This window comes from Nocardia sp. NBC_00565 (assembly GCF_036345915.1).
Lineage (GTDB): Bacteria > Actinomycetota > Actinomycetes > Mycobacteriales > Mycobacteriaceae > Nocardia.
The window spans coordinates 4,355,900-4,412,799 of the sequence record NZ_CP107785.1; the positions used below are offsets into that span (position 1 = coordinate 4,355,900).

At 67.2% G+C, this 56,900-nt stretch carries 55 protein-coding genes and 1 pseudogene (2 of these 56 running past the window's edge); 19 read left to right on the forward strand and 37 right to left on the reverse strand.

Annotated features, from left to right (window positions below; all coding sequences use genetic code 11):
* Together OG874_RS20870 and OG874_RS20875 are read right to left on the reverse strand one after the other, a co-directional pair.
* Positions 1-75 carry the 5' end (the start) of a hypothetical protein gene (locus OG874_RS20870; protein ID WP_330256795.1) on the reverse strand. Its footprint begins 402 nt before the window's first position, so 75 of the gene's 477 nt are visible here — the first part of the coding sequence; it begins with the start codon at positions 73-75; its stop codon lies off the left edge, out of view.
* 97 nt (positions 76-172) lie between these two features.
* Positions 173-580 carry a winged helix-turn-helix transcriptional regulator gene (locus OG874_RS20875; protein WP_330256796.1) on the reverse strand — a complete coding sequence of 136 codons (408 nt, stop codon included), beginning with the start codon at positions 578-580 and terminating at the stop codon, positions 173-175.
* A 115-nt stretch (positions 581-695) separates the two neighbouring features.
* Here OG874_RS20875 and OG874_RS20880 point away from each other — a divergent pair, with 115 nt between their 5' ends.
* Both OG874_RS20880 and OG874_RS20885 read left to right on the forward strand, forming a co-directional pair.
* Positions 696-1,190, forward strand: coding sequence for a luciferase domain-containing protein (locus OG874_RS20880; protein ID WP_330256797.1), 495 nt, complete (start codon positions 696-698; stop codon positions 1,188-1,190).
* Positions 1,191-1,219: 29 nt separating this feature from the next.
* A complete protein-coding gene (locus OG874_RS20885) occupies positions 1,220-1,609 on the forward strand; it encodes a lipocalin-like domain-containing protein (RefSeq protein WP_330256798.1) in 390 nt (129 codons plus the stop codon).
* 9 nt (positions 1,610-1,618) lie between these two features.
* Here the strand turns inward: OG874_RS20885 and OG874_RS20890 are convergent, their stop codons facing one another.
* Positions 1,619-2,110 carry an acetyl-CoA carboxylase biotin carboxyl carrier protein gene (locus OG874_RS20890; RefSeq protein ID WP_330256799.1) on the reverse strand — a complete coding sequence of 164 codons (492 nt, stop codon included), beginning with the start codon at positions 2,108-2,110 and terminating at the stop codon, positions 1,619-1,621.
* A gap of 27 nt (positions 2,111-2,137) precedes the next feature.
* Complete coding sequence (locus tag OG874_RS20895) at positions 2,138-2,920, reverse strand: SDR family NAD(P)-dependent oxidoreductase (RefSeq protein WP_330256800.1); 783 nt, start codon at positions 2,918-2,920, stop codon at positions 2,138-2,140.
* 160 nt (positions 2,921-3,080) lie between these two features.
* On the opposite strand from OG874_RS20895, the gene OG874_RS20900 reads away from it, so the two are divergent.
* Together OG874_RS20900 and OG874_RS20905 are read left to right on the forward strand one after the other, a co-directional pair.
* A complete protein-coding gene (locus OG874_RS20900; protein WP_330256801.1) occupies positions 3,081-3,500 on the forward strand; it encodes a nuclear transport factor 2 family protein in 420 nt (139 codons plus the stop codon).
* Positions 3,501-3,536: 36 nt separating this feature from the next.
* A complete protein-coding gene (locus OG874_RS20905; protein WP_330256802.1) occupies positions 3,537-4,148 on the forward strand; it encodes a malonic semialdehyde reductase in 612 nt (203 codons plus the stop codon).
* A 153-nt stretch (positions 4,149-4,301) separates the two neighbouring features.
* Here OG874_RS20905 and OG874_RS20910 read toward each other — a convergent pair whose 3' ends face one another.
* Positions 4,302-5,525, reverse strand: a complete 1,224-nt coding sequence (locus tag OG874_RS20910; RefSeq protein ID WP_330256803.1) for an aminotransferase family protein — start codon at positions 5,523-5,525, stop codon at positions 4,302-4,304.
* 28 nt (positions 5,526-5,553) lie between these two features.
* On the reverse strand, positions 5,554-5,961 hold the full coding sequence (locus OG874_RS20915; protein ID WP_330256804.1) for a Pr6Pr family membrane protein: 408 nt from the start codon (positions 5,959-5,961) through the stop codon (positions 5,554-5,556).
* Positions 5,962-6,062: 101 nt separating this feature from the next.
* Here OG874_RS20915 and OG874_RS20920 point away from each other — a divergent pair, with 101 nt between their 5' ends.
* Positions 6,063-7,043 carry an MFS transporter gene (locus OG874_RS20920; RefSeq protein ID WP_330256805.1) on the forward strand — a complete coding sequence of 327 codons (981 nt, stop codon included), beginning with the start codon at positions 6,063-6,065 and terminating at the stop codon, positions 7,041-7,043.
* Here the strand turns inward: OG874_RS20920 and OG874_RS20925 are convergent.
* Positions 7,044-7,668 (reverse strand): annotated as a pseudogene (locus OG874_RS20925) (Pr6Pr family membrane protein). It lies immediately after the preceding gene.
* 138 nt (positions 7,669-7,806) lie between these two features.
* On the opposite strand from OG874_RS20925, the gene hrpA reads away from it, so the two are divergent.
* Positions 7,807-12,168, forward strand: coding sequence for an ATP-dependent RNA helicase HrpA (gene hrpA, locus OG874_RS20930; protein WP_330256806.1), 4,362 nt, complete (start codon positions 7,807-7,809; stop codon positions 12,166-12,168).
* A 113-nt stretch (positions 12,169-12,281) separates the two neighbouring features.
* On the opposite strand, the gene nrdR is transcribed toward hrpA, so the two are convergent.
* The 3 genes from nrdR to OG874_RS20945 all read right to left on the reverse strand — a co-directional run bounded on the left by nrdR (position 12,282) and on the right by OG874_RS20945 (position 14,775).
* Positions 12,282-12,758, reverse strand: coding sequence for a transcriptional regulator NrdR (nrdR, locus tag OG874_RS20935; protein WP_330256807.1), 477 nt, complete (start codon positions 12,756-12,758; stop codon positions 12,282-12,284).
* Positions 12,759-12,935: 177 nt separating this feature from the next.
* Positions 12,936-14,189 carry a hypothetical protein gene (locus OG874_RS20940; protein ID WP_330256808.1) on the reverse strand — a complete coding sequence of 418 codons (1,254 nt, stop codon included), beginning with the start codon at positions 14,187-14,189 and terminating at the stop codon, positions 12,936-12,938.
* A 151-nt stretch (positions 14,190-14,340) separates the two neighbouring features.
* Positions 14,341-14,775 (reverse strand): hypothetical protein, encoded by a 435-nt coding sequence (locus tag OG874_RS20945; protein ID WP_330256809.1) that lies wholly within the window; start codon positions 14,773-14,775, stop codon positions 14,341-14,343.
* Between the two features lie 227 nt (positions 14,776-15,002).
* On the opposite strand from OG874_RS20945, the gene lexA reads away from it, so the two are divergent.
* On the forward strand, positions 15,003-15,713 hold the full coding sequence (gene lexA, locus OG874_RS20950; RefSeq protein ID WP_330256810.1) for a transcriptional repressor LexA: 711 nt from the start codon (positions 15,003-15,005) through the stop codon (positions 15,711-15,713).
* A gap of 57 nt (positions 15,714-15,770) precedes the next feature.
* Here lexA and OG874_RS20955 read toward each other — a convergent pair whose 3' ends face one another.
* Both OG874_RS20955 and OG874_RS20960 read right to left on the reverse strand, forming a co-directional pair.
* Positions 15,771-17,426 (reverse strand): carboxylesterase/lipase family protein, encoded by a 1,656-nt coding sequence (locus tag OG874_RS20955; protein WP_330256811.1) that lies wholly within the window; start codon positions 17,424-17,426, stop codon positions 15,771-15,773.
* A 48-nt stretch (positions 17,427-17,474) separates the two neighbouring features.
* The gene (locus tag OG874_RS20960) at positions 17,475-18,140 is read right to left on the reverse strand and encodes a class I SAM-dependent methyltransferase (protein WP_330256812.1); all 666 of its coding nucleotides are present in this window, start codon (positions 18,138-18,140) and stop codon (positions 17,475-17,477) included.
* Between the two features lie 144 nt (positions 18,141-18,284).
* Between OG874_RS20960 and OG874_RS20965 the strand changes: the two genes are divergently transcribed.
* Positions 18,285-19,274 carry an Lrp/AsnC family transcriptional regulator gene (locus OG874_RS20965; protein WP_330256813.1) on the forward strand — a complete coding sequence of 330 codons (990 nt, stop codon included), beginning with the start codon at positions 18,285-18,287 and terminating at the stop codon, positions 19,272-19,274.
* Here OG874_RS20965 and OG874_RS20970 read toward each other — a convergent pair.
* From OG874_RS20970 to OG874_RS20990, 5 genes are all read right to left on the reverse strand, one after another.
* On the reverse strand, positions 19,210-19,833 hold the full coding sequence (locus tag OG874_RS20970) for a GNAT family N-acetyltransferase (RefSeq protein ID WP_330256814.1): 624 nt from the start codon (positions 19,831-19,833) through the stop codon (positions 19,210-19,212). The two genes, OG874_RS20965 and OG874_RS20970, sit on opposite strands and share 65 nt — an antisense overlap.
* Positions 19,834-19,835: 2 nt before the next feature.
* Entirely contained in the window at positions 19,836-21,104 is a 1,269-nt protein-coding gene (locus tag OG874_RS20975; protein WP_330256815.1) for a carboxylesterase/lipase family protein, read from the reverse strand.
* Positions 21,101-21,976, reverse strand: a complete 876-nt coding sequence (locus tag OG874_RS20980; RefSeq protein ID WP_330256816.1) for a VOC family protein — start codon at positions 21,974-21,976, stop codon at positions 21,101-21,103. Before OG874_RS20980 ends, OG874_RS20975 begins: the two co-directional genes overlap by 4 nt.
* 194 nt (positions 21,977-22,170) lie before the next feature.
* The gene (locus tag OG874_RS20985) at positions 22,171-23,238 is read right to left on the reverse strand and encodes an AraC family transcriptional regulator (RefSeq protein ID WP_330256817.1); all 1,068 of its coding nucleotides are present in this window, start codon (positions 23,236-23,238) and stop codon (positions 22,171-22,173) included.
* A gap of 124 nt (positions 23,239-23,362) precedes the next feature.
* On the reverse strand, positions 23,363-24,007 hold the full coding sequence (locus OG874_RS20990) for a formylglycine-generating enzyme family protein (RefSeq protein WP_330256818.1): 645 nt from the start codon (positions 24,005-24,007) through the stop codon (positions 23,363-23,365).
* A 164-nt stretch (positions 24,008-24,171) separates the two neighbouring features.
* Here OG874_RS20990 and OG874_RS20995 point away from each other — a divergent pair, with 164 nt between their 5' ends.
* On the forward strand, positions 24,172-24,600 hold the full coding sequence (locus tag OG874_RS20995; protein ID WP_330256819.1) for a hypothetical protein: 429 nt from the start codon (positions 24,172-24,174) through the stop codon (positions 24,598-24,600).
* Positions 24,601-24,969: 369 nt separating this feature from the next.
* On the opposite strand, the gene OG874_RS21000 is transcribed toward OG874_RS20995, so the two are convergent.
* From OG874_RS21000 to OG874_RS21010, 3 genes are all read right to left on the reverse strand, one after another.
* Entirely contained in the window at positions 24,970-25,653 is a 684-nt protein-coding gene (locus OG874_RS21000) for a TetR/AcrR family transcriptional regulator (RefSeq protein ID WP_330256820.1), read from the reverse strand.
* Positions 25,654-25,655: 2 nt separating this feature from the next.
* The gene (locus OG874_RS21005; protein ID WP_330256821.1) at positions 25,656-26,261 is read right to left on the reverse strand and encodes a TetR/AcrR family transcriptional regulator; all 606 of its coding nucleotides are present in this window, start codon (positions 26,259-26,261) and stop codon (positions 25,656-25,658) included.
* Positions 26,262-26,723: 462 nt separating this feature from the next.
* A complete protein-coding gene (locus tag OG874_RS21010; RefSeq protein WP_330256822.1) occupies positions 26,724-27,311 on the reverse strand; it encodes a hypothetical protein in 588 nt (195 codons plus the stop codon).
* A 231-nt stretch (positions 27,312-27,542) separates the two neighbouring features.
* Here OG874_RS21010 and OG874_RS21015 point away from each other — a divergent pair, with 231 nt between their 5' ends.
* Entirely contained in the window at positions 27,543-28,214 is a 672-nt protein-coding gene (locus OG874_RS21015; RefSeq protein WP_330256823.1) for a histone deacetylase, read from the forward strand.
* A 41-nt stretch (positions 28,215-28,255) separates the two neighbouring features.
* Here OG874_RS21015 and OG874_RS21020 read toward each other — a convergent pair whose 3' ends face one another.
* From OG874_RS21020 to OG874_RS21055, 7 genes are all read right to left on the reverse strand, one after another.
* A complete protein-coding gene (locus OG874_RS21020; RefSeq protein WP_330256824.1) occupies positions 28,256-28,630 on the reverse strand; it encodes a hypothetical protein in 375 nt (124 codons plus the stop codon).
* A 27-nt stretch (positions 28,631-28,657) separates the two neighbouring features.
* Positions 28,658-28,969 carry a hypothetical protein gene (locus tag OG874_RS21025; protein WP_330256825.1) on the reverse strand — a complete coding sequence of 104 codons (312 nt, stop codon included), beginning with the start codon at positions 28,967-28,969 and terminating at the stop codon, positions 28,658-28,660.
* A 586-nt stretch (positions 28,970-29,555) separates the two neighbouring features.
* Positions 29,556-30,755 carry a ThiF family adenylyltransferase gene (locus OG874_RS21035; protein WP_330256826.1) on the reverse strand — a complete coding sequence of 400 codons (1,200 nt, stop codon included), beginning with the start codon at positions 30,753-30,755 and terminating at the stop codon, positions 29,556-29,558.
* Positions 30,752-32,179 carry a phenylacetate--CoA ligase family protein gene (locus tag OG874_RS21040; protein WP_330256827.1) on the reverse strand — a complete coding sequence of 476 codons (1,428 nt, stop codon included), beginning with the start codon at positions 32,177-32,179 and terminating at the stop codon, positions 30,752-30,754. Before OG874_RS21040 ends, OG874_RS21035 begins: the two co-directional genes overlap by 4 nt.
* Positions 32,180-32,284: 105 nt before the next feature.
* The gene (locus OG874_RS21045; RefSeq protein WP_330256828.1) at positions 32,285-35,959 is read right to left on the reverse strand and encodes an NACHT and WD repeat domain-containing protein; all 3,675 of its coding nucleotides are present in this window, start codon (positions 35,957-35,959) and stop codon (positions 32,285-32,287) included.
* Positions 35,960-36,203: 244 nt separating this feature from the next.
* Positions 36,204-36,890, reverse strand: a complete 687-nt coding sequence (locus OG874_RS21050; RefSeq protein WP_330256829.1) for a hypothetical protein — start codon at positions 36,888-36,890, stop codon at positions 36,204-36,206.
* Entirely contained in the window at positions 36,887-37,822 is a 936-nt protein-coding gene (locus OG874_RS21055) for an AsnC family transcriptional regulator (RefSeq protein WP_330256830.1), read from the reverse strand. Before OG874_RS21055 ends, OG874_RS21050 begins: the two co-directional genes overlap by 4 nt.
* A gap of 248 nt (positions 37,823-38,070) precedes the next feature.
* Between OG874_RS21055 and OG874_RS21060 the strand changes: the two genes are divergently transcribed.
* The 8 genes from OG874_RS21060 (at position 38,071) to speB (ending at position 45,372) form a co-directional block, all read left to right on the forward strand.
* Complete coding sequence (locus OG874_RS21060; RefSeq protein WP_330256831.1) at positions 38,071-38,913, forward strand: transporter substrate-binding domain-containing protein; 843 nt, start codon at positions 38,071-38,073, stop codon at positions 38,911-38,913.
* On the forward strand, positions 38,910-39,626 hold the full coding sequence (locus OG874_RS21065; protein ID WP_330256832.1) for an amino acid ABC transporter permease: 717 nt from the start codon (positions 38,910-38,912) through the stop codon (positions 39,624-39,626). The genes OG874_RS21060 and OG874_RS21065 overlap by 4 nt, the downstream gene beginning before the upstream one ends.
* A complete protein-coding gene (locus tag OG874_RS21070) occupies positions 39,623-40,393 on the forward strand; it encodes an amino acid ABC transporter ATP-binding protein (RefSeq protein ID WP_330256833.1) in 771 nt (256 codons plus the stop codon). Before OG874_RS21065 ends, OG874_RS21070 begins: the two co-directional genes overlap by 4 nt.
* An 18-nt stretch (positions 40,394-40,411) precedes the next feature.
* A complete protein-coding gene (locus tag OG874_RS21075; protein WP_330256834.1) occupies positions 40,412-41,377 on the forward strand; it encodes an NAD(P)-dependent oxidoreductase in 966 nt (321 codons plus the stop codon).
* The gene (locus tag OG874_RS21080; protein ID WP_330256835.1) at positions 41,374-42,360 is read left to right on the forward strand and encodes a sugar phosphate isomerase/epimerase family protein; all 987 of its coding nucleotides are present in this window, start codon (positions 41,374-41,376) and stop codon (positions 42,358-42,360) included. Before OG874_RS21075 ends, OG874_RS21080 begins: the two co-directional genes overlap by 4 nt.
* A 90-nt stretch (positions 42,361-42,450) precedes the next feature.
* Positions 42,451-43,641, forward strand: coding sequence for an aromatic ring-hydroxylating oxygenase subunit alpha (locus tag OG874_RS21085; RefSeq protein ID WP_330257360.1), 1,191 nt, complete (start codon positions 42,451-42,453; stop codon positions 43,639-43,641).
* A complete protein-coding gene (locus OG874_RS21090) occupies positions 43,641-44,402 on the forward strand; it encodes a class II aldolase/adducin family protein (protein WP_330256836.1) in 762 nt (253 codons plus the stop codon). The genes OG874_RS21085 and OG874_RS21090 overlap by 1 nt, the downstream gene beginning before the upstream one ends.
* A 31-nt stretch (positions 44,403-44,433) precedes the next feature.
* A complete protein-coding gene (speB, locus tag OG874_RS21095; protein ID WP_330256837.1) occupies positions 44,434-45,372 on the forward strand; it encodes an agmatinase in 939 nt (312 codons plus the stop codon).
* A 53-nt stretch (positions 45,373-45,425) separates the two neighbouring features.
* On the opposite strand, the gene OG874_RS21100 is transcribed toward speB, so the two are convergent.
* The 8 genes from OG874_RS21100 to OG874_RS21135 form a co-directional block, all read right to left on the reverse strand.
* A complete protein-coding gene (locus OG874_RS21100; RefSeq protein ID WP_330256838.1) occupies positions 45,426-46,571 on the reverse strand; it encodes an acyl-CoA dehydrogenase family protein in 1,146 nt (381 codons plus the stop codon).
* 238 nt (positions 46,572-46,809) lie between these two features.
* Complete coding sequence (locus OG874_RS21105) at positions 46,810-47,877, reverse strand: alpha/beta hydrolase (protein WP_442943372.1); 1,068 nt, start codon at positions 47,875-47,877, stop codon at positions 46,810-46,812.
* Positions 47,878-47,922: 45 nt separating this feature from the next.
* A complete protein-coding gene (locus tag OG874_RS21110; protein WP_330256840.1) occupies positions 47,923-48,822 on the reverse strand; it encodes a lysophospholipid acyltransferase family protein in 900 nt (299 codons plus the stop codon).
* Between the two features lie 103 nt (positions 48,823-48,925).
* A complete protein-coding gene (gene hflX / locus OG874_RS21115; RefSeq protein ID WP_330257361.1) occupies positions 48,926-50,389 on the reverse strand; it encodes a GTPase HflX in 1,464 nt (487 codons plus the stop codon).
* A gap of 459 nt (positions 50,390-50,848) precedes the next feature.
* Positions 50,849-51,727 carry a diaminopimelate epimerase gene (gene dapF, locus OG874_RS21120; protein ID WP_330257362.1) on the reverse strand — a complete coding sequence of 293 codons (879 nt, stop codon included), beginning with the start codon at positions 51,725-51,727 and terminating at the stop codon, positions 50,849-50,851.
* A gap of 26 nt (positions 51,728-51,753) precedes the next feature.
* Positions 51,754-52,599: a TrmH family RNA methyltransferase gene (locus OG874_RS21125; protein ID WP_330256841.1), complete on the reverse strand. Its 846-nt coding sequence runs from the start codon at positions 52,597-52,599 to the stop codon at positions 51,754-51,756.
* Positions 52,596-53,513: a tRNA (adenosine(37)-N6)-dimethylallyltransferase MiaA gene (gene miaA / locus OG874_RS21130; protein WP_330256842.1), complete on the reverse strand. Its 918-nt coding sequence runs from the start codon at positions 53,511-53,513 to the stop codon at positions 52,596-52,598. The genes OG874_RS21125 and miaA overlap by 4 nt, the downstream gene beginning before the upstream one ends.
* Positions 53,510-54,301 carry a hypothetical protein gene (locus OG874_RS21135; protein ID WP_330256843.1) on the reverse strand — a complete coding sequence of 264 codons (792 nt, stop codon included), beginning with the start codon at positions 54,299-54,301 and terminating at the stop codon, positions 53,510-53,512. The genes miaA and OG874_RS21135 overlap by 4 nt, the downstream gene beginning before the upstream one ends.
* Positions 54,302-54,565: 264 nt before the next feature.
* On the opposite strand from OG874_RS21135, the gene OG874_RS21140 reads away from it, so the two are divergent.
* Positions 54,566-55,984, forward strand: coding sequence for a DUF349 domain-containing protein (locus OG874_RS21140; RefSeq protein WP_330256844.1), 1,419 nt, complete (start codon positions 54,566-54,568; stop codon positions 55,982-55,984).
* 122 nt (positions 55,985-56,106) lie between these two features.
* Here OG874_RS21140 and OG874_RS21145 read toward each other — a convergent pair whose 3' ends face one another.
* Together OG874_RS21145 and miaB are read right to left on the reverse strand one after the other, a co-directional pair.
* Positions 56,107-56,841, reverse strand: coding sequence for an Rv2732c family membrane protein (locus tag OG874_RS21145; RefSeq protein ID WP_330256845.1), 735 nt, complete (start codon positions 56,839-56,841; stop codon positions 56,107-56,109).
* Positions 56,838-56,900: the 3' end of a tRNA (N6-isopentenyl adenosine(37)-C2)-methylthiotransferase MiaB gene (gene miaB / locus OG874_RS21150; RefSeq protein WP_330256846.1), read on the reverse strand. 1,491 nt of this gene lie beyond the right edge of the window; 63 of the gene's 1,554 nt are visible here — the last part of the coding sequence; the start codon falls outside the window, past its right edge; its stop codon occupies positions 56,838-56,840. Before miaB ends, OG874_RS21145 begins: the two co-directional genes overlap by 4 nt.

A 56,900-nucleotide genomic window follows, 5' to 3' on the forward strand; every position in this document is an offset into this window, starting at 1 on the left:
CGCGGCGAACACCAGGGTGGCAGCGGCGAGTGGTGCGATCGTCGAGAGTGCGAACAGCTGGGCGCGGTCGAACACGGGCGAACCTCCTCGGTCGTCATCCGGACCCTATGACGTTAGCGATACGACTGCGCGATGACCATCGCGCCCTGATAACGAATGCGCGTGCGGCCCATCAGTCTTCGGCCGCGTCGTAGGCGGCGCGCGCGGCGAGCACCTCGCTGAGATGTTCGCTGGACCAGTCCACGATGCTCGAGAAGACCGGCGTCAGGGTCACCGCGAGCGGGGTGGCCTCGTACTCCACACGCGGTGGGACCTCGGCGTGGTAGGTGCGGGCCACCAGCCCGTCGCGTTCCAGCTGACGCAGACGCTGGGTCAGGACCTTGGGGGTGAGACCCGGAATGCGCAACTGGAGCTCGGTGAAGCGCAGGCGGCCGTCGTGGGTCAGCACCCAGAGCACCTGGGTGGACCAGCGGCCGAAAACCAAGTCGATCACCGGGGTGATCGGGCACGGATCGACGGTGGCAGGCCCACCCGTCACCCGGCCATCCCCCACCGAATCGCTGCGCGATGCTGCCCTCATTCGTTCTCCTGGTAAGTCACTTTCCGCTTGGTAACTACTATACTTTGGAAAGTACTGTGAAACCAGGAGTCGCGAGCGAGCCACACCGCACGCGAAAACCGAAGGGAGCACAGTCATGACGACGATATCCGTGGACGGCCGCATCGACCTGCCGCGTCGCTCCGGTGAACGACCACGCACCCGGGCGCACAATCCGCATCAGCAGCTCAGCCAGTTGGCGCCGCCGGATCTGCAGGAGACCCTGTGGTCGCGGATGACCACACTGAACGGCGTGCTGCTCGGCCGCAGCGGCGTTTCGCTGCCCGATACCCGCGCGCTGCACCTGCGGCCGACGATCGCCGAGGGACCGGGCGAGGCGTATCTGGTCGGCACCGAATTCGCGCATCTGCACGGGCACGACGACGGCAGCTTGCACATGTGCCTGCCGAAAGATATTGCGGCAGAGGCCATCGCACTGGGGTGGGCGGAGCTGCATCCGATGGCGCGCCAGCGGTTCCTGCCCGCGACGCTGGTAATGGTGTACGGGCCACGTGATCTCGACGAGCTCGAGGTCAGCTGGCGGCTGGTGCGGACCAGCCACCGGTTCGCGCGCGGGTCGGCTACAGCGTGATTAGAGCGGCGGCCACCATCGTGGGAGTCATGAATGCCACCGATCTCGTCGGAACCTGGGAACTGTTGTCCTACTACGACATCGACGAACATGACGCGATCAGTATCGGACCGCTGGGTGACGCACCGCGCGGCCTGCTGATCTACGGTGCCCACGGCTACATGTCGGTGAGCATGATGCGCACCGACGAAGCCACCGACACGCCGCCTTTCATGGGCTACGCGGGGACCTGGCGCCGCCGCGGCACGGAGCTGGTGCATGCGATCAGCGTCTGCTCCAATCCGGCCTGGGCAGATACCGAACAGGTGCGTCAAATGTCGCTGACCGCTGACGTTCTCACGCTGATCGGGGTGGCACAGGTCGGCGGGCGGATGCAGCGCCGGGTGCTGACCTGGCGCCGCTCCTGCCCGCCGACCTGAAATCCCCTGTCATTCCGGAGAATACGAGAATAAGGGCTCATCGAATTGGACCGGTTCGTTGTTTTCCTTGAGTATCTCGGTGATCACGCCGCTGGTCGGCGCGGTCACCGGGATCATCAGCTTCATCGCCTCCACGATGGCGATCTGCTGCCCGGCCGTGACGCGGTCGCCCACCTCGACGAAGGGATCCACACCGGGTTCCGGGCTGCGATAGAACACGCCGACACTGGGCGCGCGGAAGACCGCACGGGATGGCGGGTCAGCCTGTGCGGTAACGGCTTCCGAGGGAACTGCGACGGGGGCCGCAATGATCGGCGCGGCCGAGGCCTGCCATTCGGCTTCGATCGTCACCTCCCCCACCTGGAAGCGCAGGGCGCTCGGCTGGTGCGGGAAACCGGCGAGCAGGTGCAGCGCGCCGGTCTGGATGGCCTCGAGGATCCGCAGATACTCGTCGTGCCCGGTGGCGCCGCCGTTGCGCGCGCCGGTGGTGTTCTCGTCCACTGCGGTCATTGCCAAGGCCCTTCGTGCTCAGTAATTGCCAAGTCCGCCACAGACATTCAGCGCCTGTGCGGTGACCGCGCCCGCGCCCGGACCGATCAGGTAGTCGACCATCGCGGCCACCTCAAACGGCTGCACGTAGCGCCCGATCGGCACCCGCGCGCTCACCCTGGCGTGCACCTCGTCGGTATCGACACCCCACAGGCCGGAGTAGACCTCCCGAACCCGTTCGGCCATCGGGGTTTCCACGAAACCCGGGCAGACCGCGTTGACCGTGATCCCGGTCTTGGCCAGCTCGAGTCCGAGTGCCTTGGTGAACCCGACCACGCCGTGTTTGGAGGCCGAATACGGCGCACCGTGCACAACGCCCTGCTTACCGCCGGTGGAGGCGATGTTCACGATGCGGCCGCTGCCGCGCTCGAGCATGCCGCCCGCGGTCAGCACCGCCTTGGTCATCAGGAAGACGCTGTTGAGGTTGGTATTGATCACGTCGAACCACAGGTCGTCGCTGACCTGCGCGGTGATGCCGCCGCCGCTGCGGCCCGCGTTGTTGATCAGGATGTCGATCGGGCCATAGCGCCGCACGCCCGCGTCGACATATTCGCGGATCTGCGTGGCATCGACGACATCGCAGACCGTGCCGTCCACCTCGTGGCCGTCGTCCTGCAGGCTCTTCACCGTATCGGTTACCTTTTGCTGGTCGCGGGCGCAGATGAACACCGCGATGCCTTGGGCCGCCAGGCTTTTGGTGATCTCCAGGCCCATACCGCTGGTCGCTCCGGTGACCAGCGCGACGCGCTGAGTTTCCGCCATGACTCCTCCATCGGTCTTTCCGTACTCGCTGGGCTGTTCGACTTCCAGACTCGTCGCGCGTCCTATAGCCCGGGTCAACCCGCACCCGGCTCGAGCCAGCCTCGAGCACGATCGGAGACCGTTGCGTGCAGCCGCGCCCCGCCGCAACCAAGGAGCCACCATGACCACCGTCGCCAGCCGCACCGAGTTGTACGCCGAGGTCCAGCAGTTCTACGCCGATCAGATGCAGCGGCTGGACAACCGCGACATCCCGGGTTACGCCGAAACCTTCACCGAGGACGCCGAATTCGAGCACACACCGGGTCGGCCGCCAGCGCTGACCAGGGCGGGCATCATCTCGGACCTGGTCGAGTTCCACCAGCGTTTCGAGGCCGACCCGATGCAGCGCAGGCACTGGTTCAACATGATCAACCTGCAGCCGCAGGACGACGGAACCATCGTCTCCACGGCCTACTGCCTGGTCGTCAAGATCCGGCCGAACAGTAAGCCCGAGATCGCACCGAGCTGCGTCGTGCACGACGTGCTCGTCCGCGTCGAGGGCAATCTGCTGACCCGGTCCCGGCGTGTCACCCACGATTGAATCCGCTGTCCCCGACTACTTTTCGAGGAGAACCACGTGAACACCGTGCAGCCGCAGACTCTGCTCACCCTTGCCGCCGAAGCCCAGGACCTGTTGTTCCGGGAGGCGCGCACCGCGAACACCTTCACCGACGCACCGGTCACCGACGACCAGATCCGCGACATCTACGAACTGGTCAAATACGGACCGACATCGATGAATCAGCAGCCGCTGCGCATCGTACTGGTCCGCAGCCCACAGGCCAGGGCGCGACTGGTCACCCACATGATCGATAACAACAAGCCCAAGACGGCTTCGGCCCCGCTGGCCGCAATCCTGGCCGCCGACTTGAATTTCCACGAAAACCTGCCGAAGGTCTTCCCGCACGCACCCGACGCCAAGGACTACTTCGCCGACACCGACCAGCGCGCGGAATCGGCCCGCTTCAATGCCCTGATCCAGATCGGCTATTTCATCCTCGGCATCCGCGCCGCTGGCCTGGCCGCCGGACCGATGAACGGCTTCGACGCCGCGGGTCTGGACAAGGACTTCTTCCCCGACGGAACCCACAACTCATTGGTCGTCGTCAATATCGGCATGCCCGGCGTCGACGCGTGGTTCCCGCGCTCCCCGCGCCTGACCTACGACGAGGTCATCAGCACGGTCTAGCTGGAACGCCGACGGGTGGCACAGCCGGCGTCGCATCGGTTGCGCCACTCGCCGGTCTCGACCGATTGCCCGCCGCACGTGACGCACTCTGTGCCGGTGCGTCGAAACGGTCGCGGACCTGGACAACGATGGGCAAGATGCTGGCCGCGCCCCTCAGCCGAGGGCGCTGCTGAATCCCTCGACGAGTTCGTCGACCTGATCGTCTGTCATGACGAACGAAGGTGAGATCTGCATCGCGCCTTGACCTGCCGCTCGTCCCGAAATGCCGTGTTCTCGTAGGGTTTTCACGAGTGGCAGGCCTTCGGAGGGGTCGGCGAGCTGGATGGCGGCCACCGCGCCCAGACCGCTGCGGATCTCGGCGACGCGCGGGTGATCCGCGAGTGGAGCGAGTTTGGTGTGCAGGGTGGTTTCCAGGCGCTTCGCCTCGTCCAGCAGACCCTCGCGTTCGACGATCTCGAGGTTGGCCAGGGCCGCCGCCGCGGCACCGGCGTGGCCGCCGTAGGTGTAGCCGTGCCGCCACCACACGCCGCCGCTGAAGAAGGGTTCGGCGATGTGGGGCGCGATGAAGACCGCGCCCATCGGAACATAGCCGGAGGTCAGGCCCTTGGCGGTGGTCATCAGGTCGGGCTCGAGATCGAAACGGGTGGACGCGAACCAGGAGCCGCCGATGCGGCCGAAACCGGTGACCACCTCGTCGACGACGAACAAGATGTCGTGGTCGCGGCAGATGCGGCGCACCTCGGCGAGATAGCCGTCCGGCGGCAGGAAGATCCCGCCCGCACCGATGATCGGTTCGCAGAAGAAGGCGGCGATGCGCTCCGCGCCGAGCTCCTCGATGAGCGTGAGCAGCGCCTTGGCGTCATCCCATTCGACGGTGCGGGCATCGGCCATCAGCTCGCCGTAGCCCTCGCGATTGACCGGGATGCCGGCCAAAGCCGTTCCAGCGATATGCATTCCGTGATAGGCGCGCTGACGGCCGACCACGACCGTTTTATCCGGCCGCCCCAGCTCGTGCCAGTAGCGGCGGGCGAGTTTCGCGGCGGTGTCCACCGAATCCGAACCGCCGGAGGTGAAGAAGATCTTGCTGCCCGCCACCGGCGCGATGCTCGCCAGCTTCTCGGCCAGTTCCTGGGTGGCGGGTTCGGTGAAGTCACCGAAGTTCGAATAATGCGCGACCGTGCGCAGCTGCGCGGCGACGGCGTCCGCGATCTCGGCGCGACCGTGCCCGACGTTGGTGAACCACAGCCCGGCCGTCGCATCCAGATACCTGGCGCCCGCCTGGTCGTAGATGTAGGCGCCCTCCCCGCGCGCCACGACGAACGCGCCCTCGCGTTCGACGGCGCCCATATCGGCGAACCCGTGCCACAGCGCACCCATATCAACCACCTTTACCTCGACAACCACGTCACTTCGGGGGTGCCCGCTCATCCGCACCGTGCCAGCGGCTGTTCGACTCGCCTAGCGCGGCCACCGCGAGAGCCAGAAGCCCGAACCCGATGACCAGCACTACCAGGCCGACCGCCATCGACGCATAACCTTGGTGTCGCGGATCGATGAACAGGTACGGATACCAGTCGACGATCGGCCCGCGGCCGAGGGTGTACGCGCCGTAGACGAGCGGGTGGACCAGCCGGCCCGCGATCGGCCGCCCGGAAACGCCCGACGCGACCGGTGCCGGCACCCAGTCCACGATCATCACGATAGGCATCATTCGATGCAGCACGTCATCCGCCCACCCCGGTTCGTCCCCGACGTAGATGTGCACAAGTAGCGCCGTGTGCCCGGCCAACCGCGACCGATACGCCGATCCCACCGCCCGATCCACGTCTGATCGGCGAAGTCTTCGGCGTGCTCGGGGACCGGACGCTCGCGCCCACGCTCCGCCGTCGACGCGTCGGACAGATCGCGGTCGCGATGAGCGCCGAGCACGAATCGGTCCATGCCGACCGGAAGCCGCACGGCTCCACCGGGCCTGGATCGCATCCACCGACCATCGGCATCGTGTCTTTGGCCTATGACGCCGCGCACCAGTCGTTTCTGCCGACTCTGGTGCCGCAGGAGCTGCTCACACCCGCGAACGCACGGCTGGAGCAGTCCGCGGCGGTAGCGCAGACCGGCGGCCCGGTCCTCGGCGGTTGGCTGATCCGGATCGTCGGTGCGCCGCTGGCGATCCTGGTGGACGCGGTGTCGTATCTGATCTCCGGGTTGATCGTGGCGCGGCTGCGGGTGCGCGAGCGGTCCGATCCGCCCGAGCGCGTCGATCGAAATCTGCGCGCCGAACTGCGCGAGGGGCTTTCCTGCGTGTACGGGCATCGCATGCTCGCGCCGCTGGCCCTCGCCTCGCACGGCTGGTTCTTCGGCAGTGCGATGGTGTCAACGGTGTACGCGCTCTTCGTGATCGACGAACTCGGCTTCGACGCGGCCGCCCTCGGCCTGACCTTCGCACTGAGCGGTATCGGTGCGGTGGTCGGCTCCTCCGTCGCCGATCGGGCCGGGCGACGGTTCGGTATCGGGCCGATGATCATCGTCTGCCGCTGGCTGACACCCGCGGGATATGCATTGATCCCGTTGGCGCACAATGGAATCGGTGGTCTGACACTCCTGTGCGCCGCCCAGTTCGTGTTCGGTGTGTCCATCGGCGTCGATAGTCCGCTCGAGATGGGCTACCGCCAATCGGTCACACCCGACCGCCTGCTCGGCCGGATGAACGCGACCATGCGCTCGCTGAACCGCGCCGCCATCGTGCTCGGCGCGCCGATCGGTGGCCTGCTGGCCGCCTGGCTGGGCGTCCGGTGGACGGTGTGGATCGCGGTGGGTGGGCTGTTGTTCGCGGCGGTCGCGCTCAACGCATCCGATTTCCGGCACGTCCGGTCGGTATCGGACGCTCCTGGCTGATCAGCCGGCCGGTCCGCGCCGTCGGTCGGCCAACCCGCCGAGAGCCGCGACAGCGACCGCCAAGAGGGCGAAAACCCCGGTGAGGATCACCAGGCCGATGATCAGGGAGATATAGCCCTGGTCGGGGGTCGAGGAAGGGGTAGGGGTACCAGTCGACGATGGGGCCGCGGATGAGGGTGTACGCACCGTAGAGGGCGGGGTAGACGAGCCAGGTGCCGATCAGCGCGCGGGTGATGCCGAGGGTCACCGGCACCAGGATCCAGTCCAGGACCATGACGATCGGCAGGATGCGGTGCAGGACGTCATTGATCCATTTGTCGGTGAGCATTACATCGACCTTGGCGAGCAGGACGGCGTAGACGACGCCGGTGATCAGCAGGTAGAGGGTGGCGGCGCCGCGCACCATCTGCCAGCGGCGGTCGCGGGGATCGCGGACGGCCCCGATCAGCAGGACTATGACGCCGAGCACATTGGATTCGACGGTGAAGTAGCTGAAATAGTTTGCCGTGGAGAAGGCGGACTCACCAATGTTGCGCAGCGGTATCCAGACCAGTGCGAGGATGCCGAGTACGGCAAAGGCGAAGCGCAGGATGCGAATCCACAGCGGGGCGGCACCGGCAGTCATCATCGGATCTTCCCACATCAGAGCCGCTGTGAGCGGTGCGCCGAGCGCGGTATCGCCACGACCGACGCGAGTGTGCTCGCCGGATGCTCACGCCCGCCTCGGATTCGGCGCGCCGGTTTCGCTACCCTGGTGAACGCAATGACCAGGACAGCCGACGCGAATCTCCGCGAGCTCCGGACCCGCCTGGGCGCCGTAACCCTCCGCGATGAACACCGGTTGCGCCGCAGCCTGGACCGGGCGCGCGGCGGCGATCTCACCGGTATCACGGCCGAGATCGCGGCGGCCGAGCAGCGCGTCGAGGCCCGCCGTGCCGCGGTGCCCGAAATCCGCTACCCGGAGCAGCTACCGGTCTCCGCGCGCCGCGAGGATATCGCCAAGGCGATCGCCGAGCACCAGGTCGTGATCGTCGCCGGCGAGACCGGCTCGGGCAAGACCACCCAGATTCCGAAGATCTGCCTGGAACTCGGCCGCGGCATCCGCGGCACCATCGGGCACACCCAGCCACGCCGACTGGCCGCGCGCACCGTCGCCGAGCGCATCGCCGAGGAACTAGGCACCGAACTGGGCGATGTCGTCGGCTACACCGTGCGCTTCACCGATCAGGCCTCCGATCGCACGCTGATCAAGCTGATGACCGACGGCATCCTGCTCGCGGAGATCCAGCGCGACCGACTGCTGCGCCGCTACGACACGATCATCATCGACGAGGCCCACGAACGCAGCCTCAATATCGACTTCCTGCTCGGCTACCTGAAGCAATTGCTACCGCGCAGACCAGATCTCAAGGTGATCATCACCTCGGCGACGATTGATCCGGAACTGTTCGCGCGGCACTTTGCGAAGCAAACAGATGACCCGAGCGCGAAGCAAACCGACGACCCGAGCACGAAGCAAACCGACGACCCGAGCGCCGACGAATCCGATACTCCCGCACCGATTGTCGAGGTGTCGGGCCGGTCGTATCCGGTGGAGATCCGCTACCGGCCGCTGACGCTCGAACTACCCGTGGCCGCCGATGACGAAGACGACGAGGACACCCGGATCGTGGACCGCGACCCGGTCGACGCCATCGGCGACGCGGTGCGCGAACTGTTCGCCGAGGGCGACGGCGATGTGCTGGTGTTCCTATCCGGCGAACGCGAGATCCGCGACGCCGCGGATGCGTTGCGCGACTTGAAGATTCCGCGCACCGAGATCCTGCCCCTGTATGCCCGCCTCTCCACCGCCGAACAGCACCGGGTGTTCGCCCCGCACCCCGGGCGACGAGTCGTATTGGCCACCAACGTCGCCGAGACCTCGCTGACCGTGCCCGGCATCCGCTACGTCATCGACCCCGGCACCGCGCGCATCTCCCGCTATTCGATGCGCACCAAAGTGCAGCGCCTACCTATCGAAGAGGTCTCGCAGGCCTCGGCCCGCCAGCGCGCGGGTCGCTGTGGCCGCGTCGCCGACGGTATCTGCATCCGCCTGTACTCCGAGGATGATTTCGAATCCCGGCCCGCCTTCACCGAACCGGAGATCCTGCGGACCAATCTTGCCGCCGTCATCCTGCAGATGACCGCGCTCGGGCTCGGCGATATCGAGAACTTCCCGTTCGTGGAGGCGCCCGATCGGCGGGCCATCCGCGACGGTATCGCCCTGCTGGAGGAGCTGGGCGCGCTCGCGCGGGGATCCGACGCCACACCCGGCCGCCGCGATGATGCGAAACCTGCTGCGGTGCAGTCGGATCAGCGATCCGAGGCGGCCGTGGGTGATGGACCGGCAGAACCGGTCGCCGAGCGGCGCGCCGCCGATCAGGCCGCGCTGACTCTCACCCCGATCGGGCGCGAGATGGCCCAGATACCAGTGGATCCGCGGATGGCGCGGATGCTGGTGCAAGCACATCGCGATGGGTGTCTGGCGGAGGTGCTGATCATCGTCGCGGCGCTGTCCATACAGGATGTCCGCGAACGCCCGGCGGATAATCAGCAGGCTGCCGATACCAAGCATGCGCGGTTCGTGGTCGAGGGCTCGGATTTCCTTGCCTACCTGCGATTGTGGGAATACCTCACCGATCAGCGGAAGTCGCTGTCGTCCAATCAGTTCCGTCGTATGTGCCGTGATGAGTTCCTGCACTATCTGCGGATCCGGGAGTGGCAGGATCTGCACGGGCAGTTGCGGACGATCACGCGCGGGCTCGGGTGGTCGCAGGCCGACGGTGCGGCCGGATCCGAGCAGGCCGAAAACGGCTCGCGCCGTGGGCGATCCGGTGGTCGCGCAACCGATGCCGCAGACAGCGTAAGTAGCGGCGGCGGCCGCAATGCCGACTCGACGCGGGGCTCGAACCGCCGGGGTCGAGGCCGCGGCGGGGCCGAATCCGCCACGAAGCAACCGGACGCCGGCGGCCGAGGACGTGGCCGCGATGCCGCCGCGCCGCAAGCGGCGATACTCGAAAGCGACGGCACCCCTTGGGATTCGACCGCAATCCACCAGGCACTCCTGGCAGGCATGCTCTCGCACATCGGTGTCCGCGAGGCCGAATCGCGCGAATTCCTCGGTGCGCGCAACGCCAAGTTCATGATCTTCCCCGGCTCCTCGCTGGCGAAGAAGCCGCCGCGCTGGGTGATGGCGGCCGAACTCGTCGAGACCTCGCGGCTCTGGGGCCGGATGGCAGCGCGCGTGGAACCCGAATGGGCCGAGCGGCTGGCCGGGGATCTGGTGAAACGCACCTACTCCGAGCCGCATTGGTCGTCCAAGCGTGGCGCGGCGCGCGCCTACGAGCGGGTCACCCTGTACGGCGTGCCGCTGGTCGTCAGCCGCGCCGTCGACTACGGCCGCATCGATCCGGAACTGTCGCGGGAACTGTTCATCCGGCATGCCCTGGTGCAGGGCGAATGGCAGACGCGCCACGAGTTCTTCCATCGCAATCGCGAACTGCTCGATGACGTCGCCGATCTGGAACATCGCGCGCGCCGCCGCGACATCCTGGTCGACGACGAGGTCCTGTTCGAGTTCTACGACAAACGCATCCCGGCCGATATCGTCTCGGTCCGGCACTTCGACAGCTGGTGGCGCACCGCGAAGCGCAAAGACCCAGCGCTGCTGGATTTCTCGACCGACACCGTGGTCAACGACGGCGCGGCCGCCCTCGACCCGACCGACTTCCCGGATGCCTGGCGTCAGGGCGAACTGAGCTTCCCACTCACCTACCAGTTCGAGCCCGGCAATGACGATGACGGCGTCACGGTTCGCATTCCCGTCGAACAGCTGGCGCACGTGCGCGCCGTCGGCTTCGACTGGCTGGTCCCCGGCATGCGCGAAGAGCTGGCCACCGCTCTGATCAAGACGCTCCCGAAGGCCTTGCGCCGCACCGTCGTTCCCGCGCCGGACTTCGCGGCGGCCGCCCTCGCCGCACTCACCCCGCGCGCCGAACCACTGCGCACCGGGCTGGCCAGGGAGCTGTCGCGGCTGGGTTCGGTCACCATCGCACCGAGCGATCTCGACCCCGCCGCGCTGCCCGACCACCTGCGAATGACCTTCGCCGCGGTCGACTCCGTGGGCCAGAACCTCGCGCGCGGCAAGAACCTCGCCCAGTTGAAAACCCGGCTGTCCGAGCAGGTTTCGGCCTCGGTCGCCCGTGCGACCGCGGGTGCCGAACGCGCTCCGGCGACGGTGTGGACCTCGGAATCGCTGGGCACTGTCGAGCCGACGGTCCGCAGCGAAGTCGCCGGACAGACGGTCACCGGCTATCCGGCACTCGTTCCCGAAGGCGAGGGCGTCGCGGTTCGCGTACTCAGCTCCCCCGCCGAACAGGCCGCCGCCATGCGGGCGGGCACGCGCGCGTTGGTGTTGGCCGCCATACCTACTTCGGTCCGCACCGTCACCGCGAGCCTGCCGCCGCGGGATCGTCTCGCGCTGAGCCAGAATCCGTACGGTTCGCTCGACGCGCTGATCGATGACTGCCGCGCGGCCGCCGCCGATGAGCTGATCGCCGCCGCCGGTGGCCCGGTACGCAGTCCGGACCAGTTCGACGCGCTCGTCGCGAAGATCCGGCCCGATTTCGTCTCGGCGGTGGCTCGTATCGTTCGGCTGGTGGTGCCGGTATTGGCTGGGGCGCACCAGGTTTCGTCCGCGCTCGCCGACACCTCCGAACGCGATATCGCCGACGACGTCCGCCACCAGCTCGACGACCTGGTCTTCCCGGGGTTCATCTCGGAATGGGGGACCGCGCGACTGCGCGAACTCCCCCGCTACCTACAGGCCGCGGTCGCCCGCCTACAGGCGCTGCCCGGATCCGCGGTCCGCGACCGCCAGGGCATGGTCGAGATCGATCGCGCACTCGGCGCCTACGACCGCCTCGTCAACGCCCTGCCCGAACCCCGCAGACACGCCCTCGACATCACCGAAATCTGGTGGATGATCGAAGAATTCCGCGTCAGCCTCTTCGCCCAAAAGCTCGGCACCCCCTATCCCGTCTCCCTCAAACGCATAGACCGCGCCATCACCACCATCCGCCGCTGACCCGGGTCGGTGACCATCTGTCCTGGCCGAGCGATGGGCAGCTTCAGTTGCTCCTGCCCGCCGGGCAGCTGCCGGTGCCGGCCGGAGCGCAGCTCAGCGGACGTCGCCAGGGGTCAGTCGGCGGCGGCCGCGACCGTGGCTTCCGCACGGTGTTTGCGCAGGTCGGCGATTTCGCGTTCGAAGTCGTCGGCGGAGGTGAACGAGCGGTAGACCGAGGCGAAGCGCAGGTAGGCGACTTCGTCCAGGTCACGCAGCGGGCCGAGGATGGCCAGGCCGACCTCGTGGCTGGGGACCTCGGGCGAACCCTTGGCCCGCACCGCGTCCTCGACCTGCTGGGCCAGCAGGTTCAGGGCGTCCTCGGCGACCTCGCGGCCCTGGCAGGCGCGGCGCACGCCGCGGATGACCTTTTCCCGGCTGAACGGTTCGGTGACGCCGCTGCGTTTGACCACCGATAGGATCGCGGTCTCGACGGTGGTGAATCGTCTCCCACACTGCGGGCAGGAACGCCGACGGCGGATGGCCGCGCCTTCCTCGGCCTCACGCGAGTCGACCACCCGCGAGTCAGGGTGTCGGCAGTAGGGGCAATGCATCCGAGAGATCCTTCGTCGATGCGCGCGCTCGCGTCCGAATCGGTATCCGGTTCGCCTGGTCCGATCCGGCGAGCACGTGTACAGGGGTCTAGACCTATCTGTCCATATCCGGTTCAAGGATACCCGGGTGGGGTCACCAGCCGTCTCACACGTCCCAACTACCTCGTCGGCACGCGATTATCCGAGCTGCCATTGCGCGGTGAGATCGGCGATCAATTCGGGGATGCGCGCGATCATCCGGCCGTGCGCGAGCTTGTTCCAGAAGGATTCGCCGAGCACCGCCTCGGCGAAGGGCCGGTTGCTCTCCATATCGATATGGCGCAGCACCAGGTCGCCCGTGATGTAGGTCCAGCGGGTGTCGCGGTCGGCCCAGTTGAAGTTCGGCAGCGGGGTGCGCAGCGATACGGTGCGCCCGGCGATATCGCCGCTGACGGTGGCGGGCGCGAAGACGCCGGGCGCCAGGACCCCGGGGACGGCGGGTTTACCCGCCACCGTACTCACATAGGTCAGCACCCGGCCCATCGTGCCGCGACCCGCGGCGGTGACATCCCATTGATCGGCGATGACGCGGTTCTGTTCGCGATCGGTCATCCGAATCAGCGCATCCACATAACCCTCGCGGGTATGGGAATCGATCGACTGCCATGCCGTGCGGATATCGGCATCGATAACCCCGGCCGCGTACATCTCGTCAATTCCGGCCATCCCGAGCGCGGCGTAGGCCTCGTGCATCGGGACCAGGTCGGTGAAGATGTGCTTCTGCATGATCATCAGCCGGGTCTGGTACCAGGCGACGTCCTCGGCGCTGAGCCGCGAACCATCGGTCGCCAGCAGCCGGATATCGGCGGGCACCCCGGCCACCAATTCCGGTGGGGTACCGCGCAACAGGTCGGCGACCGCATTGCCGAGCTGATGGATGCCCGGCACGTCGAGCACCATGCCGATATCGCTGAGGTCGAAGAAGCCCGAGGCGAAGGAGCCGCCCGCGATCCCGGCCAGGCCCGCCCACCAGTACTCCTGATGCTGGTTGGCCAGTCGGAAGTAATTGACGTAAACCTGACTGAACGTGCGCTGGTTGGCGCGCACGCCGAGCACCGGATCCCAGGCCGCGAGGTCGATATCGGCATTGCGGGTCGAGACCACCAGCCAATACTGGTGCAGCAGTGTGGCGTATCGGCTCGGCACCACCCCGTCGGCTCTGGCCTGGTCGAGCGCGTCGCGCAGTGTCGATTCGTCCAGTGGGAGGGCCGGATTCAGACCGCCGCCGCCCGCACCGTCGCCGTTGAGCGCGGGCAGATCCAGAAATGACTCGTAGGCGGGCGCCGCGTGTGCGGCCGGAATCATGGTGAGGCCGAAGACAAGACAGGCGAGCAACCCGGCGATCCGGGCGAGAACACGGACGGCGGGTCCGGCGGTGGTGCGATGCGTCATTGCGTGGTGTCCCGAAATCGTTCGTGGGCAGAGTTGCCTAGGTCACGTTTTCAGGCACAGTAACAACATGTTCTAGTTTGCAATCGACAATTTCGGCCACGCTTCGTGGCGGATCGACCGGTCGCCATCCGCCACACCGACTTTGGGCAACCTACTGCGGCACACCGATTCCGGCGCCGTCCGGAATCGACTGCTGCTCGACGACGGCGGGCACGGACGGCGACGTCTCACCCCCGAAAGTTCCGGCGCGCCAATGCGCCAACCCGATCAACGCCGTCACCACCAGCGCGCTCAATAGTGCGGCCACCGCGAGCACCGCGAATCCGACCTGCGCCCGTTCGACCCGCGCCATCGGATGCGGGCCCTGCGCCTGTCGTAGCCCGTGCGCTCGAACAGGACCGTGGTCGGACAGCACCACGGCGCCGCCGGGCCTACCGTCGCGCGGCCGCCGATCCGACGCGGCCCGGGCCGCGTCGAGGGCACGAACCCCGCCGCGGCGCGGGCGCCGAATGCGCGGGACGGACTCGAAACCGAGGTCGACGTCGGCCTGGAGGTCGGTACTGATATCGCTGATCGCTGTGCTCATCGGACAAACCTCCGTGAAGGGGTGTTAGTGGGGGTGATCAGGTATGTCGCGAGACGATGGGGGTAGCTGTTCGATCAAGTGTTCGAAGAACTTGTGTTCGATTTCTACCACGCTCCACCGACAAAGTCAGCAGAAAACGCCGACATGCCTCGAACAGATGTTTGATACATCGGCGTTACCGGACTAGATTCGGTAGACGAAATCAACGACAGGAAAGGGCGGTTGCGGTGAGCCACACAGACGACACGGGCGACGAGAGCGGAGTAGGCACCGACCCGTCCGGAACCGGGGCGGAGCTCACCGTGCGTCAGCGCAAGGTCCTGGAGGTCATCCGCACCTCGGTGAGCGAGCGCGGCTATCCGCCGAGCATCCGCGAGATCGGCGACGCGGTCGGCCTGACCTCCACCTCGTCGGTCGCCCACCAATTGCGTTCGCTCGAGCGCAAGGGCTATCTCCGCCGCGATCCGAATCGCCCACGGGCCGTGGATGTTCGCGGCCTCGACGAGGCGGTCCGCGCGGTGACCAGCCTGCAGACCGTCGAGGATGTCGACACCGGTCGGCCCATACCGACTTTCGTGCCCGTCCTGGGCCGGATCGCCGCCGGTGGTCCGATCCTGGCCGAGCAGGCGGTGGAGGACGTTTTCCCGCTGCCGCGCGAATTGGTCGGGGACGGTTCGCTGTTCCTGCTCAAGGTGGTCGGTGAATCGATGATCGATGCCGCGATCTGTGACGGCGACTGGGTGGTCGTGCGCCAGCAGAATGTCGCCGACAACGGCGATATCGTGGCCGCGATGATCGAGGGCGAGGCGACGGTGAAGACGTTCAAACGCACCGGCAAGGACGTCTGGCTGCTGCCGCACAACCCCTTGTTCGAGCCGATCGCGGGTAACGACGCCCGGATCCTCGGCAAGGTGGTCACGGTTATCCGCAAGATCTGACGCGGCGAAAGCCGTCGCGATGCGCGGGCCCACCGGGACCCGCGCATCGAGATCGCGTCAACGCGGCAGCAGGTCCGACCAGAAATCGGCTCGGTGGTCGGCGGCATAGGAGTCGGTGAGCCGATTTCCGGTGGGCCGCAACGACATGACCAAGGGTGCGGCCGGGTCGTAAGCGGGAATCGGCTCGAGACCCGCTGGGGACGGACGGCCGTCGATCGCGAATCGGGTCCAGTACCTTCGCATTTCGGTGGCGAGACGCTGTTGGTCCGGACTCATGACCGCGCCGTAGAGCCAGCCGAGGTCACGCAGGCTCCACAGGGATGGCAGCTCGCTGGCATGATAAGCACCGAGCGGGAAGATATTCGGCGGAGCCAATGGGGCCGGGTCGTCGAAGGAATAGGTGTAGGTGGGGTTGCGCGGGCCGAGCGCAGCGTACTCGACGGTGAGCGCGGTCAGGGTGCGGTCGGTCCACGCGCGGGACAGGGCAAGCGCGGGCTGCGGATAGGCGGCGGCCGGATATGCCTGCTCGATCTCGTCGATTTGTTCCGGCGTCAGATCGGGCATGGCGGCGGCCAGCGCATCCCGGTATTCGGCCGCGATCAGCGGCTTGCCCAGCGGCACACCGTATTCCAGGTACACCCACAATGCCATCTCGTCATTGTTCGCGCCGACGAAGGTGGGTACCGCGGTGAGCGTGCCCGCACGTAGCGCCGCCTGTGGACTGGTCGGCAAGAACTCTCCGCCGAAGACCGTCGTGATAACCGCATCGTCCACCAGTGTTTCGACCGGCAGGCCACGCAGGCAGGCCGCGGTCTCGGGTCCGGCGCAGCCCAGACGCTCGGCGTACGCGTCGCCGTCCGCCTTCGCCTTCGCGACGGACGCGCCGCTGGTGCACAGCCCGCTCTGTCTGATCGCCGCCCGGAACAACCCGCGCGAACTCGGCGCGGCCAGCTGGGTACACACCGATGCCGCGCCCGCGGATTCGCCCGCCAGGGTCACCTGTTCCGGGTCACCGCCGAAGGCCGCGATATTCCGCCGCACCCAGCGCAACGCCGCCTGTTGATCGAGGTAGCCGTAATTGCCCGGCCCGGAACCGTCGTCGAGCGCGGAGGCGGCGAGGAAGCCGAGCGCGCCGAGTCGGTAGTTGAGCGTGACGACGACGATATCGCCGTCACCCTGGGCGATCAGCGGACCTGGGCCATAGATGTCGCCGGAGCCGGTGGTGAGGCTGCCGCCGTGGATCCAGACCAGGACCGGCAGCGGGCGGGCGTCCGCTGGCGGGGTGCGCGGAGTCGAAACATTCAGGTACAGACAGTCTTCCGACTTCGTCGGGTTGGCGCCGAGCGTGCCGAAGACGCCGGTGTCCTGCGGACAGCTCGGCCCGGCCCGGGCGGCGTCGCGCACACCCGACCAGGAAGCCGCCGGAGCCGGTGGCCGCCAACGCAATTCACCGACCGGCGGCGCGGCGTAGGGAATTCCCGCGAACATGCGGTGATCGGTGGCCGTGACGCCGCGCAACCGACCGGTCTCGACGGTGACGATGTCGGAGGCGACCGGATCGGCCGGCGCCGGTCCCGCTACGCCGGATATGACAGCGGCGGTCGCGACGGTGGTTACCCAACCGCGCACGACCGGACGCGCACCGGACCGGGAGCCGGGGCCGATTCGGCATCCTGCGAGCCGGACCGCGATGAAGCACGTTTGCCTGCGCACGGGTTCACGCTAATCGACGCGATGCCGGCGCGAGTGCAGCTGCGCAAGCTAGTCTTTCACGACGGTGAATTGCGCGAGCGCGCCATTACATGCCAACTCCACCACCCGCAGACCCGCGTCGGCGAACCAGCGCGACAGGTCCTCGACCGTGCCGGACGGCCCGAACACACCCATCGCCCGCATCGCCCGGATGTGCAGGTCGAACCGCCGATTCACACCGCGCGCCACACAGCTGCCGATCAACCGCCCACCCGGCGCGAGCACTCGCGCGAGGGAGGCGATCGCGGCGCTCGGGTCGGGCATGCAGTGCAGCCCGGCGAAGCTGACCACCACGTCGAACTCACCGTCGGCGAAGGGCAGATCGACAACGTCCGCGCGCACGTATTCGATGCCGGACAACCCGGCGCGTTCGGCCGCGCGGCGCGCCGCATCCAGCTGGTCTTCGGAGATATCGGCCGCGACATAGCGGATCTGTCGACCGGGTTCGAGGCGGCGCAGCGTCACCCCGCCGCCCACCGGCAGATCCAGTAGCGCCGCACCCTGCGGCAGCTGGTTGACGATATCCATCGCCGCGTACATCCGACGAGTGTCGCAGCCCCACAGCACCTGTCCGGCAGGCCGCGCCACCTCGGGGTGGTCCAGAACGAAGTCGTACACCGGCGCACCGAGAGTCCCCCAGGCTCGGCTCTGCCACACTTCACGGACGTCGGGCATGATCGTCTCCTCTTCGCGCGGTGGGAGTCCAAGGCTACAACGTGTCTCCCAACCGTTTCGGCTGATAGACACCGCCCTTCACACCGCCCGCGCGCAGCATCGGCTCAGCAGCGATCCCGAGGTTGCCCGCCGTATTCTGGTGTGATGGCAGCGCTGGACCTGGATGCGATCGACCTGGGGCTGCTGCACGCACTCCAGGTGGACGGGCGCGCTGCCTTCAGCAGCATCGCCGAGGTGCTCGGGACCTCGGATCGGACCGTGGCCCGGCGGTTCTCGCGGCTGCGCGCCGCAGGTGTGGTCCGGGTGACCGGGGTGCCCGATCCGCGGCGCATCGGCTATGCGGAATGGGTTGTCCGCCTGCGTGTTCGGCCCGACGCCGCCGATGCGCTGGCGCACGTACTCGCCGCGCGCCCGGATACCGCGTGGGTCTCCGTACTGTCCAGTGGCTCCGAAATCGCCGGCATCTTCCGGACAGTCGGCGAGAGTCCGGCGCCACTGCCTGCGTTGGCCCGCCATCCGGCCGTCGGCGACGTCGGCGCGCATCGACTGCTCCGGCACCTGATGCTGCGCCGCTGGCAGGGCCGAACCTCGGCGCTGACCGCCGAGCAGGTCGCGGCACTGCGTTCGCCGCAGCCGCGGGTATCCGAGCCGGTCACCCTGACCGATCTGGATCGCCGCATGCTCCCGCAACTGGCGGCCGACGGCCGCACGGCCTACCCACACCTCGCCGGTGCCATCGGCTGGTCGGAATCCGCGGTCCGCCGCAGGCTGGACGAACTGCGCCGATCCGGGCTGGTGCGCTTCGACGTGGAGATCGAAGCCGCACTGCTCGGGTACTCGTTCCAGTGCATGCTCTGGCTGAACGTCGCCCCAACGCGGCTGGCCGAGGTGGCGCGGACACTCGTCGATGATCCCGAGGCGGCCTTTGTCGGCGCGACGACGGGACCGCACAATATCGTCGCCATCGTGGTCTGCCGCGATGCCGACGCGGTATTCGATTACGTCGTCGACCGCATCGGCGCACTGCCCGGTATCGAACGCGTCGATACCGCGCCGATCACCCGCATCGTCAAACGGGACGCACCGGTCCCCGCCGCATCGCCCACAGCGTCGGACCGCCATCCGGCAAGCTGATCTCGCCCGTCACGACGAATCCGAACCGCTCGTAGTAGGGGACATTATCGGGAGCGGTGGATTCCAGATAAGCCGGAATCTGTTGGGCGTCACAGAGTTCGAGACGCGAATGCATCAATTCCCGTCCGAATCCGGTGCCGCGAGTGCGCGGATCGGTCCCGATTGTCGCGAGATACCAGTGCGGTTCGGCGAGATGGTGGCGTGCGAGAGTGTCGGTAACACTCTTGCCCACCCTGATCCGCGAACCGAACGCCCGGATCAGGGCGGGCAGCATGCACACATCGGACCACAGCGAATGCCGCCAGCGTCCGGGCGGATCCCACAGTGCCGCACCGCCGATCACACCCGCATCGTCCACCGCCACCTGCACACCGCCACCGGAAAGGTGGTGGAAGTGGGTCAGCGCCGAGAACAGGCGCGCCACACCGGTGGCTCGCTTCTCGGCATCGGGCCAGAGCCAGGTCATCACCGGATCCTCGTGGAAGGCCAGGGCCAGGGTCTGCGACAGCCCGACCAGGTCGGCCTTGACGCCCGCGCGCACCGTAACAGTCGACGACATCGTTATCCTTTCGAAAGTTCCACCGGCGCAACAGCTTGTGTGAAGCGATGCGTCGTACCGCGCGGCCAGCCGGGACCGCCGGTGCGGGCGAAGCCGATCCAGCTGTCGCGGACCTCGTCGACCAGATCCGACGGGTGCTGGCCGCGTAGCATCGGCGCGTGCCGCCAGGCCGCGGAATTGCCTAGTACGAAAGGCAATTCGATGCAATGGCAGGCGCGGAAGGGGCTGTCGGCGGGATACCAGTCGAAGCTGTACAGCCAGGGCGGTGCCGCATGGGCGGTGAGCAGGCGCGCCAACCGTCGGGTGGGTTCGGTGAACATCTGCACCGTGATCGCTTCGGCGGTGGTCCGGTCATCGGGGAAGAATGCCGCCGCCTCGTCGTGGGTGGTGCCGATGAGGATCCGCACACCGTCCGCGCCGCGCGCACCGACTGTTGCCACCGGATCGGGTGCGACCAGCGTGTCGGTAACCAATTGGAACGGCGGCACCGGACTCGGGGGCTTCCGGCGCGCAACCCCGACCTGAGCCGCCAGCAGGTCGGCGACGGGCACGTCGGTGAGCCCGCAAGCCGCGCCGGGCTCGATACCCAACTCCCGCAACAGCATTGCGCCGGTGCGCGCCGCCTCATCGGGTCCGTCCGGGCGCATTCCGGCCGGTGTACTCTGCAGGATCGCCCGGTGGAACAGCCCGCGCGCAGACTGCCCGGACAGCAGCGCCAGGATCGACATCGCCCCCGCGGATTGTCCGGCTACGGTCACGTTCTCCGGATCACCTCCGAACGCGGCGATATTGTCACGCACCCAGCGCAGCGCCGAAAGTTGGTCCAGCAGGCCCATATTGCCGTCGCTCACACCCGGCAGCCGGAGGAATCCGAGCGCGCCGAGCCGATAGTTGACGGTGACCACGACAAGGTCACCGCGCGCCGCCAACTCGGCCCCGTCGTAGCACGCGAGACCGCCCGAACCACTGCTGAAGCCACCGCCGTGCACGAAGATCAGTACGGGATGACCGCTGCCCCGCGGTGCCCAGATGTTCAGCGACAGACAGTCTTCGGACTGCCGTATCTCGAAGGGCCCCATCACATTTTCCAGCCGAGACGGCGGCTGCGGCGCAGCCGGACCGGGCGCTAGCGCATCCCGAACACCCGACCAGGGCAGCGTGGGTCGCGGCGGCGCGAATCGTTGCGCTCGCGCATACGGGATCCCGCGGAAAGCGGTGACCTCCCCGACCGCGGCACCCCGGACCCGCCCGGTGGTCGTCTCGACGATCATCGCGCCGCGAAGAACAGCCCGGCCCCGTACGCATCGCGCGCCGAGACGAAGAACCCGGCGTCGGTGGTCCTGGTCGGGGTACCACCGGTCTCGATCATCGTGCGTGCGGCAGCGACATCGTCGACCTGGATCGTCATGGCGGCCAAATACGATGGCGCGGGGGCGTCTTCACCGGGCAGCACGTCCGCCGCAGCCGAGGCACGGACGAACTCCAGGCGCACATCCTTGTGCGCGAGCACGACAAGTGGACCAGCCTGCACCGGCTCGGTCTTCAGAATCCGAGCGTATCGGTCGGTGATCGCGTCGATATCCGCATCGGCGGCCACGATCAGGACCGCGATGACACCGCGTGCGCCATTCGGATGGTCGAGATAGCGCGGCTGATGTACATATTCACGGGTGAGGTGCTGGGCGATACCGAGGTATCCCTCGGGCGTCGCGCGCGGGTCGAAGTGCACTGCATGGGCCCGCATGGTCCGCATGCCTTCCTCGGTGTCGACGTCGCGCTCGAGGTCGAGCACACCGGAGACGGACAAGCCGGCTGCGGTCATGGCTTCGGCGAACGCGGCCGCATCATCGGAATCGAGATTGAGCAGCCGGAACCCCTCGTACTGATCGGCCATCGCCTTGGCATGCCAGGGATCGGGCGCCGATTCGTCGACGATGCCGAGCAGTTCGATATAGGACCCGCCGAACAGCGCGCACAGGTTCGCGGTGCCGCCCGCTTGCAACGGCGCACCGGGCCGCTCCGCGAGCATATGCCGCGAGCGCGGACTCAACGTGAATCCGAACGACCGATACGTGCGCTCCAACCCGTCGAGATCACGGGTGAGAATGCCGGTGTGGTGGATGGCGTGGATGTCGTATGTCATGGCTCCACCCTGCGCCGCCGACCCGAATCAGCCGAGGAATCCGACACCGGACGCCGCAATCCGACACCGATCCGCCCCGATGCGACGGATTCGGACGCGTGGCGGGCGCATCCGATAGTGGCGGCGCGGAGCAATTCCGTGATCGCGGCGCCGGTGCGCCGACCGCCGCCCGTTCCGGCGGGCAAGTCGCCGATTCAGCCCGCGCCGATGAGATGCGCCCGGACCCCGGATCGGGTCGGCGCGACCGCTCGCCCGGCGCGCGCCCGGAACTCCTGCGGCGGACAGTCTTTCCACCGCCGGAACGCCCGGATGAACGACGCCGCCTCGGCATAACCCAGGCGCGCGGCCACCTGCTCGGTGGTCATATCGGTGTGGCCGAGCAGCTCCTCCGACATCATCTCGCGCACCTCGTCGAGCAGGTCGCGGAAGGACGTGCCCTCCTCGCGCAGCCGCCGCGACAGGGTCCGCGGGCTCATGAAAAGTGCTGCGGCGACAGCGATTTGATCCGGAATCTCGCCCGGATTGCGCACCAGCAGATCGCGCGCCGAACCGGCGACACCGGTACGGGCGCGGCGGGCGGTGAGCAGATCGCGGCACAGTTGTTCGCAGGTCCCGCGCGCCCATTCGTTGGCCCGTGGCAGCGCGGCATCGAGGTAGGCGCTGTCGAATGCCAATTCGTTGACCGTCGCGCCGAAAACCGGCTCCACGCCGAAGACGGTGCGGTAGCGCGTCGTATCGGCCGGGGCGGGGTGGCGGAAGCCGACACGGGTCGCAGACACCCCGGCGGCGAACCGTTCCCGCCCGATGGTCTGGATACCGGTGATGACGCGTTCGGTGAGGAACGGGCGCACATCCTCCGGAATCTCCGAGTCATCGAAGACCAGTCGTGATTCGGTCGCGCCCGGCACGAAGGTCAGTCGGCCGAAGACGAAGGCGCGCTCGACATAGCGCAGTGAAACTTCGATCACCTCGCGCACCGTGTGGCTGCTCAGCAGTGCCAGACCCCATGGTCCGTACAGCGAGACGTGGTAGAGGTTCCCCGCCTCGACACCCAATCCGGACTCGTCACCGAATCGCGCGAGCAGATTCCGCACCACGCGCACCTCTTGGCGCGCGGTGACCTCGGCATCGGGACCGATCACCGCCTCGGGTAGCAGCGCCGTACCCGCGAGACACTCCGGTGGCGTCATTCCGCGTTCCTGCGCCAATTGCATCAGCACATGCATGCCGGATGTACTGCGCAGCAGATCCCAATCGAACACTGAACTGCATCCTCGTCGAAGCCGGTTCCGTCTTGCCCGTTGGCGGAACATATCAATCATTCTGTTCGATCCGCAGGAAAATCGTGAATCGGGTGCCTCGGTATCCGACACAAGATCGAGCTGCTCAGGGCAATATCGACCGCGCGACACGGAACCCGACGTCATCGATGCGGTAGGTCGGATGGCTGCGCCGCCGCACCGAGGCCCGGCAGCTCCACTTCTCGTCGGACCACCCACCCCCGCGCAATACCCGATACGACCCGTACACCTCGGCGTCGTAGATGTCCCAGCACCAATCCCAGACGTTGCCGAGCATGTCGTACAGCCCCCACGCATTGGGCCGTTTGCCGCCGACCGGATGGCTTCGGCCCTCGGAATTGCCTCGATACCAAGCGATCTCATCGAGCTCGCCATATCGCGGCCCTGTGGTGCCCGCACGACACCCGTACTCCCACTCGGCCTCGGTCGGCAGCCGGTACCCATCCGCACCGGTGTCCCACTCGACTTCATCGTCATCCACGCGATACGCGGGCGGTAAACCCGCACGCAACGACATCTCGTTGCAGAACCGAATCGCGTCGAACCACGAAACCCCCTCGACCGGCAGCCGATCACCGCGGGTCGCGCTCGGCCGCGCGTCGGTCACGGTTTGATACTGCGGCTGCGTGACCGAAAACGCCGCCATCCGATACGCACCCACCTCGACCTGCCAACCGCGCTGAGTCCGCCGATCCGACAGCGTCACCGATCCTGGCCGGATGTCGACCATTTCTATATCCGCAGGCACAAGTACGCGATCTTAGTTGCCGCCGATCGCGCTGATTCCGGCCATTGTCCGCGCGGATCCGCGGTTGCGTGACGAGGTGCCAGGCTCCCGCTGATCAATCCGGTAGATTCCGGATATCGCCGACGTCAGAGGAGGGGTTGCGCGTCATGACCGAATCCGAGCTGTCCGACCTGCGAGAGCGAGCCGAGAACGGCGATCCCGAGGCGGTCGACGAGCTGATCGGGCTCGCTACCGAGCGCGGCGACCTGGACGAACTACGACGACTCGCCGACAGCGGCAACGCCGACGCGACTGACCAACTCATCGGGCTCGCTACCGAACGCGGCGACCTGGGCGAGTTGCGCCGACTCGCCGACTGCGGAAGTACCGATGCGGCCGACCAACTGATCGAACTCGCCTCCGAACGCGGCGACCTGGACGAACTGCGACGACTCGCCGACAGCGGCAATGCCACCGCGACCGATCAGCTGATCGAGCTGGCGACCGAACAGGACAACCTGGACGAGTTGCGTCGACTTGCCGAACAAGGCAATACCACCGCCGCCGAGCAGTTGGCGGAGCTCACCGCGGAGTAGGGCGACAGGAGCACCGGCTCCTGGACGGCAGTCACATCGCGACCGACCCCAGCAGGTCAGCGGCAGGCTTCGGAGATACCGACGAGCCACTCGCGGATCGCGGCTCGGGGGTGAACGCGGTCTCACGGCGGGCGACGGCTTTGCGGGCGGGAGTCCAGGGCCTCTCGATCGGCATCGTGATCGGGTCGGTGACCGCAGCACTGTTGAGTACAAGGCCGATGTCCTGGAGTCTGCCATGACGTGAGGCCCTGCGAACCCTCACCACAGTTGGCGAGCTGGCATCCCGAGCGCGAGCCCGCGGAACATCCCGCCGGAGACAAATCGGGCCGGCCTGGTGTGCCGACAGCGAATTCACCTACGCGGGACCGGCTACGACTCGCTGACGAACAGATAGTCGAACAGTGCGAGGATTCGATCGATGCCGAACTGTTCCGGATCGTCGAGTACCAGCCGGGCCGCGGTCTGGATGGTCCCGTATACGACCTGGGTCAGGACCTCCGGGTCCACCTCGTCGGCATCGGGCTGTTCGGCCAGCCACCGGACCAGCGCGTGTGCCAGCGGCGTGCGTAATACGTCGCGCGCCTTGGTGATTCGTTCGCGCAGTACCGGCGGCACGCCGTCGATCGGGAAGTACACCAAGCGCCAGGTGTCGGGCATCGAGCGCACCTCGGTGAGGAAGCGCTCGACCATCGCAGGCAGCTGTTCGGTTGTGGCAGTACCGAAGTCGGGTGTCGTCGCGTCACCGGACGCCGCGCGTTCCACGGCAGCGGCCATCCGCGCGGTCTCGCGTTCGATGAGGTCCTCGAGCAGTTCGTCGCGGCTGCCGAAGGAGTCGTACACCACCGGCCTGGTAACCCCGCCGCGCTCGGCGACGGCCGCGATGTTGACGCTGGTGAACCCGTCCTCGGCCACGATCCGCAGTGCCGCGTCGAGCAACTGCGCACGCCGATCAGCGGGCTGGAGCCGCTTGGCGTACTTGCGCTTCGGCGGCAGCGGGCCGGCCTTGTCGCGCGCTGATTGTTTGTGGGGCGCTGCCTGTTTCGCGTTCGACATCGCTACCTCTCCCCGACGCCGGCGGCGGCGATCGCCCGGCGCGCCACCCAGCGCAGGGTCTTGGCTACCGCCTCGCGACGTTCGGCGCCGCCCTCGGCGAGCACGATCCTGGCGCCCGCTTCACTCGCGCTGATCACCGCGTGACTCAATAATTCGCTGTCGGTATCGGCCTCGCCCACTGCGCCGATCATCGCGATCAGCACTTGGCCGCGCTCGCGAATCTCCTGGCGGCCGCGGTCGACCCGATCATGGGCCGGCTTGGGCAGACCATCGCCGGGCATCAGCACGAACCGCCAGGTCCGCGGCGCGGCGAGCACGAGATCGAGGTAGATCTCGACAGCATCGGCCACGAGATCCGACGCGATCGCCGCCAGGTCCGCGTCCGCCGGAAGCACCAGAGTCGACGCGGCCGCCATCTCCTGCACGCGCTCGGCCTCACGGTCGATGAGCGCCGCGAACAGCTCGTCCCGATCACCGAATTCGGCATAGAGCGTGGGGCGGGTCGTACCCGCCGCCCGCGCGATGGCGTGCATACTGGCGCCGGCGTAGCCCTCGCGCACGACGAGATCCCGTGCCGCGTCCAGAATGTCGTCACGTCGCGTTGACATCTACTCCTCCAACGTCGGCTGACAGGCGCCTGTTTCAGATTTGGTCCCGGCCGGGCCGGTGTATGACTCACCATCGCGCGCGCCGTAGATCTCGTTACGCCGCAACGCGGCGTTCGGGGACGCCAGCCAGCAGATCGCTCCTATTCCGCTGGCACAGCACACTGCCCCTCGCTGAACTGCCCCGAATCAACCGCGGGCACAGCGTCATTCATCGTCGAGCAACACCTCACCCGCGATGCGCGGGTCGAGATCGGGATCGAGAAGGCCGCGGGCGATGCCGTCGCGGACCCACCCCATCGCCGTATCGCCATAGGCGGCCATATTTCCACTGAGCGGCAGATGACCTGATCGTCGATGGACGCGACCTCCAGCAGGATGAAGTTCACCAGACCGGGTTCACTTTCGGCGTGCGTGGCGACATCGGAGATGGGGGGTGTCCGAGCCAGCCTGTGCCGTCGCGTTCTAGCGGGAGGTCGCGGCCGGGTTCGGGCCGTAATCGACGACCTGCCAGGTGCCGCCGTCCTTCGCCACCGTCACGATCAGCAGATTCGGGACGGTGGTGGGTTCGGGCTGCTGCACGTTCTGGGTGCGCTGGGTCGCGAACACGGTGACCGCGTACTGGTCGTTGTCCTTGGGTTCGACCGCGGTGCCGATCACCTCGCCGGTCGCCACGACCTGGGTGCTGGTCATGATGTTGGCGAGGGTGTCGTGTACCTCCTGGTAGCGGTTGCGCAGGCCCACGGAGGCGCCGTTCTGTACGCCGTCGAAGAAGGCGGGGATATTGCGGTAGTCGTAGGTCAGCGACTTCAGCGTGTAGTCCTTGGCGACCTCGGCGGCCTTGTCGCGGTCGGCGTTCTGCTGACGCAGGGCGTCGAGGTCGCTGCTGGTGGACTGCCAGCACAGGCCGAGCATGGCGGCAAGGACAGCCATGAGGACTGCGGCACCCGCGAGGGCGTAGATACGGACGCTACCGCTCGTCTCGACAGACGATGGAGCAGCGTCGGCCGAGTCGATGGCCGGTAAGTCCTTCGTTATTTCGTTGTCGCTCATAGGTTTTCCTGCCTTCTCTACTTCGGGAACTCGACTCTCACCCGCGCGGGTCCACGTGCGGGGAATACGGTCGAGAGGAGGTCGATGATCGAACCGACGTTCCCGCGCACGGATTTAATCACGGTGGTCGCCGGTTTCAACACCGTGGCGAGATAGGCCAGGTCCGGTCCGAGCAGCCCTATGTCAACTGAGACGGGTGCTGGTCGTGCCCAGCCGTGGCATTCTCGTTCCATGACCGCCACCGTCTGGTACGCGTCCTACGGCTCGAATATGCACCTGAGCCGCCTGCGCTGCTACCTGGCCGGCGGCACCCCCGACGGCGGCGCGCTGGCGCTGCCCGGCTGCCGAGACCGGTCCGGGCCACTGCGCTCCATACCGATCACGCTGCCGGGTCTGCAATACTTCGCCACCGAATCCCTGACCTGGACCGGCGGGCGAGCCTTCTACGACCCGGACGCCCCCGGCGAAACCGCCGCCCGCGCCCACCTCGTCACCACCGCCCAGTTCTCCGACATCGCCGCACAGGAGATGTACCGCGACCCCGGCATCGACCTCGATCTCGATCTCACCGAAGCAATCACCCACGGCCGCAGCGCCCTTGGCCCCGGACGCTACGAAACCCTCATCTATAACGGTACTTTCGACGGCCACCCCATCCTCACCATCACCGCCCCTTGGCATTACACCGACCTCCCCGGCAACCCGCCATCGCCCGCCTACCTCCGTCACCTGGCCGCGGGCCTCAGCGAATCCCACGGCTGGACCATCGAGGAAATCAGCACCTACCTCGCCACCCGGCCCGGCGCGGACCTGCACTGGTCCCCCACCGCCATCGCCGGACTACTCACCCCTCGAGACCACGATCCCGGTGTGTCATCGGGTCCCCGCGCCGAACAACCCTGACCGATCAGGCCAGGAGAACCGCCCGGTCACCGCGCTGTCGCTCAGCCGCCGAGGATCGAGGTGGCCGCGGCCTCCAGGGCCGTCACCACCCCGGCCAGCGAGCCGATCCCGACGACCGCCTTGCCGACGGCATGCAGTAACCCGACGAGTAGATGCCGATTCGGCCGATCCTTCTCCGCCTCGGCACGAGCCTGCTCCACGGCGGCGACGATATCGTCCTGATCGGCCGATCCATCGGTGGCCCTGCAGATTTCGCCCAGCAGATCGGTCAGCGCCTCGCGGAGTTCGGGCAGACTTCCCGGCGGCGCCGCATGGCGGGGACCGCTGGTGTTGGTGACCGTCGCATCGTGTCCGCCGATCGCCGATCCCGACAGCCGCGCGTCGCCGCCGATGGTGACTCCGGTGTTCTTATCCATGGTGCCCTCCTGTGCCAATGGGTGCTCTCATCGGTCGGCCGCGCCGCCGGCCGCCGCGTTGACCGTCGTCGCCGCCGCGCCGCCGATCGACGAATTCAGTAGCGTCGCATCGCCGCTGATGGTCACGCTGTTGTTGGTGATCTGTTCGCCGCGCCGCAGCAGTTCGTCGGGATCGATGTTCTTCTCCACCAGGAAGGCGGCCAGCGTCTCGAAGACGCGCTTCTCCAGGATCTTGGTGTACATCTCTTGATCGAGCAGCTGGAAGTAGCGGTGGTAACCCAGGGACCTGCCGCGCTTGTCGGTGCGCAGATCGCTGGCGGCCTCCCGGATGCTGAGCACCGACGAATTGGTTGCCGATCAACACCAACAGCACCGCGACCAACCCCAGATCACGGACCAGATGCCGGGTCCGCGCGGCCACCGCGTGTTTGGCCACCGCGACCAGATCGACGCCGGGTGAGCGCGCGACCGATCGCAGCGGTTCTTCCAACACCTTCTCGACCACCTCGGCGGCGAGAGCACTGTCCAAATGGACAGCCGCGCAAAGATACCGGGTGGCCTCGTCACGACACAGCGGACCGGGACCGGCCCGCTGTGTCCTCCCCTCCACAGGATCCACTCGGCGCGAGCGCGCCCCACAGTTCCCGCAGAACGCATAGTCTTCGGGGTTCGCATGGTCACACTCTGGGCATTGCACCCTGATAGCCAAGCATTTCAGAGGGGGCGTTTCCTGGAAATTCACTGCGCCGTACCGCAATTCGCCTGCACTCGGTCATAGCGGGTGTAAGAACCACCCGATGAGCCCGGGTGCGGGCAAGATGTTGCTCGACGCCCTCGACCGCCGCGCGGCCGGCCGGTGTGATCGCGGCAGGCCGCGCCACCGACGCGGTCTATCGATGGTGCGGCGTGCACGCGCACTATCTGCTCAGCTGGTGCCGGCGCAACGGCCACGGCGATGTGCCGGCGCGCGAGACACCATTGGCGTCGCCGGAGAGCTACCCTCCCCCGGGTGCATAGCAGCCCGGAATTCGGCCTCGCCCAAGGTATTCCAGCGTGCAGTCTCGCCCGCCGCCGCACCGAGCAGCAGTTCGTCGAGATCCACCCGATAGCGCCCGGAATGGATGCCACTGCCACAGGCGATCAGCCGTGCGACCATTGCGCCGACGGCACCGGCCACGGCGGCCGCGGTGCCGAGCTGCGGCCAGGTCGGCAGTGTGCGCCCCACCTGGGTGAGTGAATAGCGCATGCGCGGTGTGATGCGACTGCCGACAATGGCATCGACCAACCGCAGCCGCCGCGCCGGATCGCCGAGTTCGGCAAGCGACCAGCGGGCCGCGAATTCGGCGCGGCCGTGCAGGATCGGGTACGCCGGATCCAGGTCGTAGCGTTCGATATCGACCAGCACATTGTCGCCGTTATCGGTGACCATGACGACCGGGATCCTGGCGGCCTTGGCCCGGCGCCGGATATCGAACTTCATCGGCAGGTCGTCCATTTCCTCGAGCAGCACCGCCAATCGGTCGGTGCCGTGACCACCGAGGAAGGCGTCGGCGACCTCGGGTGCGTAACCGTCCGGGAAGGCGTCGATCCGGGTGTACGGATCGATCTCCAGAGTGCGGCGTTGCGCCAGCAGCAGTTTCGGTTCCCCCAGGTCACACACCGAGGCGGCCAAACGGTTCAGATTGGTCGCGCTGAGCGTGTCCCGTTCGGCGAGGCGGAAGCGCCGCGCCCCGGTGAGCGAGCAGACCGACAGCGCCGCGGCACCGACGCTGAGCCCGGCGATGCCGATCAAGGCTTCCGACCAGGTCCGCTGCTCCCCGATATCGACCAGATATCGGTTGCGGGCCGTGCGCAGCCGCCAGAATTGTTCGGTATCGGGCATCTTCACCACGGTGCGACGCCAGGGAAAGACGACGTAGCGCGCGGCGAGTTCATCGAAGCGGAGCGCGGCAATATGATTCGCCCGTTCGACGCGGGCCTCCGGGGTGTCGGCGGCGAGGTGGAACTGGTCGAGGACGACCAGCTCGGCCAGCGAGCCGGCCCACGCGTCGACGTAGCGGAATCCCGAATCGAGTAATTCCGCGATCCGCGCGGAATCCGTAGTGGGGTGCAGGATCTCGATCATGCCGCGCGCTCCGTCCAGCGATGTTTGATATCGGTTTCGAATCCGGGTGATGCGAAGGGCTGCAGACTGATCTCCGGTTCGGCTGCCGCGCCCAGCGCCGCACGCAGGCGGCGATATTCGGTGCTGGTGCGTTCGAGCGCGTCGATCACCGCGTGCCGCAGTCGCACCTCGAACCCCTCGATCGGGTGCGCGCCTGCCCGCAGTTCGACGCGCAGCGTGAGGGTCTGCTCGAAGTGGTGGCCGGTTCTGGTGGCGAGTACGAACTTTCCGCTCACCGTTGGGGCTATATCCGGGCGTTCCAAGGCCATTCGGACGCTGTCGGGGTAGATCTCGAGCGCATAGAAGGAGGCGGCTATATCGGTGCGGCGGTGCAGCGCGAGGAACCCGCACGAGTCGGTCGAGGTCCGCACCGCCGCCGCACCGACCAGGTTCGCGAGTTCGGCGGCCGACAGCAGCGAACCCTGATCGTTGATGCGGTAGCGCACCAACGGGATCGCGGTATCGATGGTGAACAGGAAGTGGTTCTCGGCGTCGAGTTCGGTGAAGCGGTAGTCGCTGTCGTATTCGACGAAGGTCGGCTGGACCTCCCCGTCGCCGAACAGCGCGTCGCCGAGTTCCCGGTTCGCGGCGGCCGAGCGGCGCACGGCGATCGTGGTGGCGGTCTCATGGCCCATGATGCCCGCGTCGGCGGTGCCGTAGATCGAACATGTCGCGGTCGGGTCGCCGGATTTGCCGATGCGATCGAGTACCCAGTCGCGCCAGGTTTCGGTGATCGCCTCACCCGCCAACAGGATTCGCAGATCCTGGCGCCGCACCTCAGCGGGCGCGCGGTCGAGCACATCCTTGACGAACGGCGGATATCCGGCCAGCACTACCTGGTCGTAGCGCGGACCGAGGGTGGCGATGTTGTCGAGGATCGCCTCGGCATCGATGCCGGGTGCGATGACCGACAGGCGATGACCGCGCCGGCGCAGTGCCAGCGCGCCGGTGTAGGTGTAGGTGCCGCCGATCCAGTTGCCCATGGCGAAGCCGATAACCAGCAGGGTCGAGCGGCGCTGAGATGCGAAGCTCTGCCGGAAGATTCGGTCGTACAGTTCGGTGCTCTCGTCGAGGGAGTGCACATCGCGCGGCCAGTAGGTCGGGCGGCCGGTGGAACCCGAACTGGTCGACCAGGTGCCCGCCCTGGTGATGTCACCGCGCCACAGCAATTGATCCAGTGGGTAGCGGTGCAGATAGTTGTCCTTGGTCATCACGGGTACCGCCGCGAAGTCCGCGGGGGTGCGGATGGCGGCGGGCCGCACGTGGTGTGCGGCGAGGAAGTCCGCGTAGGCGGGCACTTGCCGGGCAGCGCGATGGAAGACGGCAAGCGCTCGATGGAAGCCGGGTGCGTAGTCGGTCGGCAGGGTTGGCAGCAGTATCGACATAGTGGTTCGTCCCTGATCGGAAGTGATGCTCCGCAATCGTCCGACCAGCGGTTACGCGGCGCGGAACAGTCCATACAAGGTCCATACGGCCGCTGCGCGGCGGGCTCAGCGTGTCGGACAGAGCGGTCGGGATGGCACGCCGGGCAGGTAACGCTGCCACTCGGCTGCGCTGAGACCGGTGCTCCCGCTATCGCACAGCGTCGCGGCGACGCGATCCGGATCTGCCATCCACAGCCGCACCACCTTGTCGGGACCGGCACCGATGAGCAGCTGACCGTCCAGTCCGTAGCCCGCGTCGTTCACCCGGCCGGTGTAGGCGGTCAGCACGACGACGCGGCGTGGCCTATCGGGTCGGCTGACGTCCCAGATCCAGATATCGCTGCCCTCGCCGCCACCGACGACGTAGCGGTTGTCGGGGCTGAAGTTCACCGTGATGACCGGATCCGGGGGTCCGTCGAGAGTGCCGAGGTGGCGCGGCTTCTCGGGATCCGACAGGTCGAACAGTCGGGCCGTGTGGTCGGTGCTGCCCGCGACGATCATCCGGTCGCGCGGGCTGAACGCCACCGAGGTGACGTCATTGTCGAAACCGGTGAGCGACGGCAGTTCCCGTGGCTCGCCGGGGCGGCGGATATCCCAGATCCGGACGACGTCATCAGTGGTGGCGATGGCGAGCAAGGTGCCGGTCGGGTCGATCGCGACCAGATTCGGCAGCGCCGATTTCAGGTCAATGGCCGCGCGGGGGTGTGGTGCGGCCGGGTCGGCGACGTCCCACAGTGTCGCGATCGGACTGTCCTGCCCGATGACCGCCAGCACGGATCCGTCCGGACTGTAGACGAGCGCGGCGACGATGCCATCGACCGCCGAGATCGGTTGCGGCAGCATCTTCGGCTGGCGTGGATCGCGGACATCCCAGAGATAGATCCGGCCGGTGCGGGTGCCGATGGCGGCGCGGGTGCCGTTGGGGGAGAACGCGACCGCACCGCAGGTCTTTTCGCCGTCGCCGACGCCGAGCCGCGGATAGCCGATCGGTGCGGCCGGGTCGGTGATGTCCCAGATGCGGGGATGGCTGTCGGTCGCGCCGGTGCCCGCGAGGAATTTGGTGCCGCCGCGATCGAACGGAGTCTGGTAAATCGTGCTCTGCGCACCGCGCAGCACCGGACCCGGCAGGGGCCACAGGTGCGCCACCCCGCTCTCGTCGCCGGTGATGACCATGCGCCCGCCCAACGCGTAGCGCACCGAAACCACGATCGCCAGATTCGGCAGGATCAGCTCGGGCTCGGTCGATTCGGTATCGGATCTCCAGATGCGGGTGCTGTGGTCCGAACTGCTCACGGCGAGTTGGGATCCGTCGGGGCTGAAGGTCAGATCGTTGATGTAGCTGTCGAATCCGCGCAATCGGGGCAACTCTGTCGGTGCGGCTGGGTCGTCGAGTCGCCAGCGCAATACTTCGCGGGATCTGCCGCCCGCGACCAGGGTTTTGCTGTCAGGGCTGAATCGCAACGCCAGCGCATGTGCCGTCGAACCGTCCGCGGCGCGGTCGTAGACCTGCTCGGCCGATGCCCCGGCGAGCCGCCATATCCGTAGTGACGCTTCGGGTCCCGCCGCCGCGAGCAGTGTGCCGTCGGGGCTGTAGGCCGCCACCGGAGATCCGGCGGGCAGTACGAGCGCGGGCAATGCGGCCGGATGGCTCGGATCGGCGATATCCCATCTGGCCAGGCCGGTCTCCGTCGTACCCGCGGCAAGTTGGCGTCGGTCCGGGCTGAACGCCACGCTCGTATGGGTGACTCCCGGAGTAGTAATGGTCGAAAGCTGATGCGGTGCGCGGTGATCGGAGATATCCCACAGTTCGATGCGACCGGTGGTGATCCGGGCGAGCACGTCGTCACCCGGACCGATCTCCAGCATCATCGGCTGCGGACCGGCCGCACCCGTGGGCGCCGGAATCCGGCCGACCTCGGTGGCCGGAGTGGTGCCGCCGTCCACCTGGTACAAGGTGACCGTCGCGTCGAGGGCGCCGATGGCCAGCAGTGTGCCACCGGAATCGGTGGCCACGACCGTGCGGCCTGCACGCGGCCCGACGAACCGAACCGGAGTATGCACCGCGGTCGAATCCAGCAGCGCCGAGCGCGCTTCCACCGTCGGGTCGACCCGATAGGCCGCCAACGCCAGTTGCGCGGACAACGCCGGATCCTTGTCCCGCAGGCGCACCGCCTGCAGCGCGACCTGCCGCGACATCGCGGTATCGCGCGCTCGAGTGGCGCTGCGCTGCTGGGTGTAGGCCGCCAGTGCCAGCACCAGAGCCACCACGGAGGCAACCGCCAACGCCGCGACCAGCCGCTGCAATTTCCGCGTGCGACGGCGTTGCGCCAAGATCGCCGCCTCCTGCTGGGCCGCGCTGGCGGCGAGATAGTCCCGTTCGCGCTGGTTGAGATCGCGTGTATGCCCACCGATGGTGGCCCATTCCTGTACCAGCGGCAGTCGCGCCGGACCGAGCAGTTCACCTGCGTCGCGACCACTGTCGTACCAGACCTGCGCCGCATGGGTGAGCCTGCGATGCACGATCAGCCCGCCGCGATCGCTGTCCACCCAGTCCGACAACCGATCCCACGCGCCGATGATCGCCTCGTGGGTGATCTCGACCGTCTCCTCTTCACAGGTCAGCAGACGCTGGGCGCAGAACAGATCGATGACGGCGTTCACATCCGCCGCGGTGTCGTCGTCGAAGAACAATTCCGAACGATGCACCCGGCGACGGGTAACCGACTCGTCGTCGATGGTCACCAAGCGCAGGAAGGTGCGCCGCGCGATCTGGCGCTGCGGACCGGTGAGTTCGGTGTATACCGCGTCGGCGCTGCGCTGGATGGCACCGGCGATGCGGCCCGCCGCGTTGTAGTCCGCGACCGTCATCCGCCGCCGGGTGCCGCGCTGCCAGGTTTGCAGGAGTGCGTGTGACAGCAGCGGTAACGCGCCCGCATCATGTGCGGCACGGGAACCGCGCGGGGCGAGTTCCAGCATGAGCAGCTGGACCAGGTCTTCCTCCACTGTCCACCCGGCCTTGCGGGCGGGTTCGACAATGACCTCACGAACACCCTCCGGGCTGAGCGGACGAACCAGCACCGCGTTCGCGGCCAGTGCGCCGTGCAATATCGACTCTTCGGCGGCATGGCGATAGAAGTCCGCGCGCAGACCGAGCACGAAAACCGTTCTGGTGCGTTGGTGATCGGCGATCGCCTCGAGGAACAGCGCCCGTTCACCCACGTCCTGACATTGGGTCCACGTCTCCTCGAACTGGTCCAGCACGACCACCTCGGCGACCTCCGCTAGCCCCGCCATCGGATGCGGACCGGGCACAACGACTTTCGCCGCCAACCCTTCTTCCGCCAGCGCGGGCACCAGCCCGGCCCACAGCAACGAGGACTTCCCGGACCCGGATGCCCCGATGACGAACAGAATTCGCGGCCGCCCCCGCGACCGCAACAACTCCTCGACCTTGCCGACCAACTCCGCGGTCAAATCCCCGCGGCCGAAAAACCAACCGGCATCATCGGATCGGAATGCCTCCAGCCCCCGATAGGGACTTTCGTCCTCCCTGCGGCGTCGCCCGGTCGTGCCGCGCACGCGCCGGACCGCGACCAGCCATGGCTCCTGCTCGAGCCGTGCCTCGACGCCACACGCGAAAAGCACTGCGCGAAACATCTTCTCGTTGGCATCGGTCGGCACATGCTGGCCCGCGAACCAGCCGCTGAGCGTGCCCTGCGGACACCCCGATCGCTCAACCACCTGCCGCACAGTCAGTTCCGCCGCGATACGCAACGCCGAGAGACTGCTCGCGAATTCCGCGCGAGTCCGAATTGTCGAGGGACCGAGCCCTCCGCCCCCAAATTCCACTCTTCGACCCTACGAATCCCACCCCCCGCGGCCGAAGGTCCGTACGAACCCGGAATTGAGTACTTTCTACTCTCTTTTCGCAGTTCACTCTGTGGAGGTCGACAATCGAGGCACGCGAATCGGGCCGCCGCGTGGATCAGGGCCGGCGCAGGTAGTCCGACGGCACGAGAGCACTTCCGGGAAGCAGGAATTCGTCGGCGACCAGCAATGCGGACCAGCTTTCGAGGAAGTTCGGCAGCCGCTCGTCCAGCGGCACCGTATCGATGATCTGGGTGTCGGACCGCAGCAGACCGATGAGCAGCGCCGACAGGACGGTGTAGACATCACCGCCGTGGCCGATGATCCCATGTTCGGTAACAAAACCGGGTTCGACTACGACCGAACAGCCATCGCCTCTGGCACGCAGACCGAGCCGAGCGAATTCGGCCGCCGCCGTGCTGCCCGCGGACCGGGTGAGCACACAGGCGCCCGATGCGCGAGCGGCCGCGACCGCGTACAGCGCGAGCAAATGCGCGGGCACCGTACACCGAAACGCTGCCAGCTCACCCCCGGTCGCGCGTGATGTCGCGGTCAGGCCGGCGGCGGACGACACCACATACGCACCCGTGTCAGCGACCGAACGACGCACTCTGCGCACGATGTGCTCCGGCACTCGCAGGGGTCCCCGAGCCAGTACGGTGCCGCCGGTGACGACCCCGGCCAGCAGCACAGTGGTCAGCACGGCCTCGGCGAGTTCATCGGATGCCCCGCGAACCGCAGCCGCAACCGCGACGCGTCCGCGCACCGGGATCGACGCGAACGGCAAGGATACCGACGTGCTCACAGCTCCTCCGGGCGGACCGTTGGCAACGGCGGCACGTTGCTGTACCGCTCTTTCACCGTGACGAGATGCACCCAGCTGTCGACTTCGAGCACCGGGCGCAAAGCGCGCAGCGTATCGAGGGCGGCGACGACGTCCGCCAGCGCGGCCGCATGCACCGTGCCGACCAGATCGAACCGCCCGATCGTCGCGGCAAGGAAGCGCAGGCCGGAAAGTTCGGCAAGCAAGGGTGCCAGACCCGCCGTGCGGCCACTGGCTCGCACGCCGAATCCGACCGCGTACTCCGTATCGCCGTGGCCCGCTCCGGACAATGCGGCGACACGGACGATGTGCTCATCGATCAGGCGCTTGACCCGCAGCCGCGCGGTGCCCGGTGAGGTCCCCGCCGCCGCCGCGAGCGTGGCGTATGACGCGCGCCCATCCTCCTGCAGTACCTCGAGCAAACGGTTGTCCAGCGCGTCGATCGAGGCCGCCGACGCCCGCTCCGGTCGGCCGACATCAATGATCAGGTCCGAATAGAACAGCGTATTGGTGTCGCGCACACCGTCGATGCTGCGGATCTGGTCGAGGGTGGCCGCGAGCTGCGGCGGGCCCTGCGTGCGGATCTCGGCGACCAGCGGATACCGGCCGCTGGTCAGTGACACATACGGAATATCGGGCAATGCGGCCACCCGCCCGGCGACCTGCCGAACCGGTTGATCGACGCTGATCGACACGTGCGCGAGCGCTTCCAGCCCGATCGTCGAGGGATGGACGATGCCGACCACCTGTGCTCGACCAGATGTGAACAAGGTGTTGAGCCGTTTGGAGATCGTCGGGCGGGATGCGCCGAGTTTCGCGGCGAGCTCGTTGCGGCCGATCCGCCCATCAATACGCAGTTCCTCGAGAATGCGGGCGTCGAGAGTGTGGGTGCCCGATATTGCGGACGCGGTCATCGGAACTTAACAATCGACTTCCAGACCATTTCTGCTTTACCGATCATCAGGTTTCCCTTTCTATGGAGAGGCTTTCGCACAACATATCTGGCACTTGTTTCCAGAACATCAAACTGTGGTGCTCATCGCTCACTTTGTCATCTGGACTGAACCTATCGCAGTTTCTATCGTTCATCTCAGTCGAACGAGCATCAATCAGCGCGGGAACGTTGACCATAACGCCGCCGCACTGGCAGGAGATTGAGCAGATGAAAAAGCTGGGACTGGTAGCCATGGGAACCGGTGTGGCGTTGCTGATCGCCGGTTGCGGGAGCGGTTCGCAGGGCAGTGCCGCCAACGGAGCCGCACCGGCCGGACTGATCCGCGGCGGTGAGATCCGGATCTGCACCGATCCCGAATACGCGCCGATGGAGTACTTCGAGAACGGGAACACCACCGACCCGGTGGGTTTCGACTCCGACGCCGCGCGCGCACTCGCCGATCTGTGGCAGGTGCGGGCGAGCTGGCAGATCACCTCGTTCGACGGGCTCATGCCCGCGCTGCAGGCTCAGCGGTGCGATGTGCTCTGGTCCGCGCTCTACGTCAGCCCGGAACGCACCGCGGTCGCCGATGCGGCGCCATTCCTCGCGACCGGACCGGGGCTGATCGTCCGCGGTGGCGAAGCCCGGATCGCCACCGCCGAGGACCTGTCCGGCAAAACCGTCGCCGTCCAGGGCGGCGGTGCCAATGAGAAAACCCTGCAACAGCTTTCGGACAGATTCAAGACCGCGGGCAAGTCCACCATCACCATCCAGGCCTACCCCAAGACCGCCGAAACGGTCGCGGCGGTGACCAATGGCAAAGCGGACGCGTTGATCGAGACCGATGTCGCGGTGGTCGATATGGTCGCCAAATCCGGCGGCACCCTGACCGCGGTCCCCGGTGTCTTCACCGCGGAAACGGTTTTCGGCGTCTTCACCAAGAAGGGATCGCCGCTGAGCGCGCCGGTCGCCGCGGCCGTGCGCACACTGACCGAGAACGGCACCCTCGCGAAGATCGCCACCAAGTATGGGCTCGATCCCGCCCGTATCCGTCCCGGAACAGCACAGTGACCTTCGATCGGGATATCTTCGTCCAGGCTCTGACCTCGGCCGAATTCCTACACGGTGCTTGGCTTTCGGTCGCACTCGCGGTCGTCTCGATGATCTTCGCCACCGTACTCGGCTTCGGTGTTGCCCTCGCCCGGATCAGCAAGGTGCGGACCCTGCGCGCCCTCGGCGGTGCCTATGTGTGGTTCTTCCGTGCCATCCCGACACTGTTGGTGCTACTGATCATCTGGAACGCCGGGCCGCAACTGTTTCCGGGACTGCGCGACAACTGGTTCACCCCCTTCATCGCGGCCTTCATCGGTTTCGCGGTGGTGGAGGCCGCCTATATGGCGGAGATCCTGCGGTCGGCACTGCTGAGCGTGGACGAGGGACAGCATCTCGCCGCCCGAGCGGTCGGACTGCGTCCGCATCAGGTGTTGCTGAAAGTCGTACTGCCGCAGGCGGTCAAGGTCGCGTTGCCGCCGACCGGCAACGAGTTCATCGCGATGCTCAAGTACACCTCGCTGGCTTCGGTGATCTCGCTGCGCGAATTGCTCACGACCGCACAGGTGGGCGTCTCGGTGACCTTCCGGTATGCCGAGTACTACACCGCGGCGCTCGTCTACTACCTGGTGATCGTCAGCGCCCTGATGGGTGTGCAGAGCCTGATCGAGCGCCGCTACCGCTGGGTCTCCTCGGGTACGCCCCTCCCCCGGAAGGACACGGTGCCCGCATGACCGGCACACCACTGCTGCAGACGATCGCACTGCGAAAGAGCTACGGCCACAACCTCATCCTCGACGGCGTGGATTTCGCCATCGCGCCGGGAGAGGTCAAGGCCGTGCTCGGCCCCTCCGGCTCCGGCAAATCCACGATACTGCGGCTGATGGCCCTGCTCGAGCCCGCCGACGGTGGCTCGATCCTGCTGCACGGCAAGGAGATCGGCGTCGAGACCAGCCGTACCGGCCATCCGGTGGCCATGCCCGAGCGGCGGCTGGCGCGCCAGCGCACCGATATCGGTATGGTCTTCCAGCGCTTCAATCTGTTCGCCCACCTCGATGTGCTGCACAACGTCACGCTCGGCCTGACCGCGGTGAACGGCCTGCGCAAGGCCGAGGCCGCACATCGCGCCGAGACCATGCTCGAACGCGTCGGCATGACCGGACATCTGCGGCACTATCCCTCGGAACTGTCCGGCGGACAACAGCAACGGGTCGCGATCGCGCGGGCGCTGGTCCTCGAACCGTCGGTGATGTTGTTCGACGAACCGACCTCCGCACTCGACCCCGAGCTGGTCAACGAGGTGCTTTCGGTGATGGAAGACCTTGCCGCACAGGGGATGACGATGATCGTGGTGACCCACGAGACCCGATTCGCCCGGCGGGTCGCCAACGAGGTCGCCCTGTTCGACTCCGGCGTCATCGTCGAACAGGCGCCACCCGAGCAGTTCTTCACCCAGCCCGAGCACGAACGAACCCGCGCGTTCCTGTCCCATGTTCACTGACCCGGAACGGATTCACTGATGCCAGCTCCGATCGCGGTCTATACCGATCTCGATGACCTCGACCCGGCTGTGGGCGTAACCCTGTTGGAGACAGCAGGTTTCGAGGTGCGGGTGCTGGAAACCCGCGACGCCGATACCATCGCCGCGGCGGCCGCCGACGCCACCGCGCTGCTGATCGGCTACGCGCCGATCGACGCGGACCTGCTGGCCCGCCTGCCCCGGGTGCGGATCCTGTCCATGCTCTCGCGCGGCTTCGACGCCGTCGACATCGATGCGGCGGCGGCCAAGGGCGTCTGGGTCGCGACCGTCGGCGACGTCGCCACCGCCGAAGTCGCCACGCACACCTGGGCACTCGCGTTGGCGGCGGTTCGTCGCCTCGACTTCTTCACATTGCACGGCCGCCGCGGTTGGCTGGACCGGCCCGCGTCGGGTCCGCGCCGACTGTCCGAGCTCACCGTTGGTCTGGTCGGGCTCGGCCGGATCGGCGCCGCGGTCGCCGAACTCGCCGCCGGTTCGGTGGCATCGATTCTCGGCCACGACCGTTCGGGACGCGCGGTGCCCGCCGGTGTCACCGCGGCATCGCTGGCGGAGGTCGTCGCCCTGTCCGATCTCGTCTCCATCCATCTGCCGCTCGATACCAGCACCGAGCGGCTGTTCGACGCCGACATGATCATGCGGATGCGCCCCGGGTCCTGGCTGATCAACGTCTCCCGGGGCGGCATCGTCGATCCAGCGGCATTGGCCGACGCACTCGACAGTGGCCACCTGGCCGGTGCCGCGCTGGACGTGCTCGACACCGAGCCGCCCGCGGCCGGTGATCGGCTCGCCGAACATCCCAATGTCCTGCTGACCCCGCATGTGGCCTACCTCTCGGATGCGACCGCACGCGACTATGTCCTGACCCAGGCCCGCAATGTGGTGCAGTGGTATCGCACCGGCCGCCCCCTGCACCCCGTCGCCGAACCTACCGCGGTGACCCTATGAGTTCAGCATCGCGCAGCGATCCGATGAGGGGTGGCGGCCGGGCGACGGGTGGGCGTGCGGCATCGCGCGGCGATTCGATGGGGGGTGGTGGCCGGGCGACGGGTGGGCATGTGCGTCTCGAGATGTTCAATTCCCTATGGGCGATGGAAGATCTGCCATGGCACGCGCCGCGCCCGTGGACCATCGCCGAACAACTCGATCGGCTTGTCGAATCCGGATTCGACGGTGTCGCAGTCGATCTCGGTGCGCGTGGGCGGCCCGAGGCCGACGAACTCGCGGCCCTGCGCGAACACCGGTTGCGCACGGCCGTCTTCGCCTTCATCCGCGATGGCGCCGATCTCGATGCCGCGTTGCGCTATGCCGACACCATCGGCGCGGACCGCATGGTGGTATGCGGCTGCCTGTTCGACCATGACCTGGCAGCGGTCTCGAAAACGGTGCTGCACTGGCACCGCAGATGCGCCGCCGCGGGTGTCGCGATGCAATTGGAAACCCATCGCAACACGCTCACCGACGATATCCGTACGACGACCAGACTGCTTCGCGAACTCGACGCCGAGGTCAAGCTGGCGATCGACCTGTCCCACTATGTGTGCGGCAGTGAGTTCCCGCTGCCGCCGACCGCGGAGATCGAAGGTCATCTCGAGGCACTGTTCGCGCGCGCCGAATCCGTTCAAGGCCGCATCGCGACCCGCTGCCAGGTGCAGATCCCGCTGGGCTTTCCGCAACACCGCGCGTGGGAGGAACTGTTCCAGGACTGGTGGATTCGCGCCTTCACGGCCATCCTGCGACGCCGCGACCACGACGGGAGCCCAGAGCCGGTGATGTTCTGCACCGAGCTGGGCACCACGCCGTACGCCATCACCGATCGAGACGGCAGCGAACTCTCCGATCGGTGGGCCGACACCCTGACCTTGCGCGACCGGGCCGAGGCGGCGTTCGCCGCGGCCGACCCTTTCGAGCGACCTGCAAGCAGTCGCTAGCCGACCCTTTCGAGCGACCTGCAAGCAGTCGCTAGCGGCGAGCGCCGCGTTCGGAGTCAGCACATCCCGAGGAGGAATACGTTGAGCGATATGCACTTTCCGCTATCCGAGCGGATGACATCGACCGGGAACGTGGTCGTCGACGGTCCGCTGCCCGATCTGCCCATCGGCCGTGCGCTCGTGCCCGCCCGCGCCTACACCGGCACCGCGGAGTTCGCGCTCGAGCAGGACCGGATCTTTTCCGCGGGCTGGGTATGGGCCGGTTACGCACACTGGGTCGACGAGCCCGGCGCGATACACCCGGTCACGATCGGCGGCAAGCCGCTGCTGATCGTGCGTGGCGACGACGATCGGATCCGGGTCTTCCACAATTCCTGTCGGCATCGCGGGATGGCCCTGACCGAGGAACCGGTGGTGGTCACTCGGCGGATCCAGTGCGCTTACCACTGCTGGTCTTTCGATCTGGACGGAAAGCTGTCCACCGCACCGTATTACGGCCGTGAGCGGCGCGCGAAGGTGGATCCGGCGATCGCCGAGCGGCTCGGCCTGCTCGCCGTCGCCAGCCATGTCTGGGCAGGCATGGTGTTCATCGACCTGTCCGCCGCCGAGACCGACCCGCAGGCGTGCGCGGACGATTTCGCACACCACCTCGATCCGATCCTCAGTCGTTGGGCCCATATCGATTTCGACCGGATCCACCTGGCCGGGGAGCGTCGCTACGATGTCGACGCCAATTGGAAGCTCGTCGTCGAGAACTTCCTCGACTTCTACCATCTGCCGTTCGTCCATCCGCAGGTCGGCCCGGTGACCGCCTCGCTCGACGTCGACGATGTGGCGTTGCATCCCGACATCATGGGCGGCACCTATCCGCACGGGGCGATCGGTAAGGCGGACAAGACCGATCGGGCCCTGCCATGGCTCGGTGACGTCCCCGCCGACCGGCTCGAACACCAGGACATCTTCTGCGTGTTCCCCAATGCCCTGTTATTCCTCGAGGCGGACTGGTTCCAGGTGATCGGCTTTCATCCCTTCGCCCCCGACCGGACGATCGAGCATATGGCGGTATTCGTCGATTCGTCCGCGGCCGGTGCGGAATACGCGCAGGCCCACGAACAACTGACCGAGGTGCTGTGGGAGGTCAACGACCAGGACATGCCGATGCTGCACCGCCTGCAGATCGGTCGTAACTCCCCCGCGGCGGATGCGACGAACCTGGTCTCGCACTGGGATCAGATCACCGCGCTCTTCCAGCATCGGGTCGCGGCCAAGGCGGACTACTGATGACCACGCTGGATACTCCGGCGACCGAACAGCGGCTGCGGCGCGAACTCGCGGCCGTGTACCGACTGGTCGCGCACTTCGGGATGACGGACCTGATCTTCACCCATATCTCGCTGCGCTTGCCGGGACCGGCCCCGCGCTTCCTGATCAACCCGTACGGACTACTATTCGAGGAGATCACCGCATCGAATCTGGTGGTCGTCGACGCGACAGGCCACCCGATAGGCGACACCGGGCACCTGGTGAATCCGGCCGGTTTCGTCATCCACGGCGCGGTGCACGCCGCCCGGCCCGACGCGCACTGTGTGCTACACACCCACACCAGGGCCGGCTGTGCGGTGGCAGCCACCACCGAGGGGCTACTGCCGGTCAACCAGATGTCGATGGAGTTCTACGGCCGGATCGGTTATCACGACTACGAGGGCGTCGCCCTTGATCTCGACGAACAGGCTCGGCTGGTCGCCGACCTCGGCGAACACCCGGTACTGATCCTGCGCAACCACGGCCTGCTCACCGTCGGATCCACTGCGGCACAGGCATTCCTGCGCATGTTCTATCTGAACCGAGCCTGCGAGATCCAAGTGTCGGCCGCCGCCGCCGGAACTCTCACGCTGCCGCCACCGCAGGTCTGTGAACGCAGCGCACGTCAGTTGGCCGGGACCGAAACCGGCGACGATTTCGCCGACACCGAGGCATACGACCTGGCCTGGGCGGCCCTGCTGCGGCTGCTCGACCGCATCGATCCGCACTACGCGGACTGAGGCATTTCCCACCCGAGAGGAGCATTCGACAATGACCACTGTCGGACCTGTCGATGCGACCGTCATCCCCCGCTTCGGCGGCCCGGCGACCTTCGCACGACTGCCGCGCATTGATCAGGTCACCGCGACCGATATCGCCATCATCGGCGTTCCGTTCGACACCGGCGTGAGCTACCGACCAGGGGCCCGACTCGGCCCGGGTCATGTGCGCACCTCGTCGAAGCTGTTACGCCCCTACAATCCGGCACTCGATATCTCCCCGTTCGACGCGCTGCAGATCGCCGATGCCGGTGACCTGGCCTGCAATCCATTCGACATCAATGCGGCGATCTCCGAAATCGAATACGGCGCGGACGCGCTCACCGGCACCGGTGCGCGACTGCTGACGATCGGCGGCGACCACACCATCGCACTGCCGCTGCTGCGCTCGGTGGCACGGCGGCACGGACCGGTCGCGGTCGTACATTTCGACGCGCACCTGGATACCTGGGATACGTATTTCGGTGCGTCCTACACCCATGGCACCCCGTTCCGGCGCGCCTCGGAAGAGGGGCTGATCGACCGCGAGGCGAGCATGCATATCGGCACGCGCGGACCGCTCTACGGTCGTGGCGACCTCGCCGACGACCGGATGCTCGGCTTCTCGACGATCACCGCGCCCGAAATCGAAATCGACGGTGTCACAGCGGCGGTCGAGCGGATGAAGGCGCGGATCGGCGACCGCCCGGTCTATGTCTCGGTCGACATCGACGTGCTCGACCCCGCACATGCCCCCGGCACCGGCACCCCCGAGGCGGGCGGATTGACCAGTCGCGAATTGCTCTACCTGCTGCGCGCATTCAGCGATGTCGAACTTGTCGGCGCGGACATCGTCGAGGTCTCCCCCGCCTATGACCACGCCGAAATCACCGGTATCGCCGCCGCCCATGTCGGATACGAACTGCTCTCCGCCATGGCGATGCGGACCTGAAACTCCGGCCGGGACGCGGTATGCGCCCCGGCCGACGTCGAAATCGACTGGGATCAGGACAGTTTCAGTGAACGCCCGATGATTTCCTTCATGATCTCGGTGGTGCCGCCGTAGATCGTCTGGACGCGGGCGTCCATATAGGCCTTCGCGATGGGGTATTCCTTCATGTAGCCGTAGCCACCGTGCAACTGGAGGCAGCGGTCGATCAGCGCGACCTGTTCCTCGGTGCTCCACCACTTGGCCATGGCGGCGTCTTCGACGGAAAGGCGACCCGCATTCAGATCTTCGATGAAGCGGTCGACCAGGACGCGCACGGCGGTGGTCTTGGTGGCGAGTTCGGCGAGGACGAAGCGCGTATTCTGCAGCGCGCCGATGGGCTTGCCGAAGGCCTTGCGGTCGCGGACGTACTGGATGGTCATGTCCAGGCAGGATTCCATGGCCGCGGCCGCCATGACGGCGATCGAGAGGCGTTCCTGCGGAAGGTTGTTCATCAGGTGGATGAAACCCATGCCCTCGGTGCCGAGCAGATTGCGTCCGGGGACGCGGACGTCGGTGAAGCTCAGTTCGGCGGTGTCCTGCGCCTTGAGGCCGAGCTTGTCGAGGTTGCGGCCGCGTTCGAAACCGGGCATGCCGCGCTCGACGACCAGGAGGCTGAAGCCCATGGCACCCTTTTCGGGGTCGGTCTGGGCGACGACGATGATGATATCGGAGTTGATGCCGTTGGTGATGAAGGTCTTGGCGCCGTTGAGGATCCAGTCGTCGCCGTCGCGGACCGCGCGGGTCTTGATGCCCTGGAGGTCGGAGCCGGTGCCGGGTTCGGTCATCGCGATGGCGGTGATGATCTCGCCGGAACAGAAGCCCGGAAGCCAGCGCTGCTTCTGCTCCTCGTTGGACAGCTCGTGCAGGTAGGGGGCGATCACATCGTTGTGCAGGGCGAAGCCGAGGCCGGAGTACTGGCCACGGACGGATTCCTCGGCGACGATCGCGTTGTAGCGGAAGTCCTTCACCCCGCCGCCGCCGTACTCCTCCGGCATGGCCATGCCCAGAAATCCCTGCTTACCGGCCTCGAGCCAGACATCGCGATCGACGATGCCCTGCTCTTCCCACTTCGCGTGATTCGGCGCGACGTGCTGATCGAGAAACTTGCGGAACGACTCCCGGAACAGCTCGTGTTCGGGTTCGAACAGTGTGCGCTGCACGCCAACCTCCTAGTGACCACACGGCCGGTCCACACCGACCCGTCGTTCCCTCACACGGTACCCGCAACGAGAACCATCGTTCACTTCTGCCCCAAAAATCCTTCCCCCACCTGCCCCAGCACCCTCAACCTGGCAATCCAATCGAGATTCCCGACAAACACCGACGAGAATGCGCTGATGCAGGGCCGACGTTCGCCTGCACCAGCGCATGGTGATCACTCCGCCTGACTTGGGAGGCTCAGGCTGGTAGGCCCAGCCCCTGGGCCAGCACGGGCCAGGATGCTTTCAGTGCGTCCTGCCAGTAGCCCCAGGAGTGGGTACCGGTGGGTTGGAAGTCGAAGGTGGCGGGGATGCCGAGTTGGTTGAGCTTGTTCTGCAAGTTGTGCGAGCAGTAGTTGGTCGCGGCTTCGAGCGCGCCGCCTACGGCGACCTGGTTGGTGAGGCCGCCGACACCGGGTAGTGCGTGCGCGCCGTTGAGGGTGTCCCACTGGCCGGGGATGCCGCTGCCATCGGAGATGAACAGGTTCAGGCCGCGGAGTTGGTCGGTGTGCACGTACGGGTCGTTCGCGGCCCACATCGGATCACCTTGCGGGCCGTACATATTCGCCGAATCGCCGCCGCCGGCCGCGACCACCGTATTGACGAAGTTGTAGCCGATGGGATCGCTGATCTGCGCGCAACCGCTGTAGGCGGCGACCGATTTGTACAGGCCGGGCGAGGCGATCGGCAGTTGCAGCACCGATGTTCCCGACATCGACAGGCCGGCGATCGCGTTGGTGCTATCGGTGCCGAGCCCGCTGTCGATGAGCGGTGGCAGTTCCTCGGTGAGGAATGTCTTCCACTTGTTCACGCCGAGCACCGGATCCGGCGCACGCCAGTCGGTGTAGTAGCTCCACTTGCCGCCGACCGGTGTGATCACATTCACATTCTTGTCGTCGAAGAACTGCGCGGCGTTGGTCTGCGCCTGCCAGGTCGCCGAATCCTCGCCGCCACCCGCGCCGTTGAGCAGGTACAGGGTGGGGCGCGGGACGGAGGTGTCGGCGGGGCGCTGCACCTGGATCTCGACGTTCTTGTCCATGGCGGCCGAGTACACCTGCAGAGTCAGGTTGCGTTTGTCCCGTACCGACACGTCGGCGACGAAGGAGCCGTCGGACGAGCGCGACGACGCGAGCAATTTGCCGGTGGAGACGACCGGATCGATGGAGCTGACCGCGGACGCGAGGAAGCCGCCCGATGCGGCTGGAAAACCTACCAAAACTGCTGCTACACCCGCTACTGCCGCTATTCGCACTCTCGTTCCAGCCATTCGGCCAAGGTAAGGAGAGTTACTGGCAATTTACTGAGAGCAGACTCAGAACAGACCGCGCAGCCTGCCGAAGAGTGTGCGGCCCGGATCCCGATCACGCTCGCTGAACAGGAACTTCAGTTCCTCCTCGAGTTCCTTGTGCACTACGTCACGCAATTCCACCGCGGCGGCGTGCTTATCGACCGCGTCGCGCCACGGCGAGGGGTCGATCGGCGCACCGGCGGAGAAGTAGAAGCGCTCGGGGCGCGGGATGGCGGTCGGGCCGACGCCGCGAATCAGCGGCGGTGTCAGCTCCCGGTTCAGGCCGAGCGCCTCTACGGCCCAGCGCAGCGGCCGCATGACCGGGTGGTCGCCGTCTACGACGATGTCGTAGGCGTCGTCGACGCCGATCATCGCGACCGGCACGATCGGCGCGCCCGCCTCGATCGCCATATGCGCGAAGCCGGAGCGGCCCTCCCACTTGAGCACGTACTTTTCGTCCTTGCGGCGCACCGCTTCGCGACCGCCACCCGGAAAGACGATGACGGCCTCGCCACGAGCCAGCAGCGCGAGGCAATTGCGGCGGTTGCCGCGCACGGTGCCGAAGTGGTGCAGCAGTTGGCGGATGCCTGGCACGTTCATCAGCACGTTCTCGGCGAGCCCGCGGATCAGTCGGCCGCGACGGCGCAGCACCTCGGGCAGCAGCAGCGGCGCATCGATGCCGCCCATCAGGTTGTGGTTGCCGACCAGCAATACCGGACCCTCGGCCGGAATGTTCTCCAGGCCGTAGAACCGCGGACTCGTCCACGCACGCAACGGCGCGAACAGGGTGTCGAGCACCCGCATATCAGTATCGGTGAGCGAAACCGACAGTGGTGCACCATCACTCAGCACCGCAGCGGCACGCGGCGAATCACCGGCCAGCCGATCACCGGAATCGGCCGAACCGGAGTGGTCATGCGACATGGAACCCTCCTGATGTCGATTCGATGACGATAGCGCAACGAAATCGCCTGTGCTCCTCCGCCTCTCACGGCGACCGGCTGCCAGTCGCTCGAAGCCGAGCAGGTCAGTGGGAGCCACCATCGGTCTCGGGCGAGCCCGTGCCGTTGGTGTGCGACGAACCGCCCGCGTGCGCGTACTGCGACAGGGCCGCGGCCAGCGCGTGCGGGACGCGAGCGCGGACGCGGGTGCCAGCCTCCTCGTGGTCCGAGGTGGTGATCCGGCCGTCCGCGTGGATGCGGGCGAGCAGATCGCCGCGGGTGTAGGGCAGCAGCACGCTGATCTCGACGTCCAGGCCGCCGAGCACTTCGGCGAGGCGCTCACGCAGTTCAGCGATGCCGGTGCCCTTGTGCGCCGAGACGTAGGCCGCGTCGGGGAGCATGGCGCGCAGCCGGGTGAGCTCCATCTGGTCGAGCGCGTCGATCTTGTTGACCACCAACAGTTCCGGCGGCGCGGACGTGCCCGACTGTTTGATCACATCGGTGATCACCTCGCGGACGGCCTTGATCTGTTCGGCGGGCAGCGTGTCGGAGCCGTCGACCACATGCAGCAGCAGATCCGCGCCGGCGACCTCCTCCAGGGTGGACCGGAACGCCTCGACCAGCTGGGTCGGCAGGTGTCGCACGAAACCGACGGTGTCGGTGAACACGACCTCGCGGCCGTCGTCCAGATCGGCGCGGCGGGTGGTCGGATCCAACGTGGCGAACAGCGCGTCCTGGACCAGCAGGCCCGCGCCGGTCAGCGCGTTCATCAAACTGGACTTGCCTGCGTTGGTGTAGCCGACGATCGCGACCGACGGGATGCCGCTGGAGTTGCGGCGCGACCGCTTGGTGTCACGTGCGGTCTTCATTTCGCGAATCTCGCGACGCAGCTTGGCCATTCGCTCACGGATGCGGCGACGATCGGTCTCGATCTTGGTCTCACCGGGACCACGCAGACCCACGCCGCCGTTGCTGCCCGCGCGACCACCGGCCTGCCGGGACATGGACTCACCCCAGCCACGCAGTCGCGGCAGCATGTATTCCATTTGCGCGAGCGCGACCTGCGCCTTGCCCTCACTGGAGGTGGCGTGCTGGGCGAAGATGTCCAGGATCAGCGCGGTCCGGTCGATCACCTTGACCTTCACGACCTTCTCCAGCGCGGTCAGCTGCGCCGGGGTCAGTTCACCGTCGCAGATCACGGTGTCGGCGCCGGACTCGAGCACTACAGCGCGCAGTTCGTCGGCCTTACCGGAACCGATGTAGGTCGCCGGGTCCGGCTTGTCACGGCGCTGGATCAGTCCTTCGAGGACCTCCGAACCCGCGGTCTCGGCGAGTGCGGCCAGTTCGGCCATGCTCACCTCGGCCTGGGTGGCGGTGCCCGTGGTCCAGACCCCGACCAGTACGACCCGTTCCAGGCGCAGCTGCCGGTACTCGACCTCGGTGATATCGGTGAGCTCGGTGGACAGGCCCGCGACACGACGCAGCGAGCTACGTTCGTCGAGCTGCATCTCGCCGACCGTGGGATCAGCGGTCCAACCCGAACGTTTCATCCGGGCCTTGTGCTCGGCCACTACGTCGCCATTGTCCTCGACGGTGGCGTCATCAGCGGCATCGAAAAATTCGCTGTCGTCGGCCGACGGGGTGAATTCAAACGTCTCATGTTTCGTCATACAGGGTCCATCGTCCCACGTTGTGGCGACCCCGCGCATTCGGATATTCGCAGGGCGAACACCGGGCGACACCCGTCCACCCAGTTCCCTGAGGTAACCGACGCGATCCCCGCAGAACTCGGACCATCCGCATGCCCTATGTCACCTGAGCGTGTCATCAGCTCCGGCATCCCCGCAGCCAGCGGCTCCGCAAGCCCGCCATCTCGGCAGGCCCAGCCCAGACACCGGACTCCCGCACAAGCAGTGAGCGCCTCGCAGACGTTGCAGCCCGTGCGAGGCGCTCACTGAGCCTGCGAACACGGTCGGGCGCGGCTGGCTTCAGCGGTCGAGCGACGCCCCTCAGAGGCTGTGCCACCAGTCGGCGGCGATGTGGCCGGAGGCCACCAGGACCGAGGGGCCGCGTAGCCAGGCGGAGCCGTCGGCGAGGCGGACTGTCACTTCGCCGCCCGGGATGCGAACGCGGACCTCGCCGGTATCGGTGGCGATGCGGAAACCGGTTTCGGCCAGGGCGGCGGCCGCGGCGGCGACGGTTCCGGTTCCGCAGGAACGGGTTTCGCCGACGCCGCGTTCGTAGACGCGCATATCGACCGAGCCGTCGACCAGACCGGTCACGATTTCGACGTTGGCACCGTGCGCGAACAGGTCCGGATCGAATCCGGGGGCCACGGAGAGGTCGAGTTTGGCGAGCGCGTCGGTGGACAGCGACGAATCGACACACGCAAGATGCGGGTTGCCGACATCGATGCCGATACCGGGGAACGCCCAGCCACCGATGGTCGCGGTGGACGAGCCCAGCTCGCGCACCTCGCCCATACCGACGGTCACCTCGCCATGGACCGTGTCACCGGCGTGCACGGTGACCGGACGAGCCCCGGCCCGGCTGCCGACGACGTAGTCCGCACGCGATTCGAGCCCCTGCGCCGCCAGATAGTGGGCGAAGACTCGCGTGCCGTTGCCGCACATCTCCGCGATCGAGCCATCAGCGTTGCGGTAGTCCATGAACCAGTCGGACTCGGCGACACCCTCGGGAATCTCGGTCAGCACACCCGCATCCCGCAGCGCACCCGCACGCGCCACCCGCAGCACACCGTCGGCGCCGAGTCCACGCTGGCGATCGCACAGCGCGGCGACCCGGTCCGGGGTCAGATCCAAGTGGACCTGCGGATCGGGCAGCACCACGAAATCGTTCTGGGTACCGTGCCCCTTGCTGAACTCGATATCAGCCACGCCTGCATTCTCCCTGCTCATCGTCCTCTGACCAACGTTCGCCGCTGCCGCGAAATTTCGTACAACGCCACCGCGGCGGCCGAGGGCGCCCCGAGCGAGCTGGCGGTGCCGCCCATCGGGATGTAGACCATGTCGTCGCAGGCCTCCTGCCAGGCCGCACTCATACCGCTGGTCTCATTGCCGACGACCAGGATGGTCGCTTCGGTGAAGTCGTAGTCGAAGACCGCGTGCGCGCCGTCCTCATCGGTGCCGACGATGCGGGTCGGGATCCCGCGCTGGACCTGCCGGTCGCGGAATTCGACCACCTGCGCGGTCCCGGCGGCACGGAATACCGGCATGGCGAACAGCGAACCCGTGGACGCGCGCACCGCCTGCGGGTCGTACTGGTCGGCACCGTGACCGGACACGATGATGCCGCTCGCGCCGAACGCGTCCGCCGAGCGAATGAGCGTACCGAGATTGCCCGGCGAGTTGGGACGGTCGAACACGACCACCACCGGTGGTGCCGCGTCACCGGGTTCACCGGGTTCGAAGGTGTCCAGCTCGGGTTGCCGGGAGATCGCGACCGCGACCAATTCCGGTATGCCGGTGGACTTTTCGCCGAGTTCGGCCATCAGCTCCGGCACCAGACCGACCTGCTGCACACCGCTGGTGTCCAGTAGTTCCCGCGCCCAACTCGACAGGTCGGGCGTGCCGAGGCGATAGAGCATCGTCTCGAGCGGCCAGTCGTTGGCGATCGCCTGGGTGATCGGACGCACGCCCTGCACCAGGAAACGACCGTCGCGGTGCCGCTTGGTGCGGTTGTTCAGGTACGCCTGCCAGACCTGAACGGAGGCATTGCGGGTACTCACACGACGTGTCACTGCGGCGTCCGTTCCTTCTCGAGCAGGGACAGCACGGTCGCGACCAGGTCGGGATCGGCGCCGTCCACCCAACGCACCCGGTGATCGCGGCGGAACCACGAGCGCTGCCGCCGGACGTAGCGCCGGGTGCCGATCAGGGTGCGTTCCTGTGCATGGTTCAGGTCGTATTCGTTGTCCAGGTACGACAGGACTTGTGCGTAGCCGATCGCCCGGCGCGCCGTGACACCGTCGCGCAGACCCTTGTCGATGAGACCGCGCACTTCTTCGACGAGACCGGCATCGAACATCAGCGCGGTCCGCTGTTCGATGCGCGCGTCGAGTTCGGCCGTCGCGCGGTCGACGCCGATGATCACGGTGTCCCAGCGCGGTCTTCCGATGGCGGGCGCCGAGGCCGCGAACGGGCGACCGGTGAGTTCGACAACCTCGAGTGCGCGCACCATGCGGCGGCCGTCGGTGGGGAGAATGGTCGCGGCGGCCGCCGGATCGGCCTGCTTCAGCGCCTCGTGCACCGCCACCACGCCGCGCTCGGTCAGCAATTCCTCCCAGCGCGCGCGGACCGCGGGATCGGTGGCCGGGAACTCCCAATCATCGAGCAGCGCTTGGACGTACATCATCGAGCCGCCCACGATGACCGGGGTGCGACCGCGCGCCATGATCTCGCGCACGTCCACGCTGGCCGCGGCCTGGTAGGCCGCGACGGTCGCGGTTTCGGTCACGTCGAGGACATCGAGCTGGTGGTGCGCGATGTCACGGCGTTGCGCGGGAAGGAGTTTCGCGGTGCCGACGTCCATACCGCGATAGAGCTGCATCGCGTCGATATTCACGATTTCGCCGCCGAGTCGTTCGGCGAGATCGAGTCCGAGGTCGGATTTGCCGCTGGCAGTGGGGCCGACGACGGCGACGGGAGTGATCACAACCCGTCACCTCTCGACCGATTCGGACGCCACACACTCACCTGATACCCAACGCCGAACGGGGCATCGCGGTACAGGGTTTCGACGGAAGGGGCCTGCGGATCGGCGGTGAACAATCCGGCGAGTACCTGATAGGCCGCGCGTCCGGACAGCACCAATTCAGCACACAATTCCGGATCCAATGCCAGCAGTCCGGCCGTATCGCCCGCGGCAAGCGCGCGGTCCAGCGCCGACTGCACATCGGCGGCGCGCTCGTCGAGATAGCCCGGTGCCCCGAGCGTCAGCGTCGCGGCACCGTCCGCGATCACCAGAACGCCTGTCGGCTCCGAAGAGCTGTCCAGGGTGGTACGCAACTCCGCGCCGATCCGGGCGCACTTATCGGCCGGGGTATCGGCGGCGACGAGCGTCATCGATGCCACCGCCTCCGGCGCGACCTGCCCACGCAACCACCCGGCGATCAGAGCGGGCAGCGGCTGCTGCGGATCCGCTGTGCCGGGCATGTGTCGCGCGCGCAACAGCGCGTCCTCGGACAGCGCGACCTGGACATCGGCGCCGAAACCGCGAAAGGTGCCGACCGCGTCCGGCCGCATGACCTGGACATCCGCGCCGACACCGATGACCGTCCAGTGCCGAGCCGTTGCGGCCAATGCGCCGACTGCGGTCAACGCGGCCGCGCGCAGCACGGCGGGAGCGTCGCCGGAATCCGCCCCGGCCGCGTGCGCGAGATCGCCGCAGAGCTCGGGCACCAGGATCGGCGGCGACGGGACCAGGGCCGCGATGGAGAACACGTCGTAACCGTAGTCGTTCGCCGAAGCAGCGATACACACTGCCGCTCTCGCGCCTAGAAGGTCCGGCTTCGAGTGTCTCTGCCGCAAACTTGGCCGAGATTGATAGTGTTCGAGGTGCTACAACCCAGGTCATCACGGGTTGATTTCCCTGTGAATCATCCGTGGGAGGGCGTTGATCGATGGTTTACAGGGCGCGGACCGGGTTCAATGGAATGAGCTAGGGCGTAACCAGGCAGCCGTGACGCGCGGCAGGGACGAGGAGCAATGAGCGAGAGCAACGGAACGGCGAAAGCGACCCCCGGCAGCACGCCGCCTCCCTCGGATGCCCCGAAGGCCGCCGCCCCGAAACCTTCCGCCGCCCCGAAACCCGCCGCGGCCCCCAAACCGGGCGGCCCGACGGCCCACCCCAAGCCGCATGCGATGCCGGGTCCGACCGCGCAACATCCGCATCCGGTCGCCGTCCCGAGCGCCAGCGATCCCAGCGCGTGGGGCCGCGTCGACGACGACGGCACCGCCTGGGTGAAGACCGCCGATGGCGAACACGTGGTCGGTTCCTGGCAGGCCGGTGACGCCGCCGAGGGCCTGGCGCACTTCGGCCGTCGCTTCGACGATCTGGCCACCGAGGTGGCACTGCTCGAAGCGCGCTTGGCCGCGGGCGCGGATGCCCGCAAGACCAAGGCCGCCGCGGTCGCCATCGCCGAATCACTGCCCACCGCGGCGGTCATCGGTGATATCGACGGACTCGCGCGGCGACTGCAGGCCATCGCCGAACACTCCGAAGAGGCGGCCGCGCACGCCAAGGAGGAGAAGGAAAAGACCAGGCACGAGCACACCGAACGCAAGGAAACGCTGTGCGCCGAGGCCGAGAAGATCGCCACTGAATCCACCCAGTGGAAGGCCGCGGGTGATCGGCTGCGCGAGATCCTCGACGAGTGGAAGTCCATCCGCGGGGTGGACCGCAAGGTCGACGACGCGCTATGGAAGCGCTACTCCAAGGCGCGGGAGGCCTTCAACCGACGCCGTGGCGCGCACTTCGCCGAACTCGATCGGGAACGGGCGGCCGCGAAGACGCGCAAGGAAGAGCTGTGTGTGCGTGCCGAGGAACTCTCCGGCTCCACCGACTGGGTCGGCACCGCGGGCGTGTTCCGCGATCTGCTCGCCGAATGGAAGGCCGCGGGCCGAGCGCCGCGCGAGGCCGACGAGGCGCTGTGGCGGCGGTTCAAGAGCGCCCAGGACGTGTTCTTCGCGGCGCGCAACGCCGCCGTCTCCGAGCGTGACGCCGAATTCGAGCACAACGCGACCGCCAAAGAAGAACTGCTGCACCACTACGAGCACATCGATCCGGCCAATGGTCTGGACGCCGCGCGCGCCGCGCTGCGTGACCTGCAGGACAGGTGGGACGCGATCGGCAAGGTGCCGCGCGAACGCATCCAGGAGTTGGAAGGCAAACTGCGCACCATCGAGAAGCGGGTCCGCGATGCGGTGGACGCGCAGTGGCGACGCACCGACCCCGAGGCCATGGCCCGGGCCGCGCAGTTCCGCGAGCGGGTCGCGCAGTTCGAGGAGCAGGCCGCGAAGGCAACCGCCGCGGGCAAGAAGCGCGATGCGGAGAAGGCACTCGAGCAGGCCAAGCAGTGGCGCGAGTGGGCCGAAGCCGCCGAGGGCGCGGTCAGCAACCGCTGATATCTACGACGGCAGCCGCACACGTTCTCGATGAGAATCTGTGCGGCTGTTCACTATTCGAGGTGTAAGCCCGCAGACGCACCGCGTCAGCCGAGCACGCGGCTGCGAATGTATCGCGCCGTTCAGGAATCGCCGCTGAGGCGGCGACGGTCACGTTCCTCGGCGGCCGCCGCGGCGATGCGGCGCTGTTCTTCCGCCTCGAGCTGCAACGCCGTGCGGCTCCACACGACGCGGATCCAGTGGAATGTCAGCACGATGATGGCGATGGCGCCGAGGATCAGGCCGAACCCGGGGCCCGCGCCGTGGTAGTTGCCGAGTCCGGGGGTCTGGCGGTGCCAGATGGAGAACACGCCGAAGACGCTGCCGATGGCGGAACCGGCGACGGCGATCCAGGCGAGCACCCAGCGGCGGGTCATCAGCGCGAGCAGCGAGAAGCCGATGCCGAAGATGACGGCGAACCAGACGAACACCCGGGACGGCAGCCCGATGTGCTCGGCGCGCGCGGCATCGGTGCCGAGCAACACGTCGAACCCGCGCGCACCACCGGCGTGCGGCAGCACCAGCGACAGCAGCAGCAGGAATACCGCGCCCGCCACCACCATGGCGCGCATACCCGGGTCGATCTCGCCGGCGATGCGGCGTTCGACGGCATCGAGTTCGTCCTTGAACTGCTCGAAATCGTTGCTGCTCTCGACCGAGTTCACTGAGCCCTCGTTTCGTTCGGCTGGTCCGTGGTTGCCCGCGTCCACTGTGCCATCACCGCCTTCGGCACCCGCAGCCGACCCACTACGTCCGGTAGTACTCGCCGAGTCCTCCGGCTCCGGTTCCGGATTCGCTCCCCCGACACGCTCACTCATGCGCCGCAACCGGTCGCGCAGCCCGAGGCGGCCGGTTCCGGTGCGGGGGCGCCGATGCG

What these genes read in the sequence shown, in the direction of transcription:
- hflX (WP_330257361.1), bottom strand. Translation starts at nt 50,389, where the DNA reads ATGAAACGTTCGGGTTGGACCGCTGATCCCACGGTCGGCGAGATGCAG.
- OG874_RS21005 (WP_330256821.1), bottom strand. Translation starts at nt 26,261, where the DNA reads ATGTCAACGCGACGTGACGACATTCTGGACGCGGCACGGGATCTCGTC.
- OG874_RS20940 (WP_330256808.1), bottom strand. Translation starts at nt 14,189, where the DNA reads ATGACGCATCGCACCACCGCCGGACCCGCCGTCCGTGTTCTCGCCCGG.
- OG874_RS21010 (WP_330256822.1), bottom strand. Translation starts at nt 27,311, where the DNA reads ATGAGCGACAACGAAATAACGAAGGACTTACCGGCCATCGACTCGGCC.
- OG874_RS21085 (WP_330257360.1), top strand. Translation starts at nt 42,451, where the DNA reads ATGCACTTTCCGCTATCCGAGCGGATGACATCGACCGGGAACGTGGTC.
- OG874_RS20910 (WP_330256803.1), bottom strand. Translation starts at nt 5,525, where the DNA reads ATGGGTGCGCTGTGGCACGGGTTCGCCGATATGGGCGCCGTCGAACGC.
- OG874_RS21145 (WP_330256845.1), bottom strand. Translation starts at nt 56,841, where the DNA reads ATGAGTGAGCGTGTCGGGGGAGCGAATCCGGAACCGGAGCCGGAGGAC.
- OG874_RS21110 (WP_330256840.1), bottom strand. Translation starts at nt 48,822, where the DNA reads ATGTCGCATGACCACTCCGGTTCGGCCGATTCCGGTGATCGGCTGGCC.
- OG874_RS21055 (WP_330256830.1), bottom strand. Translation starts at nt 37,822, where the DNA reads ATGACCGCGTCCGCAATATCGGGCACCCACACTCTCGACGCCCGCATT.
- OG874_RS21040 (WP_330256827.1), bottom strand. Translation starts at nt 32,179, where the DNA reads ATGTCGATACTGCTGCCAACCCTGCCGACCGACTACGCACCCGGCTTC.
- hrpA (WP_330256806.1), top strand. Translation starts at nt 7,807, where the DNA reads ATGACCAGGACAGCCGACGCGAATCTCCGCGAGCTCCGGACCCGCCTG.
- OG874_RS20920 (WP_330256805.1), top strand. Translation starts at nt 6,063, where the DNA reads ATGAGCGCCGAGCACGAATCGGTCCATGCCGACCGGAAGCCGCACGGC.
- OG874_RS21060 (WP_330256831.1), top strand. Translation starts at nt 38,071, where the DNA reads ATGAAAAAGCTGGGACTGGTAGCCATGGGAACCGGTGTGGCGTTGCTG.
- OG874_RS20885 (WP_330256798.1), top strand. Translation starts at nt 1,220, where the DNA reads ATGAATGCCACCGATCTCGTCGGAACCTGGGAACTGTTGTCCTACTAC.
- OG874_RS21015 (WP_330256823.1), top strand. Translation starts at nt 27,543, where the DNA reads ATGACCGCCACCGTCTGGTACGCGTCCTACGGCTCGAATATGCACCTG.
- OG874_RS21140 (WP_330256844.1), top strand. Translation starts at nt 54,566, where the DNA reads ATGAGCGAGAGCAACGGAACGGCGAAAGCGACCCCCGGCAGCACGCCG.
- OG874_RS21035 (WP_330256826.1), bottom strand. Translation starts at nt 30,755, where the DNA reads ATGATCGAGATCCTGCACCCCACTACGGATTCCGCGCGGATCGCGGAA.
- OG874_RS21075 (WP_330256834.1), top strand. Translation starts at nt 40,412, where the DNA reads ATGCCAGCTCCGATCGCGGTCTATACCGATCTCGATGACCTCGACCCG.
- OG874_RS20945 (WP_330256809.1), bottom strand. Translation starts at nt 14,775, where the DNA reads ATGAGCACAGCGATCAGCGATATCAGTACCGACCTCCAGGCCGACGTC.
- OG874_RS20895 (WP_330256800.1), bottom strand. Translation starts at nt 2,920, where the DNA reads ATGGCGGAAACTCAGCGCGTCGCGCTGGTCACCGGAGCGACCAGCGGT.
- OG874_RS20880 (WP_330256797.1), top strand. Translation starts at nt 696, where the DNA reads ATGACGACGATATCCGTGGACGGCCGCATCGACCTGCCGCGTCGCTCC.
- OG874_RS20975 (WP_330256815.1), bottom strand. Translation starts at nt 21,104, where the DNA reads ATGATCGTCGAGACGACCACCGGGCGGGTCCGGGGTGCCGCGGTCGGG.
- OG874_RS20965 (WP_330256813.1), top strand. Translation starts at nt 18,285, where the DNA reads ATGGCAGCGCTGGACCTGGATGCGATCGACCTGGGGCTGCTGCACGCA.
- OG874_RS21070 (WP_330256833.1), top strand. Translation starts at nt 39,623, where the DNA reads ATGACCGGCACACCACTGCTGCAGACGATCGCACTGCGAAAGAGCTAC.
- OG874_RS21105 (WP_442943372.1), bottom strand. Translation starts at nt 47,877, where the DNA reads ATGGCTGGAACGAGAGTGCGAATAGCGGCAGTAGCGGGTGTAGCAGCA.
- OG874_RS20900 (WP_330256801.1), top strand. Translation starts at nt 3,081, where the DNA reads ATGACCACCGTCGCCAGCCGCACCGAGTTGTACGCCGAGGTCCAGCAG.
- OG874_RS20990 (WP_330256818.1), bottom strand. Translation starts at nt 24,007, where the DNA reads ATGGTCGACATCCGGCCAGGATCGGTGACGCTGTCGGATCGGCGGACT.
- OG874_RS21090 (WP_330256836.1), top strand. Translation starts at nt 43,641, where the DNA reads ATGACCACGCTGGATACTCCGGCGACCGAACAGCGGCTGCGGCGCGAA.
- OG874_RS21000 (WP_330256820.1), bottom strand. Translation starts at nt 25,653, where the DNA reads ATGTCGAACGCGAAACAGGCAGCGCCCCACAAACAATCAGCGCGCGAC.
- OG874_RS21020 (WP_330256824.1), bottom strand. Translation starts at nt 28,630, where the DNA reads ATGGATAAGAACACCGGAGTCACCATCGGCGGCGACGCGCGGCTGTCG.
- speB (WP_330256837.1), top strand. Translation starts at nt 44,434, where the DNA reads ATGACCACTGTCGGACCTGTCGATGCGACCGTCATCCCCCGCTTCGGC.
- OG874_RS20960 (WP_330256812.1), bottom strand. Translation starts at nt 18,140, where the DNA reads ATGCCCGACGTCCGTGAAGTGTGGCAGAGCCGAGCCTGGGGGACTCTC.
- OG874_RS20875 (WP_330256796.1), bottom strand. Translation starts at nt 580, where the DNA reads ATGAGGGCAGCATCGCGCAGCGATTCGGTGGGGGATGGCCGGGTGACG.
- OG874_RS20995 (WP_330256819.1), top strand. Translation starts at nt 24,172, where the DNA reads ATGACCGAATCCGAGCTGTCCGACCTGCGAGAGCGAGCCGAGAACGGC.
- OG874_RS20980 (WP_330256816.1), bottom strand. Translation starts at nt 21,976, where the DNA reads ATGACATACGACATCCACGCCATCCACCACACCGGCATTCTCACCCGT.
- OG874_RS20970 (WP_330256814.1), bottom strand. Translation starts at nt 19,833, where the DNA reads ATGTCGTCGACTGTTACGGTGCGCGCGGGCGTCAAGGCCGACCTGGTC.
- nrdR (WP_330256807.1), bottom strand. Translation starts at nt 12,758, where the DNA reads ATGCATTGCCCCTACTGCCGACACCCTGACTCGCGGGTGGTCGACTCG.
- OG874_RS21080 (WP_330256835.1), top strand. Translation starts at nt 41,374, where the DNA reads ATGAGTTCAGCATCGCGCAGCGATCCGATGAGGGGTGGCGGCCGGGCG.